A 57671-nucleotide genomic window follows, 5' to 3' on the forward strand; every position below is an offset into this window, starting at 1 on the left:
ATCGAATCGTTGTGTTCGCAGTTCGCGAGGCGCTTGTACAGCGACAGACGCTCCTGCACATCGCCGCAATAGTCCGCGGGCAGAATCGCCGGAGCGTGCAGGTTGATCTCGGTGGTCGCGGCGAGCGGCGCGGTGAGGTCGGGCTCCTTGCCGTCCTTGAGCGCTTTCACGGCGTCGTTCAGCATGTCGGTATAGAGCTGGAAACCGATCTCCTGAATCTCGCCCGATTGCTTGTCGCCGAGCACTTCGCCGGTGCCGCGAATTTCGAGGTCGTGCATCGCCAGATAGAAGCCCGAACCGAGCTCCTCCATCTGCTGGATCGCTTCGAGCCGGCGCTGCGCCTGTTTCGTCAAACCTTGCGGATCGTGCACCAGCAGATACGAATACGCCTGGTGGTGCGAACGGCCCACGCGGCCACGCAACTGATGCAACTGGGCGAGACCGAATTTGTCGGAACGGTGGATCAGGATCGTGTTGGCGCTCGGCACGTCGATACCGGTTTCGATAATCGTCGTGCACAGCAGCACGTTGGCGCGTTGCGCGACGAAGTCACGCATCACGCGTTCGAGTTCGCGCTCGTGCATCTGTCCGTGCGCGACCGCGATTCGCGCTTCGGGCACCAGCGCTTCGAGCATGTGCCGGCGATTCTCGATCGTCTCGACTTCGTTGTGAAGGAAGTAGACCTGGCCGCCGCGCTTCAGCTCGCGCAGCATCGCCTCGCGGATCACGCTCTCTTCCTCGCGACGCACGAAGGTCTTGATCGCGAGGCGCTTTTGCGGCGCGGTGGCGATCACCGAGAAATCGCGCAGACCTTCGAGCGCCATGCCGAGCGTACGCGGAATCGGCGTGGCGGTGAGCGTCAGCACGTCGACTTCAGCGCGCAAGGCCTTCAAGGCTTCCTTCTGGCGCACGCCGAAGCGGTGTTCCTCGTCGATGACCACGAGCCCCAGCCGCTTGAACTGCACATCCGAGGACAGCAGCTTGTGCGTGCCGATCACGATATCGACACTGCCTTCGTTGATCTGCTGGATCGCCGCGTTGACTTCTTTGGTCGACTTGAAGCGCGACAACTCGGCAATCCGTACCGGCCAGTCGGAGAAGCGGTCCGTGAAGGTTTGCGTGTGCTGTTCGGCGAGCAGCGTGGTGGGCGAGAGCAGCGCCACCTGCTTGCCGCCCATCACCGCGATGAATGCCGCGCGCAATGCGACTTCAGTCTTGCCGAAGCCGACGTCGCCGCAAACGAGGCGATCCATCGGTTTGCCGCTCGTCATATCGCCGATCACCGCGGCGATGGCCGCGGCCTGGTCCGGCGTTTCCTCGAAGCCGAAGCTCTCGGCGAACTTCACGTAGTCTTTCGGTTCGAGTGCGAACGCGTGGCCTTCGCGCGCGGCGCGACGGGCGTACAGATTCAGCAGTTCGGCTGCGGTGTCGCGGATCTGCTGGGCGGCTTTGCGCTTCGCCTTTTCCCACTGACCGGAGCCGAGCGAGTGCAAGGGCGCGCTTTCCGGATCGGCGCCGCTGTAGCGCGAGATCACATGCAGTTGCGCGACCGGCACGTACAGTTTGCTTTCCCCGGCGTATTCGAGGTGCAGAAACTCGGTTTCGCCTTCACCGAGATCCATCGTGACGAGGCCCATATAGCGGCCGATGCCGTGCTGCGAATGCACGACCGGATCGCCGACCTTCAGCTCGGACAGGTCGCGCACCATCGAATCGACGTTGCTCGCCTGTTCCTGGCGGCGGCGTCCCGCGCGGCGCGCGAGCGGTCCGTATAGTTCGGTCTCGGTGATGATCGCGATGCCATCTTCCGGCACGGCAAAACCGTTGGCGAGCGGCGCGACGCCCAGCGAAAAACGCGCGTCGCCCGTGAGCCAGTTCTGGAAGCTGTCGCTCGATGCGGGTTTCAGGTGATTGTCGGCCAGCAACTGCAGCAGCGTTTCGCGACGTCCCGCCGATTCCGCGGCGAACAGTACGCGGTTCGGCGTGGTGTCGAGATACGCGCGCAAGGCGGATACGGGATCGTCCGCATGACGGTCGATCGCGAGGTTCGGTAACGCAAGCGACCAGGCGCCGCCTGCGTTCGTGGGCAGCACGAGTCGCGCGAACGGTTTGGCGAAGGTGAAGAAATCCTCGTCCGAGAGGAACAGACGCTGCGGCTCGAGGATCGGCCGGTCGCGATCGTGCGACAGGAAGTTGTGGCGTTGCCTTGTGTCGTTGGTGAAGCGCCGGATCGCCGCGTCCAGATCGCCGACGAAGGCCAGTTGCGCGCCTTCGGGCAGGTAATGGAACAGCGTGGCGGTTTCGTCGAAGAAGAGCGGCAGATAGTATTCGATGCCCGCCGACGGCACGCCGTTGCCGATGTCCTTATAGATCGACGCACGGCTCGGGTCGCCTTCGAAGGTTTCGCGCCAGCGGCTGCGGAAGGCGGTGCGGGCGGCTTCGTCGAACGGGAATTCGCGGCCCGGCAGCATGCGTACGTCCTTGACCGGATAAAGGCTGCGCTGCGTGTCCGGGTCGAATGCGCGAATCGAGTCGACCTGATCGTCGAACAGGTCGATCCGGTACGGCAGCGGCGAGCCCATCGGAAACAGGTCGAGCAGCGAGCCGCGCACGCAGTATTCGCCGGGACGCACCACCTGGCTCACGTGCTCGTAGCCGGCGAGCGTCAACTGCGCCTTGAGCCTGGCCTCGTCGAGCCGCTCGCCTTGCGAGAACGAGAACGTGTAGGCCGCCATGAACGACGCGGGCGGCATCCGGTAGAGGGCCGTGGTGGCGGGCACCAGCAGGATGTCGCAGCGGCCCTCGCCGAGGTCGTGCAGCGTGGCAAGGCGCTCGGACACCAGATCCTGGTGCGGCGAGAAGGTGTCGTAAGGCAGCGTCTCCCAGTCGGGCAGCAGGCGCACGCGTGCCTCGGGGGCGAAGAAGCCGATTTCCTGCGACAGCCGCTGCGCGTCGACGGCGCTTTCGCACACGACCGCCAGCAGCGGCACCTTCTCGCGGTAGGCGAGATGGTAGCGGGCGATCAGCAGCGCGTCGGACGAGCCGTGCGTGCCGTCGAAGGCGAAACGCTGGCCGGCCTTGACGAGCGCGACGGGCGGGGAGTACTGCGATGATGCGGCGATGTCTGGCATAGAAGAGAAAAGGCGGCCTTGGGCTCACACGTGATCGGCAAGTTTACGCGTGTCGGGGCGTGGATGCGAAGGACCTATTATAAAATCCGTCATTTACTTTGACTTCGCGGCATCCGCACTCGTGACTTCCCGTCTATTTGCCCTGATTCCTTGCGCCGGCACCGGCAGCCGTTCCGGCGCCGCGATGCCCAAACAATATCGCACTGTCGCCGGCCGCGATATGTTGCATTACTCGCTGGCCGCGTTCGACGCGTGCAGCGAGTTTGCGCAAACGCTGGTCGTGATTGCGCCTGACGACCAGCACTTCGACGCCCGCCGCTTCGGCGGCTTGCGTTTCGCCGTGCGCCGCTGCGGCGGGGCTTCGCGCCAGGCGTCGGTGCTGAACGGGTTGCACGCGCTGACCGAATTCGGCGCACGCGACGACGATTGGGTGCTGGTGCACGACGCGGCAAGGCCCGGCATTACGCCTGCGCTCATCCGCACGCTGATTGGCGCGTTGAAGGACGACGCGGTGGGCGGAATCATGGCGTTGCCGGTGGCGGATACGTTAAAGCGCATCGACGCCGGCTCGAGCGATGGACGGATTGCCCGCACCGAAGCTCGTGATGGTCTGTGGCAGGCGCAGACGCCGCAGATGTTCCGTATCGGCATGTTGCGCGAGGCGATTCTGCGCGCGCAGGCGGACGGTCACGATTTGACCGACGAAGCGAGCGCGATCGAGTGGCTCGGGCACGCTCCGAAGCTGGTGCAAGGCAGCTTGCGGAACTTCAAGGTCACGTATCCGGAAGATTTCGATCTGGCCGAGGCGATTCTTTGCCGGTCTTCGGCTTCCTGATTCAGGATTTCAATTTTTATTAGCGGACTCGACGCATATGGATTTGAGGATTGGGCAGGGATATGACGTGCATGCGCTGGTGCCGGGGCGTCCGTTGATTATCGGCGGCGTGACGATTCCTTATGAGCGCGGGCTGCTCGGGCATTCGGACGCGGATGTGCTGTTGCATGCCATTACCGACGCTATTTTTGGTGCTGCCGCAATGGGGGATATCGGGCGGCATTTCTCCGACACTGATACCAGGTTCGCTGGCGCGGATAGCCGGGTTTTGCTTCGCGAGTGCTTTGCTCGCGTGAAGGCGGCCGGGTTTTCCATCGCTAATGTCGATAGTAGCGTTGTTGCGCAAGCGCCCAAGCTTGCTCCCCATATCGAGGGGATGCGGGCTAATATCGCTGCCGATCTTGATCTGCCGGTCGAGCGGGTTAACGTCAAGGCCAAGACCAATGAGAAACTTGGTTACCTCGGGAGAGGGGAGGGCATTGAAGCTCAAGCTGTTGTTCTGTTAATCAAGCATTGATTTTTGGGTTGTTGCCTTTGGCATTGATCTTGTTTCGAATGCCAATGCCGTGGGCCTACAGAACAGAACAATCCCGCCGCCGAAGGCAAACCCGCTGGCGTCCCATCGAGGTTAAGCCGAATGTCCTTGGCGTAGTCAGACACGAGCGCTTTAATCGAGGACGGACATTCCATTGATATCTCCTATCCGGTTGTCGATAAAGAAGCCCGCTGGCTCTTTCGGGCTTAGCGGGCGCCCGGCCGCCATGCTTACAGCGTTGCGCCGCGGACTGCGCGATTGGATGGGCACAGTTCGTCCGTTTGCAGACCGTCCAGAATCCGCAGCACTTCTTCCGGGTTACGGCCGACGTTCAGGTTGTTGACCGAAACGTGCTGGATTGTGTTGTCCGGATCGATGATGAACGTTGCGCGCAACGCCACGCCCGCTTCCTTGTCGCGCGCGCCGAGCTGGTCGATCAGTTCGCCTTTCACGTCGCCGAACGAATAGTGGTTGAGCCTGCTCAGGTCCTTGTGCTCACGGCGCCACGCCAGCTTCACGAATTCGTTGTCCACGCTGCCGCCCAGCAACACCGCGTCGCGCTCGTCGAAATCCTTGACCAGCTTGGCGAACTCGACGATTTCCGTCGGACACACGAATGAGAAGTCCTTCGCGTAGAAATAGAGGATCTTCCACTTGCCCGGGAACGACTGCTCCGTGATCTCTTCGAATGCCGACACGCCATTTTCTTCGTAAGTGTTGAAGCCGGGCTTCGCCGCAGTGACGGTGAACGCTTCGAGTTTGTCGCCAACGGTTTTCATTCCGATACTCCTGGGTGTGTTGGAAAAACTGCCTGATCAACCTACCGGTTCATCGTAACGAGTGCGTTACATGGTTTTGACTATAGCTCTATCGAACTGTGATTTAAATAGTCTTTTTCTAACGATCCGGATAGTTATCAAGATTTCCGAAAGAAGCGTCACATAGAGGCATATTGGCATTCAGGCTGGTGAAAGAAAGACTTCACCAGTGCCGGCAACTTTCCGATGCGGCGTAGAGCACCGATGGCCAGTCGCTTCATTTCGTCTTTGGACTGCAAGAGGCGTTTGGCGACGCTGCGCTTCGCGTGGGTCCATACTCTCGCCCGTTTCCATGTCCACCCAGTGAATCTGGAAAACCCGCTTTGCCAGGTCCACGCCAAATGTCCTAGTCTTCATTTCGAGCCCTCCTTACCCCTTGTGGTCGTTTCAACGCCACCACTTTGGCACTCCGATGCCGTCGGGTACAGCGAGGGCTCCGCCGTTTCTGCTGCCCCTCCAGACCCAACGAGGGAGGGAGGCGTCCATTACATCTCATCGGGGTTCAGGTGCGCCGAGTAAGGCGGTAAATAGAACAGCTTCAGGCGTCCCGTCTGCGCCTTCACGAAGTCCTGGATCCGCTTGGCCTTGTGAATCGGATGGCCGTCGCGTACGAGGAACACAGGCTCGCGTGCGCCGGGCATCAGGCGACTGAGTCGCCACGTCGTGTCCTTCACGTACGGCTTTCGCCGCTTGCCGGCGCATCGCCAGCAATATCGCGTGGTCCAGTTTCCGGTCGTCCGATGTGCGTTTCGATTTCATGTGTGTATTGGATCATGAGAATGACAATGCTTTCGAAAAGATTATTAACATTTCCGATAAATTTAATTCGTAATGCATTTTTAAATGTATTTATTTGTTATTTAGTAGTGGGTCGTTTTGGACTTTTACGATTTGGGTGGAACGCTTTCCTTGGTGAAAATGTCATATGGTTTCGTGTTTAATTTGATTTGCCAGAATAAATGCGCGCTGCATTAATTGGTTATCGTTGAATAAATGCGTGCTGCATTAATGGGTTGTCGTTATCGTTGAATATATAGGGTTGCAGGTTTGGCGAGCGGATCGCCCTCGAAGATCCATCGCCATGGTCGTGCGCTTCGATGCGCCCCGGCACACCATTCGGGGGCACATCGCGAATCGCATCGGGTGCACATTTGTCGTGTAACACACGAGAAGGAGCAAGCGTTCATGCTGAATCCGAAAGTCATTCAACAGTTCAAGCGGACGGTTGTCGACGAAGCGTCCGCAATGCCCGACCTGTCGGGCCGGAAGATACTCATGGGGTTCTGGCACAACTGGTCGCCCGAGTCGGGGCCCGGATACCAGGGCGGCCGCTTTGCAGGCATGCCGCTGACTGCCATTCCAGAGGAGTACAACGTTGTCGCTGTCGCATTCATGAAGGGCGAAAACATCCCGACGTTTCGTCCGTACAACGTGTCCGACGAAGAATTCCGCCGCCAGGTCGGCGTGCTCAATGCGCAGCAGCGGGCGGTATTGATTTCGCTCGGCGGCGCGGATGCGCACATCGAACTGCATGCCGGACAGGAAGAACCGCTCGCAATCGAGATTATCCGGCTTGTCGAAACGTACGGCTTCGACGGGCTCGATATCGATTTGGAACAATCGGCCATTACCTTTGCGGATAACCAGACAGTCATACCGGCCGCATTGCGAATGGTCCGCGAATACTATGCGAAAGAGGGCAAGCATTTCATCATTTCGATGGCGCCCGAATTTCCGTATTTGCGCCAGACCGGTCCGTATGTCGCTTATATCAATGCACTCGACGGCTATTACGATTTCGTCGCCCCACAGTATTACAACCAGGGCGGCGACGGCGTCGACGTCGAAGACGTCGGCTGGCTCAAGGCGGACAGCGACGCGCAAAAAGCGGATTTCCTGTATTACCTCACCGAAAGCCTCGTGACAGGCACGCGCACCTACACGCGGATTCCTCACGACCGGTTTGTGATCGGCCTGCCTAGCAACCCGGATGCGGCGGCCACTGGCTACGTGATCAAGGCGCAGGACGCGATCAGCGCGCTCGAGCGGCTGGACACCGCGAGCCTCCCGATTCGCGGGCTAATGACCTGGTCGGTGAGCTGGGACGACGGCGTCGACAGGAACGGCCGGCGCTACGACTGGGAGTTCGTACGCCGCTACGGCTTCCTGACGAGCGGCGAAAGCCCCGGCGACCGGCCGTTGGCACCGACCGGCCTGCGCTCGCCGAGCCAGACGCAGGGCAGCGTGTCGCTGGAGTGGAACGCGGCGTCCGGCTCGCGTCCGATCGTCCGCTACACGGTCTACCGGAACGACGGCCGGATCGCCGAGCCGACCACGACGCGCTATCTCGATACGGGGCTGACGGAGGGCAGCGCGTACCGCTATCAGGTCACCGCCACCGACGACGCGGGCGGCACATCCGAGCGCAGCGGTGTGCTGACGGTGTCGACCGAGGCCGGGACGGGCCCCGGCCCCGGCCCCGGCGATTTCCCGCCGTGGCGCGAAGACGCCTGGTACGACCGCGGCGAGGGCATCGTGTACGACGGAAACCGGTACCTCTGCATTCAGGAACACACGTCGAACCGTTTCTGGCTGCCATCGCGCGCAGACATGCTGTGGAATGCGCAGGCGACGGCGCGGCGGTGATGCGGACACGCATCGCCCCGTTCACTCGAATACAACGGAGTCTAACGATATGGCCAACTTTCGAAACCAGCAGGTGCGTCACGGGCATGTGTTTTCCCCGGAATCGCGTGCGACATTCGCGTATCTCGACGGCAAGCTCGGCTACTACGACACGAACAGTCTCGAGGCCGGCAAGTTCTTTCCGGCGACGGCGGGCGGTCTGACCGATCAGGCTGTGCCGACCGACATTCCCAATGCGCCGCCGCCCGCCGACGGGCAGATCGCGAGCGCTGGCTTTCCGAGCGCGCTGTTTCTCGACGAACCGGGTACGCACTGGGCGAAGCACGCGGTGCGCCCGGGCGATGCGATCCGGTTCTCGTGGGACTACTCGGCGCGCCACGCGGCGCGGCGCTACAACTACTTCATCACGAAACCCGGCTGGAATCCGGGCGACAGGCTGAGCCGCGAGCAATTCGAAGCTGAGCCGTTCCACAAGGTCGAAAGCCTGTTGCAGCCGTACTGGGAGCACGAAGACGGCCTGTGGCCGCCGTCGCCGACAACCCATGAGGTGGTGCTGCCCGAGCGCGACGGCTATCACGTCGTGCTGGCAGTCTGGGAGGTCGCCAATACCGGCAACGCGTTCTATCAAGTCGTCGATTTCGAATTCGGCACGGGCGGCAGCCAGCGGCCGACGCCGCCGCGCGAGTTGCAGGCGGGCGAGGTCACGACGTCGTCGATCGAGCTGAACTGGAAGCCGTCGTCGGGCGATCTGCCGATCGACTCCTATTCGATCTATCGCGACGATCAGTTGCTCGTGAAGGTCAACGCCGCGACGACGCGCTACGTCGACCGGTCGCTCGACCCCGACAACGAGTACAAGTACTACGTCCGTGCGACGGACGTCGACGGCGGGCAATCGGAGCGCAGCGCGACGATTACCGTGCGCACGCTCGGCAACGGCGAGCCGACCCAGCCGAAGCCGCCGCAGAATCTGCATTCGATGGGCGAAACCGCCGATTCGGTGAGTCTGATGTGGGGCAAGTCGACGGGCAGCTACCCGATCACGGCGTATCGCGTCTATCGGAACGGGATTCAGATCGACGAGACGGGGCCGTCGCGGACCGAGTTCGTCGACACGGGGCTCGCGGCGAACACCGAGTATCGCTACTTCGCCGCTGCCGTCGATACGCGCGACTGGCTGTCGCTGCCGAGCAACGTGCTGATCGTGCGCACCACCGACGAAAGCGGTGCACGGCCCGCGTGGGCGGTGGGGGTCGCATACGCGGTCGGCGATGAGGTCAGCTACCAGGGCAAGGCGTATCGATGCCTGCAGCCGCATACGTCGAACGCCGCATGGACGCCGGTCGATACGATCAACGTGCTGTGGGCGGAGGTCGCGGCCCGTTATCGCGTCGCCTGACCGGGCGTGGCGCGCGGCCGGATGCGATGCCGGCCGCGTGAATCGGGGTGAGGGGCGTGCGCACCGGCGGTACAGGACGCTGACGTGCCGCTTTGCGGCAGACAAGGACGTTCCGCTTCCGTATCGACTAACCAACGCGTCGATAGGTGTCGATAGGTTATAGGTCCCGGGCCTGACCGGCAGCCGCTTCCGATCAGGCGCCTTTTGCCAGCGGAAACTCGATCGTGACTTCGAGACCCGGGCCTGGCGTGCGATTGCGCAAGCGCAGCGCCCCGCGGTAACGGCCTACCAGCCGCTGCACAATGGCCATGCCAAGGCCCGTGCCGTTCGCCTGGGTGCGCGCCGAATTCACGCGATAGAACGGCCGTGTGACAAGCGCCAGTTGGTCTTCTGGAATGCCAGGTCCTTCGTCGACGACGGATAGCTCGACCCGCGAGTGCGACACCCGCGTTTCGAGAATCACATGCGGGATGCCGTCGCCATCGCTGAGTCCGTACTTGCGTGCGTTTTCCAGCAGATTGCCGACTACGCGCCGCATATCGGTCTCATCGGCTTCGATCACCGCCGAGGGTGCGAGGCGCGTGATGAGCCGCATGCTGTCCTCGCTCTGCATTCGCGCGGCCAGTTCTCCCGCGATGACGGAAAGGTCGACAGGTTCCGGCGTGCGTTGCACTGGGCGAGCGTAATCCAGGAACCGGCCGATGATCATGTCCATCTGCTCGATGTCGTCGACCATCGCGTCCTTGGTCTGCTGGTCGGACGGACTCATTTCGGTTTCGAGCCGCAGCCGCGCGAGCGGGGTGCGCAAGTCGTGCGAAATACCGGCGAGCATCAGCGCACGGTCGGCCTCGAGCTGTTCGAGGTCCTGCACCATCTGGTTGAAGCTGCGATTGGTTTCAGCGGCCACGCCCATGCCGCGCTCAGGCAGCGGCTCCGGCGATTGTCCGGAACCGACCTTGCGCGCGGCCATTGCGAGCCGGGCAAACGGTCTATTCACAAGACTCGTGATGAACGCTGCACCGAACAGCGACAGCGCCAGCGCGAACACCCCCCAGCCGGCCCATTGCAAACCGGTGGCGTTGTCCAGCTGATCGCGGTCGAGTGCGACCCAGTAATCGTCGTCGTCGATCTTGAAGCTGATCCAGACGCCGGGAATGTCGTTGACGGTCTGCGCGATCACCGTGTCGTCGCCGAGACGGCCGCGAATGTCGTGTTCGATCAGCCGGTTCAGTGACTCGTCGGGCTGCAGTTTGTACTTGTCGGAGGTTTCGCGCGGGTACACCCGCACCCCTTCATTGCTCTCGAGATCCTGCAGCAGCGCGCGCCGCAGGTCGGGATCGGAATAGAGGAGTGCGGTGCGCGTGAGCTTGACGATGGCAACCAGTTGCAGAGCCACGCGCTGCGCGCGCGGCTCGCGTTCGATGACCCGGAAGCTCTGGAACCACGCGGCAAGACTGACTGCGATCAATAGCGCGATCAACAGAAAGGTCCGCCAGAAAAGGCCGCCGAACGCGAGCGTCAGGAGGCGCCGGTCGATCCGCATGGGCCCTTCTTATCTGAAATCAAAAACGGGAGGCGGGAACAAACTCAGGCTGCACCGTCGGGAATGAACACGTAGCCAAGCCCCCAGACCGTCTGGATGAAGCGCGGGCTGCCCGGATCGGGTTCGATCAACTTGCGCAGGCGCGAAATTTGCACGTCGAGGCTGCGGTCGAAGACTTCGTATTCACGGCCGCGCGCCAGTTCCATCAGCTTTTCACGCGACAGCGGCTGACGCGGGTGACGGGCGAACACCTTCAGCACCGAGAATTCACCGGTGGTCAGCGGAATTTCCTGGCCGGCCTTGGTGAGCGTGCGGGTGGCGAGATTCAGCGCGAATTCGCCGAACTCGAACACTTCGGTGGTCTCGGACGGCGCGCCAGGCAGCTCGGACGGCGACTGGCGGCGCAGCACGGCGTGAATCCGCGCGACCAGTTCGCGCGGGTTGAAGGGCTTGGGCAGATAGTCGTCGGCGCCCATTTCGAGCCCGACGATACGGTCGACGTCTTCCCCCTTGGCCGTCAGCATGATGATCGGCGTGCGGTCGTTGCTGCCGCGCAAGCGGCGGCAGATCGAGAGGCCGTCCTCGCCGGGCAGCATCAGGTCGAGCACCAGCAAGTCGAAGCGCTCACGCACCCAGAGCTTGTTCATGGACGGCGCGTTCTCGGCAACATAGACATTGAAGCCCTGTTCGCCAAGGTAACGGCGCAGCAGATCGCGCAAGCGCGGATCGTCGTCGACGACGAGGATTTTCGAAGGGTTTTTGGTTTCCATGGTCGGCATCTTAGCGCGATTAGAAAGTAGCGCGCGGTTGCATCAATTATCGGGTTACAGTCAGTTACAAAATTTACCCGCACTGTGGCACGGCGTAAAGCATGCAAAGGTAGACTGCTTTACTGAATGCGGCTGTTCGGTGGATACTCCACTCGACAAAACTCTCGCACCCGGCTCGTTACCGGGGTTTGTATACGCATTTAAGGTAGCCGGTTGCCGCGCCACGAAGGGAACAACATGAAGGGAGGGGTTTGGCCGAATGTGCGCCTAAGCGTGATTGCACTGGCGGTTGCCGGTACGCTTGCAGGCACACTGGGACCAAGGCTCGCCCACGCTCAGCCTTCCGCCGACAGAGTTGCGAGCGAGCACGCGCCCCGCTTGGCCAACAGCAAAGCCAATCGCCAAAACCCAAACACCGATCACCCTGCATCAGACGTGATCTTGCGCACTGCGGTTCCCCCCGATCTGGATCAACGTCGTCGTGATGGCCATATGACGCCCGACGAACGGCGTCTGTTACGTCAACACATCGAAGACGCCGTCCGCGAACTCTACAAGCGGTAGCGGTTTATGCGCATGACCGCGGCGCGCTAGTTGCGTTCGTCGTGCGTGAAAGATTTCGTTGCACTTCCCCCGTCAACTTTCCCATTCCATCTGCCGTTGAGCCGCCATAGGGCATGTCGCCTCGCATGCGCCTAGACCTGTCCATGACGTCCTGCGAACCCGGGTGATCGACCATGAAATTGCTCACAGGCAGTAAGCATGCGCGGTGGCTGGCGGTCACCGCTACGATAACGGCGGCGGTGACGTGCAGCGTGCCCGTCCTGGCGGAGCAACAACACGCGCCCCATGCGCAGCGTCTCAAGGATCACGCGCAAGTGGCTGCGTCCGCCGCTTCTCCATCCGAGCAGGACATCCTCGATGCCAACGACGCGCGCTTCTTCCTGACGCGCGTCGGCTTCGCGCCGGATAACACTGAGCTCGCGCAGTACGTCGGGCTGACGCGGGGACAGGCGGTCGACAAAATATTGGCGAGCACCCGGACCGAAGCCGTCACGCCGATGCCCGACTGGGTTGTCGAACCGGTCCCGACGCGCGACGTGCGCAAGACATGGACCGTCGATCAGCGTCGCGAGGAGCAGCGTCTGCGTGGCGAGCGTTACGAAATATTACGTGCGTGGTGGGTGCGTGAGATGGCGAGCACGCCGTCGCCGCTGACCGAGCGCATGACGCTCTTCTGGCACAACCATTTCACATCGGGCCAGGACAAGGTTCAGTTTCCGCAGCACATGGCGCAGCAGAACATCCTGTTTCGACGCGACGCGCTCGGCAATTTCGGCGAGCTGTTGCACGACGTCGCGAAAGACCCGGCGATGCTGCAGTACCTGGACGGCGCAGGCAATCGCAAAGGCAAGCCCAACGAGAACTTCGCGCGTGAGGTGATGGAGCTGTTCACGCTCGGCGAAGGACACTACACGCAGCAAGACGTATCGGAAGCCGCGCGTGCGTACACGGGCTGGAGTCTCGACCCCGACACCGAGGCGTACGTCTGGCGCGCTAACCTGCACGACGACGGCAACAAGACCGTGCTCGGTCAAACCGGCCCGTTCGACGGCGATCAGGTGCTCGATATCCTGCTCGCGCGGCCGGAAACCGCCACCTTCGTCGCGAGCAAACTGTGGCGCGAGTTCATCTCCGACACGCCGGACGAGGCTCGCATCGCGCCGATCGCCGCACAGTTTCGCGCGAGCCACTACGACATCAAGGTGGCGCTGCGCGGACTCTTCATGAGCGACGCGTTCTGGACCGACGACGATCGAGGCGTCCTCGTGAAATCGCCGGTGGAGTTCGTGGTAGGAGCCCTGCGTGCGTTCGACATCGGTTACGACAACACTGCGCCGTTCGCCGTGCAGATTCGCACGCTCGGCGAGAACCTGTTCTATCCGCCGAACGTCAAAGGGTGGCCCGGCGGCACGACCTGGATCAACAGCTCGACACTGCTTGCGCGTAAGCAATTCGTCGAGCAACTGTTTCGCGCGACCGAAGCCGCCGGTCCGCGGCGCATGAAGAGCGCGACGGACGGCGCGAGTGGCGCGAGTGGCGCGGGCGGCAGGCAGGCGAATCCGCCGGCGCAGCGGGCAATGGCGCGCGTCGGCCAGGGTGGCGTACGCTTCGATATCGACACGTGGCTCGCGCATTACAACACCGCGCCGACGGCGAAGCCGGGACTCTCGGCGGAGCTTCAGCTACAGCATGCCGTACTGCCGCTGACGCCTGTCGATGCAATCGAAACGGACTCGACCGCCAGCGCTTATCTGGAGGCGCTGCTGATGGACCCGGCGTATCAACTCAAGTGAGCAGTTGGAATGACGTGGCTATTCACTGCGGCGTGACTCCTACCCTGAGTCATACCCTGACTCATACCCCGAGCCATGCCCTGAGCCAGGCACTGACAATCGAACGAGGTGCAGGATGAAACGACGCAGCTTTCTCTCGATGGGCGCAGCCGCCAGCGTGGCGCTATGGTTGCCACGCTCGTTCGCCGCGCAGCCCGCGACACCCGGCGTGCCGATGAATCGCGGCTACGACAATCTGCTGATCCTCGTCGAACTGAAAGGCGGCAACGACGGGTTGAATACTGTGATTCCGTTTGCCGACCCGGCTTACTATCAGTTGCGCAAGAACATCGGCATCAAGCGCGAGCGGTCGATTCAGCTCGATGAGCGCACCGCGCTGCATCCGTCGTTGCAGCCGTTGATGCCGCTCTGGCAGAGCCGGCAACTGGCGATCGTGGAGGGCGTCAGTTACGCTCAGCCGAACCTGTCGCATTTCCGCTCGATCGAGATCTGGGACACCGCGTCGCGTTCCGACCAGTATCTGCGTGAGGGCTGGCTCACGCGTACCTTTGCGCAGGCGCCGGTGCCCGCCGGTTTCGCCGCCGACGGCGTGGTGATCGGCAGCGCCGAAATGGGACCGCTCGCGAATGGCGCGCGCGCGATTGCGCTGGTCAATCCCGCCCAGTTCATCAAGGCCTCGCGTCTCGTCACGCCGGTATCGCTTCACGAGCGCAATCCCGAGTTGGCGCACATCCTCGACGTCGAAAACGACATCGTGAAGGCGGCCGATCGCCTGCGGCCCGCGCAAGGGCAGGCGTCGTTGAAGACGGCGTTTCCGGGCGGCGCATTCGGCGCCTCGATCAAGACCGCGATGCAGGTGCTCGCCGCCGGCGACGCCCCGAAGGAAGTCCCCCTGGCGGGTACGCCACAAGGACAGCCGAAGAGCGGGCTGGGCGTGGCGGCGATCCGTCTGACCCTGAACGGTTTCGATACGCACCAGAACCAGCCGGGCCAGCAGGCGGCGCTGCTCAAGCAGTTGGCGGAAGGATTTGCGTCGATGAAGTCCGCGTTGGTCGAGCTTGGCCGCTGGGACGATACGCTGGTGATGACTTATGCCGAGTTCGGACGGCGCCCGCGCGAGAATCAAAGCAACGGCACCGATCATGGCACCGTTGCGCCGCATTTCGTGATGGGCGGCCGCGTGCGGGGCGGGTTGTACGGCGTGCCGCCGGCGCTCGCGCGCCTCGACGGCAACGGTAATCTGCCCGTGGGCATCGATTTCCGGCAGCTCTATGCCACCGTGCTGGGACCGTGGTGGGGGCTCGATTCATCTGCGATCCTGCAGCAGCGGTTCGAGCCGCTGCCGTTGCTGCGCGTCTGATGGCGGTTCACGGCCGCTTGGCCAGCGCGGCCAGCGTTGCTTCGATCGATTACCTTGCGCGCCACGCGATCCACAACTTGCGGATCGGTGTCAATGCGATGCGCTGATGCAGCACGTGAAAGCCATCGCGCTCGATTTCATCCAGCAGCGCCAACGCCAGCGCGGTCTGCGCCGCGAGGATGCGCTGTGTGCGGCGCTCATTGGCGGGCAGCGCGGCGCGCGCGGCGTGCAGCGCAGCGCGGGCGCGCTTCGTTTCGAAGCGCATCAACTCGGTAAAGGCGTCGGTGTACTTGCGGTTGATCAGATCGGCAGCGGTGACGTTGAAGCGCTGCATTTCGTCGATCGGAATATAGATGCGGCCATGCCGCGCATCGTTGCCGGTTTCGGCGACCAACTGCGCAAGCAGCAGCGCCTCGCCGAGCGGTGCAGACCAATTCGATGCCTGCGCCGTGTCTTTTGCGGTCGCGCGCGCCACCAGCGACGCGAAGGTGCCGCCGACACTGTGCAGATAGCGCCGCAGATTCGGGTAATCGAGGTAGCGCGCCTGGTCGAGGTCCATTTCAAAACCGGCGAGCAATGCCTGCAACGCTGAGTATTCTGTTTTGACATCAGGCAAATAAGCCGTCAGTGCTTTTGAAACCGGATGCGACGGCGAACCCGAAGCCAGCGCGGCAATCTCGTTTTGCCACCACGCGAGTTTGGTGCGGCCGATAGCCGGGTCGCTGATCTCCTGAACCGTTTCCTCGAATTCGCGGCGCAGCGCGAACAACGCGGTCAACAGCGGCTGGCTTGCTGTGGGCGCCTGCCGAAGCGCATAGTAAGTGCTCGATCCGGGCGGCGCCGCTTTTTGCTGGCAATATTCGTCGAAATTCACTGGATTGGAATGTGGGGAAGGGCACGCGAAGAGGGGCACGGCATGCGTGCGTCTAGCCGAAAATTGTAGCATCGACGCCCTTTATCGATGCCCCTCGGACGGATGCCGGCCAGATGCAGACAAGCGCGAATCAATCGGTTAGAATCTCGCGCTTACGCTTTCGGACGTGCGTTTTCAGGCGCGCCGCGAGCATGCAGGACATCGGGCAGGACGCACCGCGTCTTACCCGGCTGCGAGGGTGGCGAAATTGGTAGACGCACCAGGTTTAGGTCCTGACGCCAGCAATGGTGTAGGGGTTCGAGTCCCCTCCCTCGCACCATTCATGTGGCAGAGAACCCCGTTAAGTCTTTGGACTGACGGGGTTTTTTGTTTTTCTGGCCCGGTGCGCCGCGTGCGCCTCGTGCGTCCCATGTCGGGTAGTGGTCAGGCGCCTGGCGCTTGCGGCGCCGTGCCGGGCAACTCGGCTTGCGCCGCGCCTTCGAGAAAGCGGCGGGTCGAATCGAACGCCTGCAGCATCGGATCGGGCCAGGGCGTTTGCAGCATGACGGCCTGGTGGTTTTCGAACGCCGACGACAGCAATTTTGCGAGCTCGGGCGAGCGCAGATGCCGCAGCAGCACGCTGACCGCAATCGCCGTTGCCTGGCTCGCGCCGGCTGTCTGGAGTTCCGAAGCGGTGAGGGCGGCGACCTGTTTGTTGATGTCCACTGAAGCTTCCTTGGATGAAATGTGCGGAGATTGAAGGCGCGGTGGCCAATCCCGAATTTTGACATGGTTGACGCTGTTGCCGCCCGGACAAGTTGCGCGCCGGATCGCCTGCTGCGCCCGACAAGCGGCACGCGTCTCGGTATTTAATCCGCTGCGCAACGCATGTCTTGTCAATTGAAAAGTCGGAAAATTCGCGGCCGATAAGTTGAGTTCAAACGCGTGGAGCAAGGATCAGACAATATCCAGTTCAGTTGATATTGCGCTGCGGCTTATCCGGGTTCGCGTTCCGCGCGAACTGTCTAATTAAAAGTTCGTTTTGCCCGGTGCGGCTTCCATGACGAGGGCACTTGCGGCGCGCCGGCTAACTTGCCGGCGCAATAGCGGCTTCTTCCTTACCTTGGTGTGGGTGGAGAAATCGTGCGGATGCCGGCGGTTATCCGGCAGTAGAAATCACTACGCATTGCGGGATATCCGCTGGTATGTGATTTCATTTGTTCGAGGGTTCGACGGCTCGGATAACATGGTATTCTGCGCGCCGATTTTCGCCGTATTGCTCGCGCAATATAGGCGCATTAATCCGTGCGACTAAACGAATCTCGATAGAAGACAATAAGAGGGATGCGATGAGCTGGATATTTGCGGTGCTCGGCGCGGTGATCGGCATGGCGACCGCCTTGTCGAACGACTTCTCGATCGGTAGCGGAGCAGTAGTGGGTGCGCTCGCCGGCTTTGCGCTGGCGCGAGTGCTGACGACAAAGCGACAAGACGCGCGAGGCGCCGCTACGGCTAAACCGGCCACGGCGGATAGCTGGAGTCCACCCGGAGAACTGGCCGCGCGTGTCGAGCGGCTCGAACGCGAGATCGTCGCACTGCGCGGTGAAATCCGGCAACTGCGCAGCGGCGCCACGAGCGAAGCGACCGCCGGCGCCACCCCCGTTGCGTCCGCCGACGCGGCCACGGACGCTCAGCCCTCCACGTCGACACCGGAGCCGACCGGGAACGTGCCGCATCCATACGCGATACCGCCCGCCATTGCAACAGCCCAAACGCAAAATCAAGCGTCTGGAGGCGCGCCGACGCGCCCGGCGGCCATGCATCCGACGGCGAGCGTCAGCGCGCTAGCGCCGCCGGTGTCGACCGACACCCCCGTTGCTGTGCCGGTTGCGCCGCTCGAGCCTGAATTGATTCCGGCTACGCCGCCGCAGCCGCCAGCACCGCCGCGCGGCCCGGGTCTCGCCGAACGCCTGTTCAACGCCGGCCGCGACTGGCTATTCGGCGGCAACACGGTGGTGCGGGTGGGCATCGTCGTGCTGTTCTTCGGCATCGCCTTCCTGCTCAAGTACGCGGCCGACAATAGTCTGCTGCCAGTCGAATTCCGCCTTGCCGGCGTCGCGCTTGCCGCGACCGTCCTGCTCGGCTTCGGCTGGCACATCGGCGAGCGCCGCGGCGCGTACGGGTTGGTCCTGCAAGGTGGCGGCGTTGGCGTGCTGTATCTGACCGTGTTCGCCGCGACCAGGCTCTACCATTTGTTGCCGGCCGGCGCGGCACTGCCGCTGATGATCGCGATCTGCGCGTTGAGCGCGTTTCTGGCGGTACGGCAGAACGCGTCGTCGCTCGCCTTGATGGGCAGCGCGGGAGGGTTTCTCGCACCGGTGCTGCTTTCGACCGGCGGCGGCAGTCATGTGATGCTGTTCAGCTATTACGCGTTGCTCAACGCCGGGATCTTCGCAATCGCGTGGTTCAAGGCGTGGCGTGCGCTGAATCTGCTCGGCTTCGTGTTCACGTTTTCGATCGGCGCCGTGTGGGGCGTGACGGCTTACCGGCCCGAACTGCTCGCCAGCACTGAGCCGTTCCTGATTCTTTTCTTCCTGATGTACGTCGGCATTGCGTTGCTGTATGCGCTGCGCCGCGAGCTTGCACTCAAGCATTACGTCGACGGTACGCTGGTATTCGGCACGCCGTTGGTCGCAATCGGCCTGCAAGCCGCGTTGATGAAAAACACCGCGTTCGGCCTGGCTTGGAGCGCGGTGGCGCTGGCCGCGTTCTACCTCGCGATCGCCGCCTGGCTGGCACGGCGCCGCGAGCGGTTCGGCATGCTGTTCGAAGCCATGCTGGCGCTGGCCGTGATCTTCGCGACGCTGGCCGTGCCGCTCGCTTTCACCGGCCCGACGACGAGCGCCACGTGGGCGATCGAAGGCGCCGCAATCGCCTGGCTCGGTGTGCGCCAGCGGCGCCTCAGCGCGTTCGGTTTCGGCTTGCTGCTGCAACTGGCCGCAGCCTGTGCGTTTATCGCCGGCACTGGAACGCAGGTCAATTACAGGGAAGTTTGGCCGGTCCTGAACGGCGCGTATATCGCCACGGCGCTGATCGCGCTCGCCAGTATTTTCACGGGATGGCGCCTGCACGGCCGGAGCGAAGCGAGCGCGTGGCACGTCTCGCTGCCGCAGGTCGGCCTTATTGCCGCAATCTGGGGGCTGCTGTGGTGGCTTTTAGGCGGCGTCCATGAAATCTTCGAGTATGCGCATGCCCATCTGTCCTACGATCGCGGTCGTTTCGAGAACGCGTGCGTCGCGCTGTTCGCCGTTCTGACCGCGTGGCTCGCGCATGGCGCGCGCCACAGGCTGCGTTGGCCGCTCGCCGAGTGGCCGGCGCTGGCGCTGGTGCCGATCCTTGCGTTGCTGGTGCTGAACCTGTTCATGTACCGCATGGCGCCGGTCAGCGGCTACGGCTGGCTGGTTTGCGCGGTCGTGGCGGTCCTCGTTTACGCACTGTTGTGGCTTCAGCAGCGCGATGTCGGCGGCCGTGTGCTCGCGCCGCTCCATACGCTGATGTTCTGGACCGCCGCCGCGCTCCTCGCGCTCGAAGGCTACTGGGGTTTGCGCGCCTATGTGCCCGAAGGGGCGTGGAGCTGGAGTGCGTGGGCCTATGGCTTCGGCATTCTGCTGCTGTTGGTGGCGGGTGCCGGGCACCGTCTGCGCTGGCCGGTCGGGCGCTTCACGCAGGCTTATCAGGTGTGGGGCGCGGCGCCCCTCGCCGCGTTGCTGTGGGCGTGGAGTATCGCGAGCGTCGTCAGCGACGGCAGCGCCGCGCCGCTTTTCTGGCTGCCGATCGTGAATCCGCTCGATGTCGCGCAAATACTCGCGTTCGTCGCCTTCGCCGTGTGGTTGCGGCGTCTACGCGCGCTGGGCCTGCATTGGCATCCGCGGGCTTTCGATTACGCCGTGCTCGCCACGCTGTTCCTGTGGTTCAACGCGTTGCTGCTGCGTACGCTGCACCATCATTTTCAAGCCGCGTACGATGTCGACGCCGTGCTGGCATCGTTCAATCTGCAGCAGGTGTTCCTTGTCGGCTGGAGCGCGTTTGCTTTTGCCGGACTCTGGCTCGCGCGGCGCGACAGCCTCGTGCGGCTGTGCGCGCTCGCTTCCACACCGCTCGTGCTGGTGATGTGGGCGTGGACCTTCTACGCGAACCTTACGCAGGACGGCGGCGCGTGGGCGCGTCTGCCGCTGCTCAATCCGCTCGATCTGGTGCAGGCGGTGATTTTTGCGCTGGCCGCGGTGTGGCTCGTGCGCATCAGCCGCCTCGGCGTGCCGATCGGCGAATATCGCGTGCCGTTGCAGGCAGTGGTCGGCATGACGGGCTTCATCTGGCTCAATGCAATGCTGCTGCGTACGCTGCATTATTGGACTGGTGTGCCGTACCAGTTCGACGACATGTCGCGCTCCATGCTCGTGCAGGCGTCCGTTTCGGTATTCTGGGCGGTCTGCGCGCTGGCCATGATGATCTGGGCGACGCGCCGGGCGAGCCGCCTGTTCTGGTTCGTCGGCGGCGCCTTGCTGGCGGCGACCGTCGTCAAGCTGTTCCTGTTCGACCTATCGCACGTGACGGGTATCGAGCGGATCGTGTCGTTTATCGGTATCGGCGTGATGTTGCTGCTGATCGGCTACTTCTCGCCGCTGCCGCCCAAAGCTGCCGTGATGGAAACTGAGCAATGAAGCGTTTCTTGATTCTGACTGTCTGGTGCCTTGCGATCGCGGCCGTTTCGGCACCGCCGTTGGCGGCTGCGGCCGATCATTTTGCGCGGCGCTTCGCACTCGAATTCGACAGCGGCGCCGCGTACTACAGCATCAGGCTGCCGGTCGCCGTCTACGCGGCGAGCCGGCGCAGCGATCTAGGCGACGTGCGGGTATTCAATGGCGCCGGCGAGCCGGTGCCGTATTCGCTCGATGCGCCGCGCGAGGCGGTCAGGACGCCGCCCACGCTGCGCACAGTACGCTGGTTCCCGTTGCCGGCCACCGAGGCGGGCGGCGCCCGTGCGCCGCTCGGCGTGACGATCGCCGCCGACGGGTCGCTGCGGACGACCGCGGCGCCGCCGACACGCGCGCAACACGACACGGATCTCGTCGATGTCGGCCGTGTAGCGGGCGAGGCGGGCGCGCTGGTCGTGCATCTGCGCAACGATAACTATCAAGGGCGCGTAACAGTCGAATCGAGCAACGATTTGCGCAACTGGCAACCCGCCGGCGATGCGCAACTTCTCAAGGTCACCTATAACGGCAGCACGTTGAGCCAGGACCGCATTGCGCTGGATGGAATGCGGGCGCGTTATGTGCGTTTGCGCTGGCTCGACGGCGCACCGTACATCGAATCGATCGAGCTCGAGGTGCAGGCGGCCAACTCGGACAGTGCGCAGCGCGCGGATACCCAGCGGGAATGGCGTGAAGGCATCGTGGCGCGTGCGGGGCCGACGGCCGGCGAATATTTCTTCGACACGGGCGGCCCTTATCCCGTCGACCGCTTGCGCCTGAATTTACCGCAGCCCAATACGGTCGCGCCGGCCGTCGTCTATTCGCGCACGGGTCTGCAATCGCCCTGGCGCGAGGTGTCGAACGCGACGCTGTACCGCCTGCACAACGGCGCGGTGGAGCAGAGCAATCCATCGCTCGAGGTGGCGGCGGATACGGATCGTCAGTGGCGCGTGGTGGTGGATGCGCGCAACGGCGGCTTGGGGAGCGGTGTGCTGACCGTCGCTGCGGGCTGGCGTCCGGCGACGCTGACGTTCGTTGCGCGCGGAGCGGCTCCGTTCACGCTGGCGGTGGGCAATGAGGCGGCTGTGTCTTCGGCGGTGAGCCGCGAGGAATTGCTGATGGGCGCGTCGTCGGTTGCTGTCGCGGCGCGGTTGGGAGCGGCGCTGCCTGTCGCGCCGCAAGATGCCGATGCGCAGTCGGCGAACAAAGACCGGGATGCGATGCGCCGCTATGTGTTGTGGGCAGCGCTGCTGCTCGCAGTCAGCTCGCTCGGCATGATCGCGTGGCGGGTCGGGCGTGGCGCCCGGACCGCTGTGGATGTGGCCGGCGCTCGGGCAGGTACTGAGGCAGGTCATGTAGCCGGTACTACGGCCGACACCGAGGCAAGTGCTGCAACAGGTAGTGCGGCCGGTACGGAGGCAAGTGCTTCAACAGGTACTACGGCCGGCGTCGTGGCTAATAACACGGGCAGTGCCGACGGCACCGGTCAAAGCAGCGACAGGGCCTGATTGCAGCGAGTGCCGCTCGCACTTCTTGCAGCCGCACTCGCGCTTCGTTGTTCATTCCTCGCGGGCGGTCATCGTATGGATGATCTTGTCGAGCGCATGGCCGAACGCGAGCTTTTCCTGTTCGTCCAGACACTCGAACAGATCGTCATTCCATTTGCGCGCGATCGGCATCACCTTGCGATACAGCGCGCGGCCCTCGGCAGTGAGCGACACCAGCACCACGCGACCGTCTTCGGCGCTCGGCTCGCGCCGCACGAGCCCTTGTTTGATCAGCGCCTCGGCAGCACGGCTCGCCTGGCTCTTGTCGAGATTCGCGTGCCGGGCCAGCTCCATGATCGAAAACGGTCCGAACGATCCCACCGACGCAATCACCCGCGCTTCCGGCAACGTCACGCCCAGCTTGTCGTGATAGCGCTCGCTGATGCCACGCTCGGTGAGCTTGTTCAGCGTATGCAGACGGTACGTGAGGAATTGCTCGAGTCCGGCTTTGGCGGAGGCCTTCATGGTCTTCCCGTGATAAGAGGAGCGGTCGCGGCGCTGTGATTGTTGCCGCAACCGTTGCGCCGGTCAACGCGCGCCGAATTTCAGCCGTGTCAGCTGCTCGGCCGCGTCGGCGAGCAGGCGCGCGGCGTCGCGAATCGCGACTTCCAGTGTGATTGGGCCGGGAGCCGGCGAGAAACAGCCGCTGAAGTATTCGGCGAGACGCGGCAGGGCCGCGGAGTCGACCGCACCCGACAGCAGCGTTGCCGGCACGCCTGCAGCCTGCGCATGACGGCAGGCGATGAAGGGCGCCTTGCCGTGCAGCGTTTGGACATCCGAACGGCCCTCGCCGGTGATCAGCCAGTTCGCGCCCTCGAGCGCTGCATCGAGGCCGATTTGCCGCGCGACGGTTTCCGCGCCCGGCTCGAATTGCGCGCCCAGCATATGCAGTGCGAAGCCGAGGCCGCCGGCCGCGCCCGCGCCGGGTTGATCGCGCGCGGTTCGCCCGAGCGCCGCTTCGAGCAGATCGGCGAAGCGGGCGAGCGCGGCGTCGATCGTGGCGATCTGCTCCGGCTTCACGCCTTTTTGCGGGCCGAACACCGCGGTCGCGCCGTGATCGCCGGTCAGCGGGTTGTCGACATCGGACATACCGACGAACGACGTGTCCGCCAGCCGGGCGTCGAGTTGCGACACGTCGACGCGCGCCAAGCGTGCGAGTTGTTCGGGTGTCGCGTCGAGTTCCTGGTTCTGGGCGTCGAAGAGTTTCAGGCCAAGGCCGGCGAGCAGGCCCGCGCCGCCGTCATTCGTACTGCTGCCGCCGAGCGCGACGAAAAAGCGCCGCACGCCCTGGTCGAGCAGTGCGCGGATTGCTTCGCCCATGCCGCGCGTGCTGCGCGCCTCGACCGGCACGCCCATGCCGACCGGATCGGTAATGCCGACGATTTCCGCCGTTTCGATGATCGCGCTGCCGTTCGCGAGCAGTCCGGTGAGCGCTTCGCGCACCGGCCCGGCGGCGCCGCGCACGCTCAGCTTGCGGCGCTCACCGCCGCTCGTGAGCATGGCTTCGAGCGTGCCTTCGCCGCCGTCGGCCATTGGGCAGATGCGCACATCGGCGTCGAGCCGGGCGCGCCGGATGCCGGACGCAATCGCCTGCGCGACCTGCTCGGCGCTGAGCGAGCCTTTGAAGGAATCGGGAGCAACAACGACGACAGGCGAGGACGGCGGATTCGGCATGGTGTCTCTGAATGGTTGGAATCGTTGCGAGGACGCAGGACCTGAGCGAAAAGACAGCCAGCCCCGAGCGCGTCCGTTAGCTTAGCAGCATGGCGGCACCGACTGAATAGGCCTAACGGCATAGCCGGAATCGTCTGGCGAAAGACACAGCAAGCAAGGTCGCCCGCCGACCCCTGTGCCTGTGAGGGCAGTGCGGCCGAATGGCCGCAAAGCCGGTGAAAACACGCCGGAAAGCGCCTGGAAGGCCGATAAGAACGTGCGCAATCATCGAATCCCGGCTAGCCGCGCAAATAGTTTGCTAAAATATTCGGCTCTTTGGACCCAACCGTGCTGCCGGCGGCCTGCAAGCCCGCGGCGCAGGCGCGCAATCGATGCGAAGCGACATCGAAAAGCGGCACGGAGAAGATAACTGATTCGCTCGAATAATTTTAGGACGATTGAAGCCATGGCTAACGTTGTTGAAAACCTCGGCAAGCTCGAACGCCGCGTAACGATTTCCCTGCCGAAGGACGCCGTGCAGAAGGAAGTGGACTCGCGTATCCGTCAACTCGCGAAGAACGTGCGCATGCCGGGTTTCCGCCCGGGCAAGGTGCCGCTCAAGATGGTGACGCAACAGTATTCGGGTCAGGTGGAAGCCGAAGTGCTGAGCGACAAGGTCGGCAAGGAATTCTTCGACATCAGCCGCACTGAAAACCTGCGCGTGGCCGGCCAGCCGAGCTTCGCGCCCAAGGTCGACGCCGGCGAAGGCGACTACGCGTTCGACGCGACCTTCGAGGTGTATCCGGAAGTGAAACTGGGCGACGTCGCCACGGCTGAAATCGAGCGCACCACGACGACCATCAGCGAAGCGGAAATCGACCGCACGCTGGACATCCTGCGCAAGCAGCGCGTGCACTTCCACGCTCGCGGCGAAGCCGGCGAGCACGGCGACGGCGGTGCGGATACGGCAGCGAAAGAAGGCGATCGCGTGACGGTCGACTTCGTCGGCAAGATCGACGGTGAAGTATTCCAGGGCGGCAGCGCAGAAGATTTCGCATTCGTGCTGGGCGAAGGCCGCATGCTGCCGGAATTCGAAAAGGCGGCGCTGGGTCTGACGGTCGGCGCGTCGACCGAATTCGACCTGAAATTCCCGGACGACTACCACGGCAAGGAAGTGGCAGGCAAAACCGCGCAATTCACGATCACGATGAAGAAGATCGAATGGCCGCACCAGCCGGAAATCGACGCTGAATTTGCTAAGTCGCTCGGCATCGAAGACGGCGATCTGACCAAGATGCGCGCTGAGATCAAGGACAATCTCGAGCGCGAAGCGAAGCGCCGCACGCAAGCCATCGTCAAGAACCAGGTGATGGACGCGCTCCTGAAGATTTCTGAACTCGACGTGCCGAACGCGCTGATCGAACAGGATCAGGAACGCCTCGTCGCGATGGCCCGTCAGGATCTGGAGCAGCGTGGCGTGCCGAACGCCAAAGACGCGCCGATCCCGGCTGAAATGTTCAAGGAACAGGCTGAGCGTCGCGTGAAGCTGGGCCTCGTGCTGGCCGAACTGGTCAAGGCCAACGAACTGCAGGCAAAGCCGGAGCAGATTCGCGCCGAAGTCGACGAATTCGCGAAAAGCTACGAAGACCCGAAGGAAGTCGTCCGCTGGTATTATTCCAATCAGCAGCGTCTTGCCGAAATGGAAGCGTACGTCGTTGAAGCCAACGTCGTCGATTTCGTCCTCAGCAAGGCCAAGGTGACGGATAAGGAAGTGAGCTTCGAAGAACTGGCAAGCGCAACGGCTCAAGCGTAAGCGTGTCGCTGCAACGGCGTGCCGGCTGTCGGAGCGACGGCCCGCACGCCGTTTTTTTTGTGCTGTGAACGTGCGCTGCGTTTTGCATTGGTTTCTGCAGCACGCTCGCATTGATCGCGCACTTGAATACTGGCTCGTCGTACACACCTGTCTAGCATCTGATATTTAGAATATTTCCAGACAAGGATCCATTGCATGACCTTTCGCGCCCAAATGCTGGACACGCTGACCTCGCAGTCGTCGCGGGATCTTGAAGCGCAGGCGCTCGGACTGGTGCCGATCGTCGTGGAAACGAGCGGCCGGGGTGAGCGCTCGTATGACATCTACTCGCGCCTGCTGAAGGAGCGCATCGTGTTCATGGTCGGCGAAGTGAACGACCAGACGGCCAATCTCGTCGTTGCGCAGATGCTATTCCTCGAAAGCGAGAATCCTGACAAGGACATCAGCTTCTACATCAACAGCCCGGGCGGTTCGGTTTCAGCCGGGATGGCGATCTACGATACGATGCAGTTCATCAAGCCGGACGTGTCGACGCTGTGCATGGGCCTCGCGGCCAGCATGGGTGCGTTCCTGCTGGCCGCCGGCGCGAAGGGCAAGCGCTTTGCGCTGCCGAATTCGCGCGTGATGATTCACCAGCCGCTGGGTGGCGCGCGCGGTCAGGCGTCAGACATCGAAATCCAGGCACGCGAAATCCTGTATTTGAAGGAACGGCTGAACCATCTGCTCGCGCACCACACCGGCCAGCCGGTCGAGCGTATCGCGCGCGACACCGATCGCGACAATTTCATGTCCGGCGATGACGCGCAAGCTTATGGTCTGGTCGATCAGGTGGCGCACAAGCGTCCTTGAATTGGTGCGTTCTTGCCTCAAAATGGGGCAAAAACGCCATCGAATCGGCTGTGAAATAATTAAGACTCGTCCGAGCGCCTGCGGCAAACGCCGTTATCGTGGCTCAGGCCCTGCCGCGCCCAACTGCGAGGCAGGGGCAAACGGCGTATCATGTAATCGAGTGTCCGGAGGCTCACACATTTATGGCGGACAAGAAAGGTTCTAACAGCGAGAAGCTGTTGTATTGCTCGTTCTGCGGCAAGAGCCAGCATGAAGTCAAAAAACTGATTGCCGGCCCGTCGGTGTTCATCTGCGATGAATGTATCGACCTGTGCAACGAAATCATCCGCGATGAGGCTGCAGGCGCGGGCGTCGAGGCGGGCCTGTCCAAGTCCGACCTGCCGAGTCCGCAGGAAATCCGTGAAATCCTCGATCAGTATGTGATCGGTCAGGAACGCGCGAAGAAAATTCTCGCGGTCGCGGTGTACAACCACTACAAGCGCCTCAAGCACCTCGACAAGAAGGATGAGATCGAACTGTCGAAGAGCAACATCCTGCTGATCGGCCCGACCGGCTCCGGCAAGACCTTGCTCGCGCAGACGCTCGCGCGCCTTCTGAACGTCCCGTTCGTCATTGCCGATGCAACGACGCTGACGGAAGCTGGCTACGTCGGCGAAGACGTCGAGAACATCATCCAGAAGCTCCTGCAGAACTGCAACTACGAAGTTGACAAGGCCCAGCGCGGCATTGTCTACATCGACGAGATCGACAAGATCAGCCGCAAGTCCGACAACCCGTCGATCACCCGCGATGTGTCGGGCGAAGGCGTGCAGCAGGCCTTGCTGAAGCTGGTCGAAGGCACGATGGCGTCGGTGCCGCCGCAAGGTGGCCGTAAGCATCCAAATCAGGACTTCATCCAGGTCGACACCACCAACATTCTCTTCATTTGCGGTGGCGCATTCGACGGCCTCGAGAAAGTCATCGTCGACCGTACCGAGAAGACCGGTATTGGCTTCGGCGCGAGCGTGAAGAGCAAGCAGGACCGCGACGCGGGCGAAGTGCTGCGCGAAGTGGAACCGGAAGATCTGATCAAGTTCGGTCTGATTCCCGAGTTGATCGGCCGTCTGCCGGTGGTGGCTACGCTCGGCAAGCTCGACGAAGCGGCGCTGATGAAGATTCTCGTCGAACCGAAGAACGCGCTGGTGAAGCAGTACCACAAGCTCTTCAATATGGAACGCGTCGAACTCGAGATTCGTCCGGCTGCATTGCAGGCCGTGGCGCGTAAGGCGATCCGTCGCAAGACGGGCGCACGGGGTTTGCGTTCGATCCTGGAACAGGCGTTGCTTGATGTGATGTACGACCTGCCGGCAATGAAAGGCGTTAGCAAGGTTATCATCGACGACAACGTGATTGACGGCGACGGCAAACCGTTACTGATCTATGAAGACGCACCCAAGGTTGCGGGTTCGAACTGATCGGCTTTCGGGTTCTGCAAACAAGCCGTTCATGGCGACGTGAACGGCTTTTTCGTTTATCGTGTGGTCAGGATGGTTGTTTTCACTATGGAGTCACTGAACCTTCGGAGTCACTGAACTTTTCCCACACGCGGAGGCTTGCAATCTTTTCTGCTGGCCTCACCTATCGAACGAACTGATTCCACTCATGGGGAAATGAAATGTCAGGAACCCAACTCCTTCCGCCGGAACGCATTACGCTCCCGCTGCTCCCGCTGCGTGACGTAGTCGTATTCCCGCACATGGTGATTCCGCTCTTCGTAGGCCGCCCGAAGTCGATCAAGGCTCTCGAAGCAGCGATGGAAGGCGGCAAGCACATCATGCTCGTCGCCCAAAAAACGGCTGCGAAAGATGAGCCGACCGAAAAGGACATGTACGAAGTAGGGTGCGTTGCCAACATCCTGCAAATGCTGAAGCTGCCCGATGGCACCGTGAAGGTGCTCGTCGAAGGTTTGCAGCGCGCGAAAACGCTTTCCATCGAAGAACAGGAAACGCAGTTCTCGTGCGAAGTCATGCCGCTCGAACCCGACCACGCCGACAGCGCTGAAACTGAAGCGCTGCGCCGCGCGATCGTGTCGCAGTTCGACCAGTATGTGAAGCTGAACAAGAAGATCCCGCCGGAGATCCTGACCTCGCTGTCGGGTATCGACGAGGCAGGGCGTCTGGCCGATACGATCGCGGCGCATCTGCCGCTCAAGCTCGACCAGAAGCAGCACATCCTCGAAATGTTCCCGGTCATCGAGCGCCTCGAGCATCTGCTCGCGCAACTCGAAGCCGAGATCGACATCCTGCAGGTCGAAAAGCGCATCCGTGGGCGTGTCAAACGCCAGATGGAGAAGAGCCAGCGCGAGTACTACCTGAACGAACAGGTCAAGGCGATCCAGAAGGAACTTGGCGAAGGCGAAGAAGGTGCGGATCTCGAGGAACTCGAGAAGCGCATCACCGCTGCCCGCATGCCGAAGGAAGCCAAGAAGAAGGCCGACGCCGAGTTGAAGAAGCTCAAGCTGATGTCGCCGATGTCGGCTGAAGCCACGGTCGTGCGCAACTACATCGATACGCTGATCGGCTTGCCGTGGCGCAAGAAGAGCAAGGTCAACAACGATCTCTCGAATGCGGAACGCGTGCTCGACGAAGACCACTTCGGTCTCGAGAAGGTGAAGGAACGCATTCTCGAGTATCTCGCGGTCCAGCAGCGTGTCGACAAGGTCAAAGCGCCGATCCTGTGCCTGGTTGGGCCTCCGGGTGTCGGTAAGACGTCGCTGGGCCAGTCGATCGCTCGCGCCACGAACCGCAAGTTCGTGCGTATGGCGCTCGGCGGCGTGCGTGACGAAGCCGAGATTCGCGGTCACCGTCGTACGTATATCGGTTCGATGCCCGGCAAGATTCTGCAGAGCCTGACCAAGGTCGGCGTGCGCAATCCGCTCTTCCTGCTCGACGAAGTCGACAAGATGGGGCAGGATTTCCGCGGCGATCCGTCGTCGGCGTTGCTGGAAGTGCTCGATCCGGAACAGAACCATACGTTCGCCGATCACTACGTCGAGGTCGACTTCGATCTGTCGGACGTGATGTTCGTGGCGACGTCGAACTCGCTGAACATCCCGCCGCCGTTGCTCGACCGGATGGAAGTGATCCGTCTGTCGGGTTACACGGAAGACGAGAAGGTCAGCATCGCGCAACGCTATCTTTTGCCGAAGCAGAAGAAGAACAACGGCCTCAAGGATGGCGAGGTCGAAGTGACGGAAACCGCGATCCGCGACATCATTCGTTACTACACGCGCGAAGCGGGTGTCCGTTCGCTCGAGCGTGAAATTTCGAAGATCTGCCGCAAGGTCGTGAAGATGCTTCTGCTGAAGAAGGCGGAAGGCGCGGTGAAGGTCGACGGCAGCAATCTCGACACGTTCCTCGGCGTGCGCAAGTACGACTTCGGTCTCGCTGCAAAGGAGAATCAGGTTGGCCAGGTTACGGGTCTTGCGTGGACGGAAGTCGGCGGCGATCTGCTGACGATCGAAGCCGCGGTGATGCCGGGTAAGGGCAACGTGATCCGCACGGGCTCGCTGGGCGACGTGATGAAGGAATCCGTTGAAGCCGCGCGCTCGGTGGTCCGCTCGCGCTCGCGCCGTCTAGGTGTCAAGGACGAAGCGTTCGAGAAGCAGGACATTCACATCCACGTGCCGGAAGGTGCTACGCCGAAAGACGGTCCTTCGGCCGGTATCGCGATGACGACCGCGCTGGTGTCGGTGTTGACCGGGATTCCGGTTCGCGCCAATGTCGCGATGACGGGCGAAATCACGTTGCGTGGCGAAGTCTTGCCGATCGGCGGCCTGAAGGAAAAACTGCTGGCCGCGCATCGTGGCGGTATCAAGTTGGTACTGATTCCGGAAGAAAACGTCAAAGACTTGACGGAAATTCCGGATAACGTGAAGAACGCGATCGAGATCGTGCCGGTCCGCTGGATCGACAAGGTGCTCGAGCTGGCGCTCGAACGTGTGCCTACGGCGTTGCCTGAGGAAGAGCCGAAACCTGCGGCGCCTGTCGCAGCAGAACCGGCGAAGGACGCCGGTGCGACAGAAGTCGTGAAGCACTAAGGCAGTCAGCAGCGAAAGCAGTTTGCTGTACGGAAACCCGCGGCTTGGTCCGCGGGTTTTTTATTGCCCGCCACATTCAGAAAAGATTCGCCAGAAACCACGCCATCCCACCTTTTGAGTAACCACGGCCGTAATCGCCCGACTGGTTGTGCGCGCATCGATCGGCGACGCGAGAGGCGGCAAGATCTGCTCATCAAACGATCGTTCGGAAAACTGCGCGATCCGGCTCAACCCCGCTTGACACAAGGGTTTCGGCCAATTCTAATTAGTCGGCTCGGCGCTACCCGCCGAGCCGCGTGATGCCAGGTGCTACAGAGCGCCGTCACGATTGCCATAATATTCTCGGGGGTTGGAATGAATAAAACGGAATTGATCGATCACATTGCACAGCAAGCCGACATTTCGAAAGCTGCGGCCGGCCGTGCACTCGATGCGGTGATCGGTGGCGTCAAAGGTGCGTTGAAGAAAGGCGGCTCGGTAACGCTGGTCGGTTTCGGCACGTTTGCCGTTGGTAAACGTACGGCACGTACGGGTCGCAATCCGCGTACCGGCGCGGCTATCAAGATCAAGGCAGCGAAGGTCCCTAAATTTAGGCCTGGCAAAGCGCTGAAGGATGCGTTAAACTAATGGGCTCGCTGCTTGATGAACCTGCAAGTTCGTTGGAAAGAAGTGCAACGAAAATGTAGAGACTTGGTTTCATCTATAGGTGATACATAGGTCGGTACCCGGTGCCGTATCAAGCAGCAGAACAGAAGCACGTTGAATCGCGAAACGGGTGCTTAGCTCAGTTGGTAGAGCGGCGCCCTTACAAGGCGTAGGTCGGGAGTTCGAGCCTCTCAGCACCCACCATTCCGTTTCGTGATTGGCGTCCGAGCAGGTCCGACGAGATCTACTGCTGTACTCTGAAACCCGCGTGGCTATTGGCTCCGCGGGTTTTTTATTGTCGCTGAATCGTCCCAGAAAGTCCGTTGCATGCCGGCCGAATCCGGACGTTTATCGTTGTATCGTTCGTTGTATGTTGTTATCCGTGTCTGTCAGATGATGGGTATACAACGATGGCCCGATCTCCTCTCCACCAGCTCACCCGGCTGGACATTCTGAACGCGACATTCACGCAGGCTACTCAGTGCTTCGAGTTCGATGCGTATTTCAGACGCGCTACCCGAGCGAGGAAAGCATGCGTTTGTCGTCGTGCACGTCCTCGATGAAGTATCAGAATGGCGGCCGCAGAATCGGCAGTCTTTCTTGTGAGTTTATAGATGGCAGGGCTTACGCCGCCTCGGAGGTTGGCGATGGCGACGAGCAGCCTGGCGAAGATGAAGACCCTCGCTGCCAGCGCTGTGCCAGTGGCATCGCCGTCACTACCTGCCGAACGGCGGGAAGATTCCATCAGGATGTTGCCACTCTCAGTCATGATCAGCGCGTACGTCCCGGCCTAGCCGCTTTTATCGGTGCGGCCACCATAGGCCGCCATGAAAACGTCCACGGCCCGGTTCACCACTTGCGTAATGTTGCGTGCCGACGTGTCCGCCGGCACGCCCAGAAGACACAGCTCGGCCAGCTCGGCTTCAAATAGCGCGCGAAGATGCTCCGTCGCGACCGTAACATTGCATTTGCGCAGTCGGCCTGCTTCGTATGACTGCTGCAGGAAACTCGCCACCATCTGCCAGCCGATTTTCGGTCCGCGTTCGTAAAACAGCGCGCCCACATGCGAGCGTCCGCCTTCATGAATGGCGAGGCGCCGTATCGCGAGCAACTGCGGCTTGAGGATGGCGATCAGATAGTGCTTGCCGAAGCCGGTCAACGCCTCGCGGATCGGCACCGACGTCTTGAGCAGCGCAAACGCGCCTTTAATTTCATGCGCGGCGCACTCGTTCATCACCTCGAAGAACATCTCTTCCTTCGACTCGAAGTAGCCGTACAACGTTGCTTTGGACCCGCCAACCCGCGCCGCGATCTCGGACATCGACGCCTGTTCGAAGCCTGCTTCGCTGAATACTTCAAATGCGGCGTCGACGATCGCCTGCCGCTTCTCTTCCGTTTTCTTTCTCATTCCCGAGGCTTCCCTGTGCTTTGCCGGACAGGTTCATGAAACCTGCCCGTGCGTGATGTTACCAAAGCCCGTCGCCAAACCTCGCTCTCAAAACTGAACCAGTCAGTTTATTTATGTTGACACGCAGATATCCACATAACTAAACTGTGCGGTATTGTTAAGAACGAGTGCTGACATTGTGAAAGAAGCCGTAGTAGTCGGGGAGCGGGTGCGTCCGGTACGAACGACGAAGCCGGGCATGAGGTTTGCCGTCGGCCTTGCCATCACCGCGCTTGCAAGCGCATGCGCGCCATTGCCTGGCATGCCGCAAAAGCCGTCGCCGAAGGATGTAAGCAACTACGAGACCGCGCACAGTTTCGGCCCGGGCACGGACGCGCAATCGACATGGCCCACGGAACCGTGGTGGCTGCGCTACAACGATCCGCAGTTGAACGCGCTGATCGCGGAAGCGCTGAAGGGCGAGCCGACGCTCGCAACGGCGCAAGCGCGTCTGCATAACGCAGAAGCATCGGCGCAGGAAGCGGGCGCCGCGCTATTGCCTGAAGTCAGCGCGCAAGCGTCGGTCGAAAAGGAGAAGCAGAGTTACAACAACGGCGTCCCGCCCGCCTTCGTGCCGCGTGGCTGGCGTCCGTACGGCACCGCCGAACTCAATTTCAGCTACGAGATCGACTTCTGGGGCAAGAACCGCGCGTCGCTTGCCGCGGCCACGTCGGAACTCGACGCGGCACGCGCCGACGCCGCTCAGGCTCGCCTGGTGCTGGCGGCGTCGATCGCCGACGCGTACGCGGACCTCGCACGTCAGTTCGCCGAACGCGACAGCGCCGAAGCCGCGGTCAAGATCCGCACGCAGTCCGCGCAACTGTTCGCCGAACGTTTCGCCAACGGATTGGAGACGCAAGCCGGCGTCAAGCAAGCCGAATCGAGGCAGCAAAGCGCGCGTGCCGACCTGTTCGAGCTCGACGAGTCAATTGCGCTCACCCGCAACCGGATTGCCGCACTGATGGGCGACGGTCCCGATCGTGGCCTCGGCATCGGCCGTCCGGCCGTGGATCTGACGCAGCCGGTCGCCATGCCCGCCGATCTTGCGCTCGGTCTGCTGGGCCGCCGTCCCGACGTCGTGATCGCACGCTTGCGCGCGGAAGCGGCGAGCAAGCGGATCGACGTCGCCAGGGCCGGCTTCTATCCGAACGTGAATCTCTCCGCGATGATCGGCTTCCAGTCGCTCGGATTGAACATGCTGACGCGCGCGGGTTCGGCGGTCGGGAATGTCGGTCCGGCCGTCACGCTGCCGATCTTCAACGGCGGCCGGTTGCGCGGCCAGTTGCGCGGCGCGCGCGCGACTTACGACGAAGCCGTCGCCAACTACGACGAAACGCTGACCAGGGCGCTGCGCAACGTGGCCGATGTCGCCGTCAGCAAACGCGCGCTCACCGATCGGTTACAGGCCACGCAGGCGTCGTACGACGCGGCCGCGCAGTCGCACCGGGTCGCGCTCGAGCGCTATCAGGGCGGTCTGTCCGGTTATCTCGACGTACTGAGCGCCGCCGACACGCTGGTTAGCGCGCAGCGCCAACTTGCCGACATGCGCTCGCGCACCTTCACGCTCGACGTTTCGCTCGTGCGCGCCCTCGGCGGCGGTTATCAGGCCAACGCGGCCGGCTCTGCCAATACGTCGGCCGCCACGCCGCCCGCCGCGCCGCCCGCCGCCGGCAGTGCGAACTCCGAAGCGAACCCGGAAGCGAACCCGAAAAATCAAAGCTGATCCCAAGGACCAGAACATGTCTCAAAGCCATTCCCCCGTAGCCGACGCGCCGTCCGTGCCGGCCGCCGACCATTCCGCTTATGCCGGCGACAGGACGGCGACGGCCGCCGCGCCCGCCGCGTCCGTCACCCGCCGCCAGAAACTGTTCGGCATGCTGGGCGCGGTCATCGTCCTGGCCAGCCTCGCTTATGGCGGCTACTGGTACTTCATCGGCTCGCGTTATGTGTCGACCGATAACGCTTACACCGCAGCCGAAATCGCGTCGATCACGCCGTCGGTGAGCGGCATCGTGCAGAGCGTCGCGGCGGTCGACACGCAGCATGTCCGCAAGGGCGACGTGCTCGTCGTGATCGACGACACCGACGCGAAGCTCGCGCTCGAGCAGGCTGAAGCCGAAGTCGGACGCGCCGAGCGCAGGGTGCGCGGCTATCTCGCGACCGACGCCGGCCTCGCCGCCCAGGTGGACGCGCGCGCGGCCGACGAAGCGCGCATGAACGCGCAGATCGCGTCGGCCAAGGCCGACTTCGACCGCGCGGCGATCGACCTGAAGCGCCGCGAAGCGCTCGCGCATTCCGGCTCGGTTTCGGGCGAGGAACTCAGCAACGCGCAGACCTCGTTCGCGAGCGCGCAGGCGGCGCTGATGGCGGCCCGCGCCGCCGCGTTGCAGGCACAGGCGAGCCGTGCGGCGGCCGTCGGTTCACAGGACGCCAACAAGGTGCTCTTCATCGACACCACCGTCGACACCAATCCTGAAGTGCTGCTCGCGCGCGCCAAGCGGGATCAGGCGCGCGTCGATCTGGAACGCACGGTGTTGCGTGCGCCTGTCGACGGCGTCGTCGCGCGCCGCCAGGTGCAGGTGGGGCAGCGGGTCGAGCCGGGCGCGTTGCTGCTGTCCGTCGTGCCGGTGGAGTCGCTGCACGTCGACGCGAATTTCAAGGAAGTTCAGCTCGACAAGGTGCGGATCGGTCAGCCGGTCGAGCTGACGTCCGACCTGTACGGCGGCAAGGTCGTCTATCACGGCAAGGTCGCGGGACTGGCGGGCGGCGCGGGCTCGGCGTTCGCGATGATTCCCGCGCAAAACGCGACCGGCAACTGGATCAAGGTGGTCCAGCGCCTGCCGGTGCGGGTCGTCATCGACGCGGCCGATCTTCGCGCGCATCCGCTGGGCGTCGGTCTGTCGATGGAAGCGACCGTCGATACGCGCAACGGCGGCGACGCCACGCCCGCAAGTTGAGGCCGCGCCGACCATGTCTTCCAGTCAAACGCGGGATATCCCGCTGCCACCGCTCAGCGGCGGCATGCTGATCGGCGCGGCGCTGCTGCTGGCCGCGGCCAACTTTGTCGCGGTGCTGGACACGACGATCGCGAACGTGTCGGTGCCGACCATCGCCGGGGCACTGGGCGCGTCGTCGAGCCAGGGCACCTACGTCATTACGTCGTACGCGGTGGCTGAGGCGATCACCGTGCCGTTGACCGGCTGGCTGGCAAGCCGCTTCGGCACGGTGCGCGTGTTCATCACGTCGCTGATCATGTTCGGCTTGTGTTCGGCACTGTGCGGCATGGCGACGTCGCTCGACATGCTGGTGCTGTTCCGCGTGTTTCAGGGACTCGCCGGCGGGCCGCTGATGCCGCTGTCGCAAACGCTGCTGCTGCGCATTTTCCCGAAAGAGAAAGCGGCTGCGGCGATCGGCTTGTGGAGCATGACGACCCTGGTCGCGCCGGTGATGGGCCCGATCCTCGGCGGCATGATCTGCGACCGGCTGCACTGGGCGTACATCTTCTATATCAACGTTCCCGTCGCGCTGATCTGCGGGTATCTCGGATGGCGTTTGCTCAAGCGCTACGAGACGAGCCTGATGCGCGTTCCCATCGACGCCGTGGGTCTCGCGCTGCTGGTCGTGTGGGTCGGCGCGCTGCAAATCCTGCTCGACGAAGGCAAGGACAACGACTGGTTCGCATCGACGGAAATCCGCGTACTCGCGATCATCGCGGCGATCGGTTTTGCGTCGTTCCTGATCTGGGAACTGACGGACCGTCATCCCGTCGTCGACCTGCGGGTGTTCCGTCATCGCGGCTTTAGCGCGAGCGTGGTCACGATCACGCTCGCGTTCGGCGCTTTTTTCGGCGCCACCGTGCTGACGCCGTTGTGGCTGCAGAACTATATGGGCTACACGGCGACGTGGGCAGGGTGCGCCACTGCGATGACCGGCATCCTCGCCGTGCTCTCAGCGCCGCTCGCGGCCAACCTGTCGTCCAGATTCGACGGCCGCTGGCTGGTGTTCGCCGGCGTAATGTGGCTCGGCGCGATCACACTGTTGCGCACGCATGCGAACACCGACATGACGTTCTGGCAGGTGGCGTTGCCGCTGCTGCTGCAAGGCGTCGGCTTGCCGTTCTTCTTCGTGCCGCTCACGGGTCTCGCGCTGAGCAGCGTCGAGGAACCTGAAACCGCATCGGCGGCGGGGCTGATGAATTTCTGCCGGACCTTCGGCGGTGCGATTGCGACATCGCTGGTCAATACGAGTTGGGAAGACCGGACCAAATATGACCGCGCGGAATTGTCGGGACTCGTCGATCAGGCCGGCCACTTCTCGACCTTGCTGACCAAGTCCGGATGGAGCGCGAGTCAGGCGCAGGCGCAGATCAGCGACGTGGTGCAGTCGCAGGCCGTGATGCTCGCGACCAACCAGCTCTTCACGATTGCAGCCGCATGTTTCATTTTCGCCGCGCTCGCGGTCTGGCTGGCGCCGAAACCGACGCGGGTCGCGGACACGTCGCAGGCGCACTGAAGGTGCACTAACGCGCCATGCGTCTTTCGTCCTCGCGCGGAATTCGCGAACCGTAACCAACACCGAATAGTTATGTCCAACGCAACACGCATTGTCATCGTCGGCGGCGGCATCGCCGGCATTCTGCTCGCCACGCGGCTGGGCGACCACTTCGCGCATTCGCACGAGGCGACCGTGACGCTGATCGACAGCAGCCACACACACATCTGGAAGCCGATGCTGCATACCATCGCGGCCGGCACGCGCGACGTGAAGCAGCAGCAGGTGAGTTACCTCGCGCATGCGAGCGCGCACCGCTTCGCCTGGCAGCCAGGCGAGATGTGCGGACTGGACCGGCAGCGCAAGGAAGTCCTGCTCAATGAAGTCAGGACGCCCGAAGGCGAGCTGGTGCTGGAGGCACGAACCGTTCCGTACGACGTGCTGGTGCTGTCGTTGGGCAGCCGGGCAAACGACTTCGGTGTTCCCGGTGTCAGGCAGCACTGTCATTTCATCGACAGCCAGCAGCAGGCCGAAGCCTTCAACGGCGTGTTGCGTGCGCGCATGCTGCGCGCGGTGGTGCGAGACGAAAGACTGCGCGTCGGGATCGTCGGCGCCGGCGCTACCGGCGTCGAGCTCGCCGCCGAGTTGAGCCGGGTGCTCGAAATCGCGCAAGGCTACGGCGATCCGACGCTGCGCAGCCGCCTGAGTCTCACGCTGCTCGAAAGCGGCCCGCGCGTGCTCGCCTCGTTTCCGCCGGCGATTTCCGCATCGACCCAGCAGCAGCTCGAGCACATCGGATTTCGCGTGCGGACCTCGGCGCGCGTCACGGCGGCGCAGGAGGAAGGATTCCGGCACGGCGACGACCGTCTGGTGAAGGCGGATCTGATGGTGTGGGCCGCGGGCGTCAAGGCGCCCGACTTCATGAGCGGGCTGGCCGGCCTGGAAACCAATCGCTCGAATCAGATCGTGATCGACGCAACGCTTCAGTCGACCCGCGACGACCAGGTGTTCGCTCTCGGCGATTGCGCGAGTTTGACGCCCGAGGACCAAGAGCGGCCATTGCCGCCCACCGCGCAAGTGGCCACGCAGCAGGCGGAACACTTGGCCCGTCACCTGCCTGGATGGCTCGCCGGCGTGCCGATCCCAGAGTTCGCGTTTCGGGACTTCGGCTCGCTCGTGTCGCTGAGCGACTACGGCGCATTCGGCACACTCGGACGATTTGGCTTCTTCCCCGGCGGCTTCATTCGCGGGCGGTTCGCACAACTGAGCCACGCCATGCTTTATCGACGTCATCAGCAGGCGCTTCACGGTTTTGGCAGAGCGGGGCTGATGTGGACCGCCGAGCAGATCAACGGACTGGTTCAGCCGAAGATCAGGCTGAGTTGACGACGCCTTGCCCGCTTTAGCCCAGCAGCCCGGCATGCCGCAATTCCAGATGAATCAGCCATGATGAACGACGACGAAACTGGACGTTCCCGCGCCATGTGGGACGAGATAATGATGCTCCACACGAGCGTTTCCGTGATTCGCAAGGCGAAGGGCAAACGCAATCCGCCCGACTGCGAAGCAAACACCGCCGAATACGAAAAGGTGGCGAACGACTACGTGGACGACCTCGAACGCGCGATGCGCGAGGCATGGTGGGGCAGGTGGGTCAACAACCAGCAACGCTGACCGCCGACGCCCGACTGCATCCGCAATAACGAGCGTGCGCAACGGCCGGCGCGGCATCGACAGGTACTTTCCATGAACCGTCCAGTTATGAATCTCTTTCAGGCCATGCAGGTCTTTGTACAGGTCGCCGATTGCAGGAGCTTCGCACAGACGGCGGAGCGGCTCAGCACGTCGACGTCCGTCGTCACGCGCCATGTGTCGAGTCTGGAAAAACACCTCGGCATCCGCCTCTTTCAGCGCACCACGCGCAAAGTCGTGCTGACTCAGGCGGGTGCCGAGTACGCCGACGGCTGCCGGGATCTTCTGAAACAACTCGATGAAGTCGAATCCCGTGCGACGACGGAGCAAACGGAATTAAGCGGTGAGATCCGCATCGTTGCATTGGGCAGCTTTTCGCTCCTGCAGCTTACGCCGCTCTTCGCGGACTACCAGACAAGATTTCCGCGAGTGAACCTCAATGTCACGCTGACCGAGCGGCGCGTTGACCTGCTGGAAGGCGGCTTCGACGTCGGGATCGTGAGCGAGCAGATGGTTCGCTCCGAAACGCTGATCTTGCGGCGGCTGATCAGTTCGTTCGCCATTCCGGTAGCGTCGCCAGATTATCTTGCCCAGGCGGGCTACCCGGCGACTCCCGCGGACCTGAAGAATTGCAGGGTGATTTCAGTACCCGCAGACGGTGCTCAGCAAGCGTGGATCTTCGTTGACCGTGAGGGGAAGGAAGAAAGCGTAACCGTTCTACCTTCGATGACTGTCAACAGCCTCGTGATGCAAATGCAGTCGGCGCTCAACAGCATGGGCGTTGCGCTGCTGCCCTACGAACTGGTTGCAGATGCGCTTCGTGCAAAGACGCTGGTTCATGTCCTCGACGGGTATTCGCTGCTCAATGCGGACGTGGCCGTTTCGCTTGTCTATCCGAGCCGGGACTTCGTGCCGCGCAAGGTGAGGGAGTTCATCGACCTGGCGGTGAGCCATTTCAATTGATGCAGGAGGACTTGCCGCGGAAGACGAACTGGCGTGCTAGCGGTTATCAGCGGGTTATCAGCATGCGGCAACTTGTTCTGTGCGGCTACGACCTGATGAGCACGCGTCAATATGAGTAAGCGCCGATCACATTTTTAACCTTCTCCAGCGCCTGTCGGAGCGTGGTCAAATCTACGGATCCGAGTGCGAGGCGAATCGCATGCGGTGCATGTTCTGACGTCGCGAAGGGTTCGGCGGTCGACACGGAGATGTGCTCGCGAACCAGCGCCATCGCAACCAGGTCTGCTCGAACTTCCTCGGCGAGAGGAAGCCAGAGGAAGTAGGACGCCGGGTGGCAAATCCGGCGTAGTCCGGTGAGGATCTCGGCAGCCATCGCCTGGCGGACCATCGCATCCTGACGTTTCTCCATCTCCAGTCGGGTAACGGTGCCATCGTCGATCCAGCCGCAGGCGATAGCCGTCATCACACCGGCCGTGTTCCAGGTGGTCGCTCTGATCGCACGCTCGATCGGAGGCACCCATTGAGCAGGGGCGGCAACGAATCCGACTCGAAGTCCGGTGGCCACGCTTTTTGACAATCCCGAGACGTACACCGTTGTCTCGGGCGCGAGCGCTGCCAACGGGGCAGGTGGGTCTTCGACTAGGAAGGCATAGGCCGCGTCCTCGATGATGAGCAGCCCGTGCCGACGGGCAATCGAAACCAGTTTGTGTCGCAGTTGGGCATTCATCACCCATCCCAGCGGGTTGTGCAGTGTAGGCATCGTGTATATGGCACGCACTCGCCGATTCTTGCATAGCCGCTCCAGGGCCTTCAGGTCAGGACCGTCGCCCGCAGCCGGAATCGGTGCGAGTTCGAGACGCAACGTTTCCGCCAGCACCTTGAACCCCGGATAGGTCAAGGCATCGACCGCGACCACATCGCCGGGTCGCAAAAGTGCCATGACGGTTGCTGTTAGCCCATGCTGCGCGCCGTTCACTATCAATACCTGATCTCCTTCGACCGCCAGCCCTCGGCAGGAAAGATGACGCGCGACAGCCGCCCGCTCGTGCTGCCGCCCACCGTGCGGTTGATAGCGCAGCAAAGCTTCCAGGTCGCCGGACGATGCGAGCTGGCGTAGCGCACTTCTCAGAAGCTCGGCCTGGCCGGGGAGGGACGGATAGTTGAAATTGAGGTCCGTCAGATCTGCTGCTGTGGCTTGCTGATCGATACCCAGGCCGGGAGGAAGAGAAGTCTCCCTGACGAACGTGCCGCGACCGATTTCTCCACTGACGAGGCCCATCCCTTCAAGCTCGGCGTAGACGCGCGAGGCTGTGACAAGGGCAAGCCCCTCTTTGGCTGCGAGTTGCCGGTGGGTCGGCAAGCGCGTACCCGGCGACAGGCGCCCCGAACGGATATCGGCCGCAAACGCATCCACCAGAAGCTTGTACCGGGCCTGAGCCATATGGGAATGTATCCATGACAATAATTTGATTGTATTAATTGTCGGTCATACGATACCTCATCGCAACTCGATTCGCATTGGCGGACGGCAGTGTCGTGCGCGGCACGAACCTCCGGCATGCCCTCCATTTAAGGAGCGTTTATGAACCGTCTTACGGTTACCGAGAAAATTATCGCCGCCAAGGTGTCGCTGGGTATCAGGTGGTCGGACGTTGCCGCCAAGGTGGGACTCAGCAAGGAATGGGTGACCTCCGCATGCCTGGGCCAAATGACGCTGAGCATGGAGCAGGCGCAGGTTGTCGCGGAAATTTTTGGCCTGACGGAAGAAGAAGCCAGGTGGCTGACCGTTACGCCGTACAAAGGCTCTTTGCCCACGGCAGTCCCGACCGACCCGCTCATCTATCGCTTCTACGAGATGATCAACGTGTACGGAACCACGTTCAAGGCGCTTATTCACGAAGAGTTCGGCGACGGCATCATGAGTGCCATCGACTTCAAGATGCACCTGCAGCGCGAGAACGACCCGAATGGCGACCGCGTACGCATCGTCATGAGCGGCAAGTTCCTCCCGTACAAGCAGTACTGACCTTTAAACCATTTTTGAGCAGGAACACAACGCCATGCACATCGCTATCCTTACCTTCGAAGGCTACAACGAACTCGACTCGCTCATCGCGCTCGGCGTGCTCAATCGCGTCAAGAAGCAAGACTGGCGCGTGTCGATTGCCAGTCCGACGGCGCGCGTCAAGTCGATGAACGGGGTGGTAATCGAATCACAGGCCACCCTTCAAGAGGCAAGTGCTGCCGATGCGGTCATCGTGGGCAGCGGCATGCTGACGCGTGACGTCGTGGCCGACGCGGCGCTGATGGCGCAGTTGCAGTTCGACCCGTCAAAACAGCTCCTGGGCGCGCAATGCTCTGGCACGCTCATCCTGGCCAAGCTAGGCCTGCTCGACGGGGTGCCGGCATGTACCGATCTGACGACGAAACCGTGGGTCCAGGAAGCGGGCATCGACGTGCTGAACCAGCCTTTCTTTGCCAGGGGCAACGTGGCCACGGTCGGGGGATGCCTTGCGTCACACTACCTTGCTGCCTGGATCATTGCCCGTCTGGAGGGTATCGACGCGGCGCAGAGCGCACTTCACTACGTCGCGCCAGTAGGAGAAAAAGAGGAATACGTATCTCGTGCGATGGGACATATCACGTCGTTCCTGAACGAGAAGCTGGCGACTATTTGAGCAAAACAATTTCAAACGAGGAGAAAGCAAATGACTATTCGCGTGTTCCAGGCCGTCACACAGCAGCAACTCACCGATCTGAAGATTCCCGAAACCACCGCATTTCTTGACGACCTGGGATCGTCCGGCAACCCGCAAGCCCCGATCGCAGCCGGGCTGTTTCGAATGGGTCAGGGAGAGGCGATGCCCTACACCTACGAGTTCGATGAGTTCAAGCTCGTTCTTGAAGGTGAGATGACGGTCACCGAGGAAGCCGGTACGGTCCACGAACTGAAGGCGGGGGATCTGATCCAGTTTTCGGCAGGCGCCAAGGTCAAGTTCTCGTCGCGCTCCAGCGGCCTCGCGTTCTATGTGGCCCAGCGCTGACATTCTTGGCGGAGCATGTCGGGGCTATGGACTATCAATGCGTAGCGGCCCCGGAATTTGCCGAATCATACTTCGCAGCGGGATTCAACCTGCATGAAGTCTTGGCTGCACCGGTTGTCCTGTTCAACGGCAAGGCGCGCGAGACGGCGAACGTTGCGGAACGCACGGCGCTCTATCAGCAGGCGCAGGTCGTCTTCAAGCAGCAGGTGCCTTATACGTCGATTGCGCATTCCATCGTCTCTCTGCCTGTGTCGAAACGTGTGAAAGGGCTCGCATTTTCGCCGCTCGGCAGTCATCGCTTCGAAGGCGTGTGGTTGGAGTGACCAGTCTCATGGTCGAGGCTTCAAGCTGATTGTCCGGACGGACTGTGAACCCATGCCGTCACGCCCCGTACCTACCGTGCACCATAGGCGAGTGTCGCGCTCATCGTACTGCTGACGACGAATTCGTAGCGCTCCGGCCGGATGTGAAATACCGTCGATTCACACGCGCGCCCATCGGTGAGATACGAGGTCCGCTTCATCACCATCAGCGGGGCAAGCTGCGACACGCCCAGCACGCGCGCGGTTTCAGCGGGCGCGGCGACGGCAGTGATCGACATGTCGGCATGCTCGATCCGCCATCCCAACAGCGATTCGAGCATCTCATAAGACGGCATGCCGGCGGCCTGCTCAGGTGAAATGGTCCGTGTTTCCGGCAACAGACAGGTTTGCGCAAGCGCGACCGGTTCGCCATCGACGCAATGCAACCGCTCCAGATACACGCACGTCTGGACCTCCGCGCCAAACACGCCTTGCAGACCCGGCGGCACGTCGCATTCCTCCATCCGCAGCAGTTCCATTTGCGGGGCGGCGCCCTGGCGCGCGAGCGTATCGTAAAAGCCGCGCAGCACATCCAGCCGATGCTGCAAACGCTTCGCCGTCGCGAACGTGCCCTTGCCCTGCTTGCGTTCGACGAGATTCTCGGCAGCGAGCTTGCCGATCGCGAGCCGCACGGTCACGCGGCTCACCGAAAAGCGCTCGCTCAACTCGGCCTCCGACGGCAATTTCCCTGAAGGCTCAAAGCTGCCGCGCTCGATCTCGCCTCGCAACGTGCCGGCGATCTGTTCATACAGCGACGTGATGTGTTCGCGAACCAATGTCATAGGTGTGCCGTGAGTGCTCGATTAGGGGTGTGCAGGCCGACGGTTGCCTTTCCATGAATCCGGATATCGATGTGAAATCCAGTTAGATCGGCAACTTGTATTAATACGTATTATGCCAACTCCAAGGCGGCAAATGTCCGTCGCATTCAAGCCGAACGATTGGGAGTTGGGAAGTGACGAACGAAACCTCAGGCAATCCGCCGCTGGAAAGAGCCGGCTGGCCTGCTTCTTTCGGCGCCGCCGCAGATTCGCGCGAGCCGGTCGCGCCGGGCGCGAAGCGTGTTCCGCAGACACCGCTGAAAGCCCGCATGGGGTTCGTCGCGGCGTGGCTGTGCTTCTTCGCGATTGCGTGGTGGCTGCCGACACCGCAAGGCCTGACCGCCCAGGGCAAGGCCACGCTGGCGGTGGTCGCATGGGTGGCGATCGTGTGGGTCGTCGAGGCGATTCCGGTCGGCGTGAGCGGCATTCTCGTGCCGATGCTGCTTGTGCTGTCGCACGCGGTCACGCCGTTTCCGAAGGCCGCGAGCGGGTTTGCCGCGCCGGTGGTGTTTCTTTGCCTCGTCGCGTTCCTGTTCTCCGCGATCATGCAGGCCGCCGGTCTTGATCGCCGCATCGCGCTGCTGCTGCTCGAGCGCTTCAGGGCGCGCACCGCGAACGGCGTGATCTGGGCCATGTTCGCGGTCAACTTCGTGATGTCGCTCGTCGTGCCGGCCGCCAATGCGCGCGCCGCCACACTGCTGCCGGTGGCCAACGGCATCGTCGGCCTGTTCGGCGACAGCGCGCGCGAGCGTGAGGCGAAGAAGGCGATCGTGATCCAGACGCTTGTCTACGGCTCGATGATCAGCGGCATGTGCATTCTGACCGCGCATCTGCCGAACATGGTCGTGTCCGGTCTGCTCGAAAGACAACTCGGGCTGCGGCTGTCGTATTTCACGTGGTTCAAACTGCAATGGCCGTATCTCGGCATGTTCGTGCTGACCCAGTTCTGGGTGCAGCACTATTTCAAATCGCGCGCGGTCGCGATTCCCGGCGGCCGTCAGGCGATCGTCGACGAGCGGCGCAAGCTGCCGCCCGCGGGCCGGCACGACTACGCGGTGCTTGCCGTGTTCGCCTTCGTCGCGTTGCTGTGGGCAACCGAATCGGTACACGGCATCCAGTCGGAAATCGTCGCGCTGATCGGACTCGCGCTAATGTTCGCGCCGGGCGTGCTGCGCTTCGGCTGGAAGGAGGTTCAGGAGCGGACCATCTGGGGCACGCTGTTTTTGCTGGGCGGCGCGTTGTCGCTGTCCGCGGCGATCAGCGGCTCGGGGCTCGCGCAGTGGGCGGCGGATCACATCTACGCGGTCGCGCATGGTTATGTCTGGTGGGCCGTGCTGGCGCTCGTGATGGTCGGTACGCACGTGATCCGGATCGGCATGCTGTCGAACGTCGCTGCCGTGACGATGATCGCGCCAGTCGCATTGGCTTTGGCGCCGAGGCTCGGTCTGCATCCGGTCGCGTTCACGCTGCTGATCAGCGACACCGACAGCTTTGCTTATTTGCTGCCGACGCAGATCACTGCCGGCGTCATCGCCTACAGCAGCGGCGCATTCACGACGGCGGACTACGCGAAGGTCGGCGTGGTGTCGGTGCTGATCGCGATCGCCTACGGCATCTGCGTGATGGCGCCCTGGTATGCGTACCTCGGCGTGCCGGTGTGGAATCCGGGCGCGCCGTGGCCGTTCGCGCATTGATGGGCATACCGCCGCTAAGCGAACTTCACGAGTTTCACTTTCAGGAAAACATCGGGATGAATGACCGCGCACAAGGGATCGATGCGAAAGGCGCCGCGTTGCGCGAGCGCCTGGGGACGCACGTCGCGCCAGAGGGATTGTATGAGCGCCACAAAGCGTTGCCGTTCGCCGGGCGTGTGAGTTGCAACGTGACGCGTCTGGAAGCAGGCAGCTGGAGCGAAATCGTGCTCGACTACGAAGTCGGCGCGTCCGGTATTGCCGACGGCGCGTGGCTCAAGGCGACGTTCAAGTTCTACTCCGACTGGGCGTTGTTCCAGACCAGCGACCCGGGTGCCGCGAACTTCATCAGCGCGGAATATCATGCGGCGACACTCGTACCGGGTCAGAGCCCGGCGACCGTTCAGGCGCTGAACGTACGCTTCGACCAGAAAGGACATGAGCGGCCGTTCCAGAAAGCGGTGATCGTCGACGTGGCCGACGGCTATCTGAACGCGGGCGACCACATCGTGATTCGACTCGGCGACCGCCGCCGCGGGCCGGGCACGCGTGTGCAGACCTTCGTCGAGGATCAGTTCCGCTTCAGGTTCTATGTCGACCCGCTCGGCACGTCGCGCTTCGTGGCCGTACCCGGCGACGTCGTGATCGACATTCATGCGGGCGCGCCGTCGCAGGTGCTGCTGAACGGTCCTCGCTTCGTGCGGCCTTCGGAGCCGGCGACGTTTCGCGTCTCATTGCAGGATCGCTGGGGCAATGCGTGCCGGGATGCCGGTGGAGCGATAGAAGTGCACGCGTATGACGATCACGATCAGCTTGTCTATCGCCGCGAGCTGCCGTTGCCGGAAGAGGGCTGGGCCACCTGCGCGCTGCACGACCTGCCGACGACCGCCGACGGCACGCTGCGCATCGTCGCGGCCGCACCCGCGCTGCACGATGTGCGCGCGGCCGAAGTCTTCCTGACAATCGACCAGACGTTGCCGGTTGCGCGCTCGCTCTATGCCGACCTGCACGTTCACGCTCACGATACGGTCGGCACGAACAGTCCGGCGTACAACGCGGCATATGCACGCGACATCGGCGGCATCGACGTACTCGGTTATACCGCGAACGACTTCCAGATCACCGATGTGAACTGGCAGCTCGGCGTCGACACCGTCGAAGCATTCAACGAGGCGGGACGCTTCGTCGTCTACCCGGTTCAGGAATGGTGCGGCAGCTCGACGGCCGGCGGCGATCACAACGTCGTCTTTCTCGGCGACGAGCCGCCGGGCTTCCCCTATAACGCGCGTGGTGAACATAACCGCACGCTGGTGTGGAACGAGGACATGAAGGGCACCGCGGTCGAACTGGGCCGCTGGCCGGTCGAGGAGCTATGGGACGCCTATGTCGGCGATCCAGAACAGCACCTCGTGATGCCGCACGTCGGCGGGCGCCGCTACATTCCCGACTGGCATCATCCGGAACTGGAACGGCTGGTCGAGATCGCGTCGACGTGGGGACACTTCGACTGGCTTTACCGCGATGTGATTGCGCGTGGCTACCAACTGGGCGTGGCGGCGAGCGGCGACGAACATCGCGGCAGACCGGGCGGTGGTGCGCCCGGCGTCCAGGTGTTCGGCGTGCATGGCGGATTGACCGGCGTGCTGTCCGATACGCTCGACCGGAAAGCGGTGGGCCGCGCGCTGCGGGCACGCCACACATGGGCGACCACCGGCGAGCATAGCGCCGCGCTGGTTCGCTGCGGCGAACACCGGCAGGGCGATGCGTTTGTGCATCGCGGCCCGGCTACACTCGATTACCGTCTGCTCGGCCGTGCCGGTTGGGAATACGTCGCGGCGTTCGACCACTCGGGCCTGTTCTGGGAGCGCGACCTTCATGAGGAACTGGGGTACTCGGATCGACTGATCCGCATCCGCTGGGGCGGCGCACGTATTCGCGACCGTTATCGTTGGGCGTCATGGCGCGGCCGGATCCGCATTCTCAACGGGACGATCCACAACTTCGGCTCGGCGGGCTTCGAACACATCGAGGAAGCCGCCTGGCGCACCGGCACGACCGACATCGAATTCCGCAGCGATACGTATGGCGATGCCGACAGCGTCGAAATCGATGTCGGCAATCTGGCAAACGCGCGGATCGTGATCGAAGGAAGCATCGACAGTTTCGTGAAGGTCGGCGATCCGCTGCAGGGCAATCCGTTCGCTCATGCGCCGACGTTTCGCTGGGAGATCAGCGGGGCGGAGCTGCTCGCGCAGGGGACTGCAAGGCATGAACTGGGTGGGACGGAACTGTTCCTTGCTGCCGAGCGGCTGACCGCCAGGCCGTTGCCGCGGGACCTGTCGGGCGCGCTGGAGGTGGCGCCGCTGAACGCGCCGTTCGGCTTCCGGCCCGTGTATCTGTTCGCGCGGCAGCGGGACGACAGCAAGGTCTGGACGTCAGCGCAGTTCATCACGTTCGAGCCCTCGTGATGGCAACGCAGATCGCCACGCCGGGCATTTTTCATTGAACCGACGGCAGCGAAGCGCCGATGCCGTCCAACAGTTCGTCCCGCACGCTGGTGAGCGTTCCGTTGCGCCGGTCGCGTGGCCGTGGCGCGGCAATCTCGATGTCCCGCGCGAGGCGGCCCGCGCCGGTCTTGCCGGACGGCGCGAGCAGCAGCACGCGATCAGACAGATAAAGCGCTTCTTCCAGATCATGCGTGACGAGCAGCGCCGCGGTGCCGTGCGCCCGCGTGAGCGATAGCAGCAAATCCTGCAGCCGCGTCCGGGTCATCGCATCGACGGCGCTGAACGGCTCGTCGAGCAGCAATAGATCGGGCTGTGGGAATAGGCCGCGCGCGAGTGCGACGCGCTGCGCCATACCGCCGGATAGCTGCTTGGGCAATGCGTCCAACAGACCAGCCAGACCGACCTCGCGGAGCAGTTCCGCCACGCGCGGATCGCTGCCGCGCTGCGGCCCGGCGGAGAAGGCGACGTTGTCGCCGACGTTCAGCCACGGCAACAGGCGAGGCTCCTGGAAGATCACACCGACCCTCGCCGACGGCCCGCGTTGCGGCACGCCGTCGAGCAGAATCTCGCCGTCGAACTCGCGATCGAGACCCGCGATCGCGCGCAACAGTGTGCTCTTGCCGCAGCCGCTCGGGCCGACGAGGCTCACGATTTCACCGCGCGCGATAGCGAATGCCACGCGCTCGAGCACGGTGCGCCCGTCGTAGTCCTTGCTGACTGCTCGGATCTCGAGCAGAGACGACGCGTTCGGCCGCATCAGCGCGTGCTCCGCGAAGAAAGTTGATCGGTTGCCGTGTCGCGCCACGACAGCGTATGCACCTCAATCGCTTTGAGAATACTGTCGCTGAGTTTGCCTAGCAGCGCGAGCAACAGGATCGCGCCGAACACGAGGTCGGGACGTCCGGTCTCGCGCCCATCGCTAAGCAGGTAACCGAGTCCGCGGGTGGCCGCGATCAGTTCCGCCGCCACCATGAACATCCACGCGAGACTCAAGCCTGTGCGCAATCCGGTGAAGATCTGTGGAAGCGAGGCGGGCAACAGGATGCGCGTGAAAAGCGCACGCTGAGTCAGGCGATTGACTTCGCCGAGTTCGATCAGCTTTCTGTCGACGTCGCGAATCCCCGCCACGACGCTGAGCTGCACCGGGAAGAACGCACCGATCGCGATCAGCGTGATTTTCGGCGCCTCGTCGATACCCATCCACAGCAGGAGAATCGGCACCCACGCCAGCGAAGGAATCGCGCGCAGCGCCTGAAAGGCCGGGTCGAGCAGCGCATCGAGACGCCGGCTCAGACCCGTCGCCGCACCGAGCAGGAGCGCAAGTGCGGCGCCGAGACCGAAACCGGCAAAGACGCGCGCGCAGCTTGCCCAGATGTGACGGCCGAGGCGGGCGCCGCCCAGCTCCCAAAGTGTCCGCGCAATGGAGCTCGGCGCCGGCACCAGATGTTCCGGCAAGATCGACAGGCGGACCAGCACTTCGATAAGGGCAAGAAACCCGAACGGCAAAGCCAATCCGGAGATGCGCCAGCGCTTGAGCGGATCGCGCGGTCGCGCCGGGGCGCGGCGAACCGGTTCGGCCGAGTCGCGGTTGTGAAGCGTGAGCGTATCGTCAGCGGCTATGCCGATATGACGGGCTGCGCGGCTCATTGGTCTTTACTTGCCGCTGTTCGCTGCGATGACCGGCTGGGCCGCTTTCACGTCGATCAGCGCGTCGATCACCGCGTTCAGATCGGTGCCGGGCTTGACCAGTTGCTCTTGCACTAGCAGGGGGGCGGCGGCTTTCAGCGCAGCTAATTGCCGTTCACCGGGCTGAGGTTGACTGAAATCGTTGCGGCTCAGTTGCAGTCTGGCGACCGGTAGCGACAGCTTCGATTCCTCAGCGATGATTTTTGCCGTCTCGTCAGGATGGGCGGCGATCCACAGCCGTGCTTTCTCGTACACCTTCAGCACATGCACCAGCGTGTCGGGATGCGTGCTGATGAAATCTTCCCGCGCATTCAGGAAACCCCACGTGTTGAAGTCGACGTTCCGGTAAAGCAGGCGGGCGCCATCGTCGATCTGCGCGGCAGCCATATGCGGATCGAGACCGGCCCATGCGTCCACCTGAGCGTTCGCCAGCGCGACGCGTCCGTCCGGGTGCTGCAGGTTCACGATCTCGACGTCGTCGCGCGACAGGCCGGCGGTATGCAGCGCGCGCAATGTGAAGAGGAATGGGTCAGTGCCCTTGGTTGCAGCGATCTTTTTGCCTTTCAGATCGGCGAGGGTCTTGATTGGCGAGTCTTTGCGCACGACCAGCGCGGTCCATTCGGGTCGGGAAAAAATGTAGACGGCGCGAATTGGATTGCCGTTCGCCTTGCCGAGTACCGCGGCGAGGCCCGCGGTCGAACCGATATCGATGGCGCCGCTGTTCAGATATTCGAGCGCCCGGTTGCTGCCGAGACTCAGCACCCATTTGACCTGCGTATGATCCGGCGCCAGTTCCTGTTCGAGCCAGCCATTGCGCTTGATGACCAGACTTTCAGGCGAATAGTACGCGTAGTCGAGTCTCAGTTCGGCGGGCGGGGCAGCCTGCGCCGGGCGTGGAGCCATGCCGACGACAAGGGCCGCTGCCGACGCGAGAACAACGGCCAGTCCGGCCAGCAGTCGGCGCGGCTTCTGAACGAATGGTTGCTGCGCCGCACCCCGGAAGAATGTCATTGAGTGGTCCTTGAAACTGTTTCGTTATGACCGGTCAATGTAATCAACGCCCGCGCGCAAGCGAACCAATAAAAGCTCACAACTAAAGCACATGCCGCGCTATGGCGGCGATGACGAATACGTTGGGCGACGCAAAGCGAAGCGCCACGGTATCGGTGGGAGGGCGGTTCACGCTCAACAGCGTTGGCATGATCCGCCGCCTGGCAGCGCTCGACATGGGCATCGTCCTGATGCCGGAGGAAATCGTCGCCGATGAACTGGCCGGCGGGAGGCTACGCCGGATCTTGCCCGGATGGCACGGCATGCCGACGCCGATCTATGCCATCACCGAAACCCGTTTACTACCGGCGAAGACGCAGCGCTTCATCGAGTTCCTGCGGCAGCGTTTAGGGCGGTAGCCCGCGACTGGATGCGATCACAGGCTGCACAAAACCGCAGCCCGCCCCCGGCAGTCATCCAGCGCTTACACGAGCGTGGTCAATTCGACACGTACGCCACGTACGGCCCGGTGCCGCCGCCTGTCGAACTGCGGCCGCTGATGCCGTAGTACACATGCCGGCCGTAGAACGCCGGAATCCCGAGGTCGAGATCGCTGCTCATGTAGACGCCGAGGTTGTTGAACGCGTTGTTAGAGCCCGCGAGGAGAGTCGCCGCGTTCGCGATGTTGAAGCCGAGCGTCGCATTCGCCGGACTCGTCGAGGCGAGCGTCGCCGAGCGGCCCAACGTCGTAGTCGGCGTGTAGAACATCGAGGCGCTGCGCGTGATCGTCGAATCCTGGAAGAACAGCGCGGTCGAGCCGGAATCGAAGAACGCCCCGGCGCTCAGCGTCTTGCCATTGAGCGTCGCCGTGAAGTTGCCGTTGATATCGGTGGGAATCAGCGTCGCGCCGGCGCCGGACAAGACGTTATTGCTCTGCGTGTCGATCCCGAACACGAGCGTGCCGGCCGCGGTCGCGCTGCCGCTGTCGGACACCTGGGCCATCTCGACGATCACGCCGTTGTTGTCCTGGGAAAACAGGTACACGGGGTTGGTGACCTGAGCGCTCGTCGCGACATTCACCGCAGTGCCCGCATTGGTGTAGTAATACTGCGCGATCGGCGTGGCGGCGTTCGCGCACGTCGAACCGCAGTCTTGCGGCGCCACGCCGATACCGAGGATGCCGTTTGCGCCGAGCGCGCTGGGCGAATCGAGCGCGCTGCCGACCTTGCATGCGGTGGGAGCCGAGATCGTCAGGTTGGGATCGGCCATCACGTGAATCGGTACGCTGGAAGCCAGTTCGCCACCGATCTTCACGTCCGCCGTATGGACCGTGCCCCACGCGTAGCCGCTGCCGAACAGCGCGCATTCGGCGAGCGGCAGGCTGCTGGATGAATCGATTTCAGCCGTCAGGCTGCTGAACGTCGTGCTCGGAATCGCCGACTCGAAGAGCCGCAGGCCGTACGAGCCGGTATCCACCAAGACGTTCGAGATGGTCGAGCAGTTCGTCGCGCCGCTTGAACCGGGCGCGCAGATCGTGACATTCACCATCGGTTGATTGCGGATACCGGTGCTCGACACCGTGATAGCTGCCGTGTTCGACGGACCGACCGACGTCGGCACGGCCGACGCGTCGACCGCGAGGGTGTTGCTCGAGGTAGTCGTGCTGCTGGACGTCGAACTGCTGCTGGTTGTGGAGCCGCTGGTGGTCGACGAACCGCTCGACGAGCCACCGCCGCCACCGCCGCATGCAGTCAGGCACAGGCCGAGCGTCGCGGCCAGAATCCACGCGAATTTGCGCATTGCTTTCTCTCGTTTGATCTTGTTGACGGTTACTGGATATCGTCGGCGCTCAAGCCTTGCGGCAGCGCTTGCGGCAGGTAGGCACGGCCATGGAACGCGCCCATGTGGCCGCCGGTTTCGACCACCAGGCCGGCCTGGCGCACTGCGGCCGGGCCGTAACCGCCGCCTTGCGCGGCATGGATGTCTGCGAGCCCCTGGGTGTAGGACGGAAAATAGTCGCCGAGCAGCGTGCTGAGCGGCGCCATCGTCGGACCCTTCCAGCTGATTGCGAACACCGCGTTGTTCTGCGCGACGTACTCGCGGATGACCGTGCCGGACGCCGTCGTCGTCTCGTTGACGGTGTACGCGGCGGACGCGACGCCCGATGCCTGCGCGAAGCGCGCGGCAAACGATGCGCTGGCGGCGGTGCCGGCGCTGGTCTTCGTGGTGCTGCCGTCGGCGCCGGTGCCGCTCGGGTAAGTCGGCGCGCTCCCCAATGCGCCGTGCGCCGGCAGGGCTGCAAGCATCGCCCCGATGCTGGTTGCGATCGCCGCGGTCGCGGCAATACCTCGAATTGAATTGATGGCCATATTGTTGATCGATTTTTTTGGACTGGGCGTGCGCCACCACACTGCAGCGCGGATGCGCGCACTGTAAGTATTATTAGCCTCCGGTAACAATTTGATCGTACGAATAGGGGCGTGGAATGGTCGCTATTTAGCGCCAACTTCACCGGAAGGGACGGTGGAACGCGTGCTGACGACCCAGTGCACGCTGCGCGCAGACCGCATCAATAACGAAGCGCTGCCCGAACGTGACCGCAAGCCTGCCTGCGTGCGTGCAGGCGTGCCTGACCTCCGCACGGCTGTTCGGCGATATTCATGACCCGGATTCGGTGGTGTCGCAGGCGATTCGCAATCGCGGCGGCTATCGGCGCATGCCGCAGTGGGGTGCGAAACCGGCGAATCACTATTGGCCGCGTCAGAACACCGCCTGGTGCGGCGGCGATTCGTGTTCCTGCAAGTCAGGCGCCGAGACTTCCGGTTCCTCCGCGGAGGCGCCCATCGGCGCGTCGGTCGACGCGCAACTCGATCTTTTTCGCGCAAGCGGGGCACCCACAGAATCTGTACTACCGGCAAGCTTCCTGATCCGGCTGGTTCGCCGATTCGCGCTTGATCCGCTCGATGTCGCGAAACCGCGCCGCAGGATGCGTGTCCGGCAGCAGGGCCGCTGCGCCGAACAGTTTCTCGCGCAGGGTGCCCGGCGTGTAAGCGGTGGGGTACACGCCGCGCCGCTGCAACTCGGGCACCAGATGGTTCACCACGTCCTCGAAGGTCTCATGGGCGATGGCATAGGCGAGATTGAAACCGTCCACGCCGGTGGTCTCGACCCACTGCTGCAGAATGTCGGCGACCGTCGCCGCCGAGCCGACGAACACCGGCCCGAGGCCGCCGATGCCACCCCAGGTCGCGAGCTCTTCGATCGTCCATGCCTTGTCGCCGCCCGCCAGATGCTCGACGGCCGACACGATGGCGTTGGTCTCGACGCGCTTCACGAGGTCGGTCGGCGCGTACTGGCCGAAGTCGATGCCGGTCCAGCCGGACATGAAGACGAGCGAGCCGTCGTAGGACACATAGCGCCGGTATTCCTCGAACTTTGCCTGCGCCTTGGCGTCGGTCTCGTCGACGATCACCGTGACGAGGTTGTAGATCAGGAGCCGTTCTGGATCGCGTCCCGCTTCGGCAGCCTGGCGGCGCACGTCGGCCACGTAATTTTTCAGCACCGACTGCGAGGGCGCGGCCACGAACACGCACTCGGCGTGCCGGGCGGCGAACGCCTTGCCGGGACCGGACGCGCCAGCCTGATACAGCACCGGCGTGCGCTGCGGCGAAGGCTCGCACAGGTGATAGCCGGGCACCTCGAAGAATTTGCCTTTGTGGCCGATCTCATGGACCTTGTCGGGGTTCGTAAAGACCCGGTTGTGGCGGTCGCGCACGACGGCGCCATCTTCCCAGCTGCCTTCGAACAGCTTGTAAAGCACCTCGACGTACTCGGTGGCGACCTCGTAGCGGTTGTTGTGATCGCGCAGGCCGCCTTCGCTGATATTCTTCGCGCCGCTTTCCAGATACGAGGTGACGATGTTCCAGCCGATGCGCCCTCGAGTGTGGTGATCGGCGGTGGAAAGCCTGCGCGCGAAGGTGTACGGATGCTCGAACGTCGTCGAGGCGGTGATGCCGATGCCCAGATGCTCGGTCACCATCGCAATCGGCGCGGCGAGCTGCAACGGATCGTTGACGGGAATCTGCGCCGCCTGTTGCAGCGCGTGATAGTTGCCGCCCTTGTAGACGTCGTAGTAACCCACCACGTCGGCGATGAAAATGCCGTCGAAGATGCCTTTTTCCAGCACCGTGGCCAGATCGGTCCAGTAGGTCAGATCCTTGTACTGCCAGGAACGGTCGCGTGGATGAGCCCACAAGCCCGGCGACTGGTGACCCACGCAGTTCATTTCGAACGCGTTGAAACGGATGGATTTGCTCATGATGGTTAGCCGTTGCCGCGGGCCGGTCCAGTGCCGATCCGCCATTTGTACGGCGGCTCGGTGCCGTTGATCGCCCAGTCGCCGGCGATCCTTGCCTTGTAGACCAGCGGGTTGTGGGACGAGACCGTGCGCGCATTGCGCCAATGGCGGTCGAGCGCCTTGCTGGTGCTGGTCGCCGAAGCGCCGAGCGCATTGAACAGGTGCGTGGCCGCGCGCAGCACGAGTTCCGACACGACCACCTGAGCCTGTGCCGATTCGATTTCCGCGGCGAGGTTCGCTGCGTGTTCGGCTTCGGCGTGGCCGGCGAAATGCGCTTCATAGGCGCGCTGCGAAGGGCGGGTTGCCTGCAGCGCGACGGCTTCGGCCGCATAGGCCCACGACGCGATTTCGCCGACCACCTGCTGGATCTGCGCGTCGTCGCTCGCGCGAGGCGCGTTGCCGTGGCTGTAGATACGCGTGCGCTCGCGCACCAGCGTCGCCGCGTCGCGCTTGACGGCTTGACCGATGCCCGCCAGTGTCGCCAGATGGAACAGCTGATAGAACGCGGTCTGATATCTGAAACGGCGGGCGAAGTCGATGACGTCATGTTCGTCGACCACGGCGTCTTCGAACAACGTGGTGCCGCTGCCGGTGGTGGTCTGGCCGAAACCGTCCCAGTCGTCCTTGCGAATCACGCCGGCCTGATGCGTGCTGACCGCTGCAATCACGTCGCTGCCGTCGTCCGAGCGTTGTGCATACACATCGATCCAGTCGGCGAAGATGCTGCCGGTGCTGTAGTACTTCGAACCATTCACGACCCAGCGGCCGTCCTTTTTCGATACCTTGGTATTGACGCTGCCGATCTCCGCGCTGCCGACTTCCGTCCATGCGTTGCCGACCAGCTGGCCGCTGACGAAGCGGTCGAACCATGTGCGCTGTTCGGCGGCGGGCGGCGCATTCAGCCAGTTTTCGACGAATGCGAAATGGGCGCGCAGTGCTTGCGGCAGATTGGAGTCGGCCGCGGCCAGCTCGGTGATCAGCTGGAACAGTTGCGGGATCGACGCCCCGGCGCCGCCAAAGCGGCTCGGCACGCGCACTGCGCCGAATCCGGCTTCCTTCAGCCAGGCAATCGCGTCGTGCGGTAAATCGCGGGAGCGGTCTCTGGCAACCGCGCCTTCGGCGATGCGCGTGAATATGGGTCTGAAGCGATTCGCGAGCTGTTCGTAATCGGTGCCGGTGGACAAGTGAATGTCGCGCTGGAGTAGGGTCATCTGGGCTTCCTTGCGGTTCATTTGCTCGCCAAGTTAAAGCAGGTTGTGCGCAAGCGCCTACCACCGAATAGTCACTTGCTAATGACGTTTTCTTGATTCCGGGTCAAGCGGTTGTTTTTTCGGGGGATTTGTCGGGGCTGGCCGGTTGCGTGCGCAGTAGCTGCCGCTTCACTGCGGCGTTCGGCAGGTACACCCTGCGAGATCGGCGAAGTCATCGTGCCGGCCGAACGCCTGGGCAGCGAGATTCGTGTTTGAACGACACAATCCGGCATTCCACGAGAATCCAAATGAAAAATCGTTGGTTCCCCGGCGGCGGGCGCCTACGTAATCTTGTCGGCTATCGCAGACAGGAACCGGGCGGCTTTGCGATGCGCCCTTCATGAGGAGAACCACATGCCCACGTTGCGCGGTGCATGGGCAATGCCGTTCGTGGCGGATTTCAGTTCGATCGCCGCAACTCCGACCGATGCCGCCGATCCGAATGAGCAGCAGGCAATCCGCATCGGCGTCGTCACCGGGCGCCATGCCGGCAAGATTCGCGACGGGACCGAGCCGGTCCTGACCGCGGTTGCCATCACGAAGCACTTCGGTCCCACCGTCGCGCTGTCGAAGCTCGATCTTGCTATCCGTCCCGGCGAAGTCGTCGCGTTGATGGGCGCCAACGGTGCGGGCAAGTCCACGCTCGTCAAGATTCTGAGCGGTGTGTATCTGCCTGACGGGGGGACGTTGACGCTGCGCGGCGCGCCGTTTCGGCCGGCTTCTCCTCAGGCCGCGAAGCGGCTCGGCGTCGCCACGGTGCATCAATCGATCGCCGATGCGGTCG

44 protein-coding genes, 2 tRNA genes and 6 pseudogenes (2 of these 52 running past the window's edge) are annotated in these 57671 nt (G+C 62.8%); 31 read left to right on the top strand and 21 right to left on the bottom strand.

The window, feature by feature from the left end; all coding sequences use genetic code 11:
• Positions 1 to 3131: the 5' portion of a transcription-repair coupling factor gene (mfd, locus tag DLM46_RS06170; protein WP_115099875.1), read on the bottom strand. Its footprint begins 352 nt before the window's first position; only the first 3131 of its 3483 coding nucleotides appear in the window; it begins with the start codon at positions 3129 to 3131; its stop codon lies off the left edge, out of view.
• A 121-nt stretch (positions 3132 to 3252) separates the two neighbouring features.
• Between mfd and ispD the strand changes: the two genes are divergently transcribed.
• Entirely contained in the window at positions 3253 to 3966 is a 714-nt protein-coding gene (gene ispD, locus DLM46_RS06175; RefSeq protein WP_115099876.1) for a 2-C-methyl-D-erythritol 4-phosphate cytidylyltransferase, read from the top strand.
• 37 nt (positions 3967 to 4003) lie between these two features.
• Entirely contained in the window at positions 4004 to 4483 is a 480-nt protein-coding gene (ispF, locus tag DLM46_RS06180) for a 2-C-methyl-D-erythritol 2,4-cyclodiphosphate synthase (RefSeq protein ID WP_115099877.1), read from the top strand.
• A gap of 92 nt (positions 4484 to 4575) precedes the next feature.
• Here ispF and DLM46_RS40050 read toward each other — a convergent pair.
• From DLM46_RS40050 to DLM46_RS06200, 4 genes and pseudogenes are all read right to left on the bottom strand, one after another.
• Positions 4576 to 4656: pseudogene (locus DLM46_RS40050) on the bottom strand (carboxymuconolactone decarboxylase family protein); the annotation flags it as partial.
• Positions 4657 to 4731: 75 nt separating this feature from the next.
• Complete coding sequence (locus DLM46_RS06190; protein ID WP_115099878.1) at positions 4732 to 5280, bottom strand: peroxiredoxin; 549 nt, start codon at positions 5278 to 5280, stop codon at positions 4732 to 4734.
• A 158-nt stretch (positions 5281 to 5438) separates the two neighbouring features.
• Positions 5439 to 5600: pseudogene (locus DLM46_RS06195) on the bottom strand (IS630 family transposase); the annotation flags it as partial.
• A 210-nt stretch (positions 5601 to 5810) separates the two neighbouring features.
• Positions 5811 to 5972, bottom strand: a pseudogene (locus DLM46_RS06200) (transposase); the annotation flags it as partial.
• Positions 5973 to 6504: 532 nt separating this feature from the next.
• Here DLM46_RS06200 and DLM46_RS06205 point away from each other — a divergent pair.
• Both DLM46_RS06205 and DLM46_RS06210 read left to right on the top strand, forming a co-directional pair.
• On the top strand, positions 6505 to 7965 hold the full coding sequence (locus tag DLM46_RS06205; protein WP_115099879.1) for a glycosyl hydrolase family 18 protein: 1461 nt from the start codon (positions 6505 to 6507) through the stop codon (positions 7963 to 7965).
• 49 nt (positions 7966 to 8014) lie between these two features.
• The gene (locus DLM46_RS06210) at positions 8015 to 9364 is read left to right on the top strand and encodes a lytic polysaccharide monooxygenase (RefSeq protein WP_115099880.1); all 1350 of its coding nucleotides are present in this window, start codon (positions 8015 to 8017) and stop codon (positions 9362 to 9364) included.
• A gap of 193 nt (positions 9365 to 9557) precedes the next feature.
• Here DLM46_RS06210 and DLM46_RS06215 read toward each other — a convergent pair whose 3' ends face one another.
• Together DLM46_RS06215 and ompR are read right to left on the bottom strand one after the other, a co-directional pair.
• Positions 9558 to 10907, bottom strand: coding sequence for an ATP-binding protein (locus DLM46_RS06215; protein WP_115099881.1), 1350 nt, complete (start codon positions 10905 to 10907; stop codon positions 9558 to 9560).
• A 44-nt stretch (positions 10908 to 10951) separates the two neighbouring features.
• Positions 10952 to 11686, bottom strand: a complete 735-nt coding sequence (ompR, locus tag DLM46_RS06220; RefSeq protein WP_006048917.1) for an osmolarity response regulator transcription factor OmpR — start codon at positions 11684 to 11686, stop codon at positions 10952 to 10954.
• A gap of 228 nt (positions 11687 to 11914) precedes the next feature.
• On the opposite strand from ompR, the gene DLM46_RS40055 reads away from it, so the two are divergent.
• The 3 genes from DLM46_RS40055 (at position 11915) to DLM46_RS06240 (ending at position 15394) form a co-directional block, all read left to right on the top strand.
• Positions 11915 to 12241 carry a hypothetical protein gene (locus DLM46_RS40055; protein ID WP_115099883.1) on the top strand — a complete coding sequence of 109 codons (327 nt, stop codon included), beginning with the start codon at positions 11915 to 11917 and terminating at the stop codon, positions 12239 to 12241.
• Positions 12242 to 12414: 173 nt separating this feature from the next.
• Complete coding sequence (locus DLM46_RS06235; protein ID WP_115099884.1) at positions 12415 to 14034, top strand: DUF1800 domain-containing protein; 1620 nt, start codon at positions 12415 to 12417, stop codon at positions 14032 to 14034.
• 115 nt (positions 14035 to 14149) lie between these two features.
• A complete protein-coding gene (locus tag DLM46_RS06240) occupies positions 14150 to 15394 on the top strand; it encodes a DUF1501 domain-containing protein (protein WP_115099885.1) in 1245 nt (414 codons plus the stop codon).
• Positions 15395 to 15443: 49 nt separating this feature from the next.
• Here DLM46_RS06240 and DLM46_RS06245 read toward each other — a convergent pair whose 3' ends face one another.
• Positions 15444 to 16268 carry a squalene/phytoene synthase family protein gene (locus tag DLM46_RS06245; protein ID WP_115099886.1) on the bottom strand — a complete coding sequence of 275 codons (825 nt, stop codon included), beginning with the start codon at positions 16266 to 16268 and terminating at the stop codon, positions 15444 to 15446.
• A gap of 232 nt (positions 16269 to 16500) precedes the next feature.
• Between DLM46_RS06245 and DLM46_RS06250 the strand changes: the two genes are divergently transcribed.
• Positions 16501 to 16587: transfer RNA gene (locus DLM46_RS06250), tRNA-Leu, on the top strand.
• A 104-nt stretch (positions 16588 to 16691) separates the two neighbouring features.
• On the opposite strand, the gene DLM46_RS06255 is transcribed toward DLM46_RS06250, so the two are convergent.
• The gene (locus DLM46_RS06255; protein ID WP_115099887.1) at positions 16692 to 16973 is read right to left on the bottom strand and encodes a hypothetical protein; all 282 of its coding nucleotides are present in this window, start codon (positions 16971 to 16973) and stop codon (positions 16692 to 16694) included.
• 623 nt (positions 16974 to 17596) lie between these two features.
• Between DLM46_RS06255 and DLM46_RS06260 the strand changes: the two genes are divergently transcribed.
• Together DLM46_RS06260 and DLM46_RS06265 are read left to right on the top strand one after the other, a co-directional pair.
• Positions 17597 to 20968, top strand: coding sequence for a DUF2339 domain-containing protein (locus DLM46_RS06260; protein WP_115099888.1), 3372 nt, complete (start codon positions 17597 to 17599; stop codon positions 20966 to 20968).
• A complete protein-coding gene (locus DLM46_RS06265) occupies positions 20965 to 22509 on the top strand; it encodes a DUF3999 domain-containing protein (RefSeq protein WP_115099889.1) in 1545 nt (514 codons plus the stop codon). The genes DLM46_RS06260 and DLM46_RS06265 overlap by 4 nt, the downstream gene beginning before the upstream one ends.
• Before the next feature lie 51 nt (positions 22510 to 22560).
• Here DLM46_RS06265 and DLM46_RS06270 read toward each other — a convergent pair whose 3' ends face one another.
• Complete coding sequence (locus tag DLM46_RS06270; RefSeq protein ID WP_115099890.1) at positions 22561 to 23013, bottom strand: MarR family winged helix-turn-helix transcriptional regulator; 453 nt, start codon at positions 23011 to 23013, stop codon at positions 22561 to 22563.
• A 63-nt stretch (positions 23014 to 23076) separates the two neighbouring features.
• Positions 23077 to 24222, bottom strand: coding sequence for a glycerate kinase (locus DLM46_RS06275; protein ID WP_115099891.1), 1146 nt, complete (start codon positions 24220 to 24222; stop codon positions 23077 to 23079).
• Positions 24223 to 24667: 445 nt separating this feature from the next.
• Here DLM46_RS06275 and tig point away from each other — a divergent pair, with 445 nt between their 5' ends.
• The 6 genes from tig to DLM46_RS06305 all read left to right on the top strand — a co-directional run bounded on the left by tig (position 24668) and on the right by DLM46_RS06305 (position 31790).
• A complete protein-coding gene (gene tig / locus DLM46_RS06280; protein ID WP_115099892.1) occupies positions 24668 to 26014 on the top strand; it encodes a trigger factor in 1347 nt (448 codons plus the stop codon).
• Between the two features lie 195 nt (positions 26015 to 26209).
• Positions 26210 to 26863: an ATP-dependent Clp endopeptidase proteolytic subunit ClpP gene (gene clpP / locus DLM46_RS06285; RefSeq protein WP_115099893.1), complete on the top strand. Its 654-nt coding sequence runs from the start codon at positions 26210 to 26212 to the stop codon at positions 26861 to 26863.
• A 182-nt stretch (positions 26864 to 27045) separates the two neighbouring features.
• Positions 27046 to 28317 carry an ATP-dependent Clp protease ATP-binding subunit ClpX gene (gene clpX, locus DLM46_RS06290; protein ID WP_115099894.1) on the top strand — a complete coding sequence of 424 codons (1272 nt, stop codon included), beginning with the start codon at positions 27046 to 27048 and terminating at the stop codon, positions 28315 to 28317.
• A 200-nt stretch (positions 28318 to 28517) separates the two neighbouring features.
• Positions 28518 to 30941 carry an endopeptidase La gene (lon, locus tag DLM46_RS06295; protein WP_115099895.1) on the top strand — a complete coding sequence of 808 codons (2424 nt, stop codon included), beginning with the start codon at positions 28518 to 28520 and terminating at the stop codon, positions 30939 to 30941.
• Positions 30942 to 31277: 336 nt separating this feature from the next.
• A complete protein-coding gene (locus DLM46_RS06300) occupies positions 31278 to 31568 on the top strand; it encodes an HU family DNA-binding protein (RefSeq protein WP_279635169.1) in 291 nt (96 codons plus the stop codon).
• Between the two features lie 146 nt (positions 31569 to 31714).
• Positions 31715 to 31790 (top strand) — tRNA-Val (locus tag DLM46_RS06305).
• Positions 31791 to 32376: 586 nt separating this feature from the next.
• On the opposite strand, the gene DLM46_RS06315 is transcribed toward DLM46_RS06305, so the two are convergent.
• On the bottom strand, positions 32377 to 32994 hold the full coding sequence (locus DLM46_RS06315) for a TetR/AcrR family transcriptional regulator (protein ID WP_115099898.1): 618 nt from the start codon (positions 32992 to 32994) through the stop codon (positions 32377 to 32379).
• A gap of 238 nt (positions 32995 to 33232) precedes the next feature.
• Here DLM46_RS06315 and DLM46_RS06320 point away from each other — a divergent pair, with 238 nt between their 5' ends.
• From DLM46_RS06320 to DLM46_RS06345, 6 genes are all read left to right on the top strand, one after another.
• On the top strand, positions 33233 to 34756 hold the full coding sequence (locus DLM46_RS06320; RefSeq protein ID WP_115100002.1) for an efflux transporter outer membrane subunit: 1524 nt from the start codon (positions 33233 to 33235) through the stop codon (positions 34754 to 34756).
• Positions 34757 to 34772: 16 nt separating this feature from the next.
• Positions 34773 to 35990 (top strand): HlyD family secretion protein, encoded by a 1218-nt coding sequence (locus DLM46_RS06325; RefSeq protein ID WP_115099899.1) that lies wholly within the window; start codon positions 34773 to 34775, stop codon positions 35988 to 35990.
• Between the two features lie 13 nt (positions 35991 to 36003).
• Entirely contained in the window at positions 36004 to 37545 is a 1542-nt protein-coding gene (locus DLM46_RS06330) for a DHA2 family efflux MFS transporter permease subunit (protein WP_115099900.1), read from the top strand.
• Positions 37546 to 37617: 72 nt separating this feature from the next.
• Complete coding sequence (locus DLM46_RS06335) at positions 37618 to 38910, top strand: NAD(P)/FAD-dependent oxidoreductase (RefSeq protein ID WP_115099901.1); 1293 nt, start codon at positions 37618 to 37620, stop codon at positions 38908 to 38910.
• A gap of 60 nt (positions 38911 to 38970) precedes the next feature.
• Positions 38971 to 39198, top strand: coding sequence for a hypothetical protein (locus DLM46_RS06340; RefSeq protein WP_115099902.1), 228 nt, complete (start codon positions 38971 to 38973; stop codon positions 39196 to 39198).
• A gap of 105 nt (positions 39199 to 39303) precedes the next feature.
• Positions 39304 to 40179, top strand: a complete 876-nt coding sequence (locus tag DLM46_RS06345) for a LysR family transcriptional regulator (RefSeq protein WP_244305889.1) — start codon at positions 39304 to 39306, stop codon at positions 40177 to 40179.
• Between the two features lie 106 nt (positions 40180 to 40285).
• Here the strand turns inward: DLM46_RS06345 and DLM46_RS06350 are convergent, their stop codons facing one another.
• A complete protein-coding gene (locus DLM46_RS06350; RefSeq protein WP_115099904.1) occupies positions 40286 to 41620 on the bottom strand; it encodes an aminotransferase-like domain-containing protein in 1335 nt (444 codons plus the stop codon).
• Between the two features lie 141 nt (positions 41621 to 41761).
• On the opposite strand from DLM46_RS06350, the gene cynS reads away from it, so the two are divergent.
• The 4 genes and pseudogenes from cynS to DLM46_RS06370 all read left to right on the top strand — a co-directional run.
• Positions 41762 to 42205: a cyanase gene (cynS, locus tag DLM46_RS06355; protein WP_115099905.1), complete on the top strand. Its 444-nt coding sequence runs from the start codon at positions 41762 to 41764 to the stop codon at positions 42203 to 42205.
• Between the two features lie 34 nt (positions 42206 to 42239).
• On the top strand, positions 42240 to 42857 hold the full coding sequence (locus DLM46_RS06360) for a DJ-1/PfpI family protein (protein ID WP_115099906.1): 618 nt from the start codon (positions 42240 to 42242) through the stop codon (positions 42855 to 42857).
• A gap of 30 nt (positions 42858 to 42887) precedes the next feature.
• The gene (locus DLM46_RS06365) at positions 42888 to 43223 is read left to right on the top strand and encodes a cupin domain-containing protein (RefSeq protein WP_115099907.1); all 336 of its coding nucleotides are present in this window, start codon (positions 42888 to 42890) and stop codon (positions 43221 to 43223) included.
• A gap of 134 nt (positions 43224 to 43357) precedes the next feature.
• Positions 43358 to 43546 (top strand): annotated as a pseudogene (locus DLM46_RS06370) (ABC transporter substrate-binding protein); the annotation flags it as partial.
• Between the two features lie 71 nt (positions 43547 to 43617).
• On the opposite strand, the gene DLM46_RS06375 reads toward DLM46_RS06370, so the two are convergent.
• Positions 43618 to 44367, bottom strand: coding sequence for a GntR family transcriptional regulator (locus DLM46_RS06375; RefSeq protein ID WP_115099908.1), 750 nt, complete (start codon positions 44365 to 44367; stop codon positions 43618 to 43620).
• 173 nt (positions 44368 to 44540) lie between these two features.
• Between DLM46_RS06375 and DLM46_RS06380 the strand changes: the two genes are divergently transcribed.
• Together DLM46_RS06380 and DLM46_RS06385 are read left to right on the top strand one after the other, a co-directional pair.
• Positions 44541 to 46100, top strand: coding sequence for an SLC13 family permease (locus DLM46_RS06380; RefSeq protein WP_244305861.1), 1560 nt, complete (start codon positions 44541 to 44543; stop codon positions 46098 to 46100).
• Positions 46101 to 46156: 56 nt separating this feature from the next.
• On the top strand, positions 46157 to 48565 hold the full coding sequence (locus DLM46_RS06385; RefSeq protein ID WP_115100004.1) for a hypothetical protein: 2409 nt from the start codon (positions 46157 to 46159) through the stop codon (positions 48563 to 48565).
• 31 nt (positions 48566 to 48596) lie between these two features.
• Here the strand turns inward: DLM46_RS06385 and DLM46_RS06390 are convergent, their stop codons facing one another.
• Genes DLM46_RS06390 through DLM46_RS06400 form a run of 3 tightly spaced genes read right to left on the bottom strand, consistent with a single transcriptional unit; the run spans position 48597 to position 51301 of the window.
• Positions 48597 to 49361: an ABC transporter ATP-binding protein gene (locus DLM46_RS06390; protein ID WP_115099909.1), complete on the bottom strand. Its 765-nt coding sequence runs from the start codon at positions 49359 to 49361 to the stop codon at positions 48597 to 48599.
• Positions 49361 to 50251 (bottom strand): ABC transporter permease, encoded by an 891-nt coding sequence (locus DLM46_RS06395; protein WP_115099910.1) that lies wholly within the window; start codon positions 50249 to 50251, stop codon positions 49361 to 49363. The genes DLM46_RS06390 and DLM46_RS06395 overlap by 1 nt, the downstream gene beginning before the upstream one ends.
• A gap of 6 nt (positions 50252 to 50257) precedes the next feature.
• On the bottom strand, positions 50258 to 51301 hold the full coding sequence (locus tag DLM46_RS06400; protein ID WP_115099911.1) for an aliphatic sulfonate ABC transporter substrate-binding protein: 1044 nt from the start codon (positions 51299 to 51301) through the stop codon (positions 50258 to 50260).
• 119 nt (positions 51302 to 51420) lie between these two features.
• On the opposite strand from DLM46_RS06400, the pseudogene DLM46_RS06405 reads away from it, so the two are divergent.
• Positions 51421 to 51699: pseudogene (locus tag DLM46_RS06405) on the top strand (LysR substrate-binding domain-containing protein); the annotation flags it as partial.
• 79 nt (positions 51700 to 51778) lie between these two features.
• Here the strand turns inward: DLM46_RS06405 and DLM46_RS06410 are convergent.
• Both DLM46_RS06410 and DLM46_RS06415 read right to left on the bottom strand, forming a co-directional pair.
• Positions 51779 to 53080, bottom strand: coding sequence for a DUF3443 family protein (locus tag DLM46_RS06410; protein ID WP_115099912.1), 1302 nt, complete (start codon positions 53078 to 53080; stop codon positions 51779 to 51781).
• A 29-nt stretch (positions 53081 to 53109) separates the two neighbouring features.
• A complete protein-coding gene (locus DLM46_RS06415) occupies positions 53110 to 53649 on the bottom strand; it encodes a DUF2844 domain-containing protein (RefSeq protein ID WP_115099913.1) in 540 nt (179 codons plus the stop codon).
• A 172-nt stretch (positions 53650 to 53821) separates the two neighbouring features.
• Here DLM46_RS06415 and DLM46_RS06420 point away from each other — a divergent pair.
• Positions 53822 to 54113: pseudogene (locus DLM46_RS06420) on the top strand (4Fe-4S dicluster domain-containing protein); the annotation flags it as partial.
• Between the two features lie 75 nt (positions 54114 to 54188).
• On the opposite strand, the gene DLM46_RS06425 reads toward DLM46_RS06420, so the two are convergent.
• Positions 54189 to 55598 (bottom strand): LLM class flavin-dependent oxidoreductase, encoded by a 1410-nt coding sequence (locus DLM46_RS06425; protein WP_115100005.1) that lies wholly within the window; start codon positions 55596 to 55598, stop codon positions 54189 to 54191.
• A gap of 5 nt (positions 55599 to 55603) precedes the next feature.
• The gene (locus DLM46_RS06430; protein WP_115100006.1) at positions 55604 to 56848 is read right to left on the bottom strand and encodes an acyl-CoA dehydrogenase family protein; all 1245 of its coding nucleotides are present in this window, start codon (positions 56846 to 56848) and stop codon (positions 55604 to 55606) included.
• 393 nt (positions 56849 to 57241) lie between these two features.
• On the opposite strand from DLM46_RS06430, the gene DLM46_RS06435 reads away from it, so the two are divergent.
• Positions 57242 to 57671, top strand: partial view of a sugar ABC transporter ATP-binding protein gene (locus DLM46_RS06435; protein WP_244305864.1) — the 5' portion only. It continues 1208 nt past the right edge of the window; 430 of the gene's 1638 nt are visible here — the first part of the coding sequence; the start codon lies at positions 57242 to 57244; the stop codon falls past the right edge of the window.

The organism is Paraburkholderia lacunae (genome assembly GCF_003353175.1).
Taxonomy (GTDB): domain Bacteria; phylum Pseudomonadota; class Gammaproteobacteria; order Burkholderiales; family Burkholderiaceae; genus Paraburkholderia; species Paraburkholderia lacunae.

Excerpts from the sequence above, each read along its gene's own strand:
- ispF (WP_115099877.1), top strand. The coding sequence starts at position 4,004 with ATGGATTTGAGGATTGGGCAGGGATATGACGTGCATGCGCTGGTGCCG.
- DLM46_RS06190 (WP_115099878.1), bottom strand. The coding sequence starts at position 5,280 with ATGAAAACCGTTGGCGACAAACTCGAAGCGTTCACCGTCACTGCGGCG.
- DLM46_RS06205 (WP_115099879.1), top strand. The coding sequence starts at position 6,505 with ATGCTGAATCCGAAAGTCATTCAACAGTTCAAGCGGACGGTTGTCGAC.
- DLM46_RS06210 (WP_115099880.1), top strand. The coding sequence starts at position 8,015 with ATGGCCAACTTTCGAAACCAGCAGGTGCGTCACGGGCATGTGTTTTCC.
- DLM46_RS06215 (WP_115099881.1), bottom strand. The coding sequence starts at position 10,907 with ATGCGGATCGACCGGCGCCTCCTGACGCTCGCGTTCGGCGGCCTTTTC.
- ompR (WP_006048917.1), bottom strand. The coding sequence starts at position 11,686 with ATGCCGACCATGGAAACCAAAAACCCTTCGAAAATCCTCGTCGTCGAC.
- DLM46_RS40055 (WP_115099883.1), top strand. The coding sequence starts at position 11,915 with ATGAAGGGAGGGGTTTGGCCGAATGTGCGCCTAAGCGTGATTGCACTG.
- DLM46_RS06235 (WP_115099884.1), top strand. The coding sequence starts at position 12,415 with ATGAAATTGCTCACAGGCAGTAAGCATGCGCGGTGGCTGGCGGTCACC.
- DLM46_RS06240 (WP_115099885.1), top strand. The coding sequence starts at position 14,150 with ATGAAACGACGCAGCTTTCTCTCGATGGGCGCAGCCGCCAGCGTGGCG.
- DLM46_RS06260 (WP_115099888.1), top strand. The coding sequence starts at position 17,597 with ATGAGCTGGATATTTGCGGTGCTCGGCGCGGTGATCGGCATGGCGACC.
- DLM46_RS06265 (WP_115099889.1), top strand. The coding sequence starts at position 20,965 with ATGAAGCGTTTCTTGATTCTGACTGTCTGGTGCCTTGCGATCGCGGCC.
- DLM46_RS06270 (WP_115099890.1), bottom strand. The coding sequence starts at position 23,013 with ATGAAGGCCTCCGCCAAAGCCGGACTCGAGCAATTCCTCACGTACCGT.
- DLM46_RS06275 (WP_115099891.1), bottom strand. The coding sequence starts at position 24,222 with ATGCCGAATCCGCCGTCCTCGCCTGTCGTCGTTGTTGCTCCCGATTCC.
- tig (WP_115099892.1), top strand. The coding sequence starts at position 24,668 with ATGGCTAACGTTGTTGAAAACCTCGGCAAGCTCGAACGCCGCGTAACG.
- clpP (WP_115099893.1), top strand. The coding sequence starts at position 26,210 with ATGACCTTTCGCGCCCAAATGCTGGACACGCTGACCTCGCAGTCGTCG.
- clpX (WP_115099894.1), top strand. The coding sequence starts at position 27,046 with ATGGCGGACAAGAAAGGTTCTAACAGCGAGAAGCTGTTGTATTGCTCG.
- lon (WP_115099895.1), top strand. The coding sequence starts at position 28,518 with ATGTCAGGAACCCAACTCCTTCCGCCGGAACGCATTACGCTCCCGCTG.
- DLM46_RS06315 (WP_115099898.1), bottom strand. The coding sequence starts at position 32,994 with ATGAGAAAGAAAACGGAAGAGAAGCGGCAGGCGATCGTCGACGCCGCA.
- DLM46_RS06320 (WP_115100002.1), top strand. The coding sequence starts at position 33,233 with ATGAGGTTTGCCGTCGGCCTTGCCATCACCGCGCTTGCAAGCGCATGC.
- DLM46_RS06325 (WP_115099899.1), top strand. The coding sequence starts at position 34,773 with ATGTCTCAAAGCCATTCCCCCGTAGCCGACGCGCCGTCCGTGCCGGCC.
- DLM46_RS06330 (WP_115099900.1), top strand. The coding sequence starts at position 36,004 with ATGTCTTCCAGTCAAACGCGGGATATCCCGCTGCCACCGCTCAGCGGC.
- DLM46_RS06335 (WP_115099901.1), top strand. The coding sequence starts at position 37,618 with ATGTCCAACGCAACACGCATTGTCATCGTCGGCGGCGGCATCGCCGGC.
- DLM46_RS06340 (WP_115099902.1), top strand. The coding sequence starts at position 38,971 with ATGATGAACGACGACGAAACTGGACGTTCCCGCGCCATGTGGGACGAG.
- DLM46_RS06345 (WP_244305889.1), top strand. The coding sequence starts at position 39,304 with ATGCAGGTCTTTGTACAGGTCGCCGATTGCAGGAGCTTCGCACAGACG.
- DLM46_RS06350 (WP_115099904.1), bottom strand. The coding sequence starts at position 41,620 with ATGGCTCAGGCCCGGTACAAGCTTCTGGTGGATGCGTTTGCGGCCGAT.
- cynS (WP_115099905.1), top strand. The coding sequence starts at position 41,762 with ATGAACCGTCTTACGGTTACCGAGAAAATTATCGCCGCCAAGGTGTCG.
- DLM46_RS06360 (WP_115099906.1), top strand. The coding sequence starts at position 42,240 with ATGCACATCGCTATCCTTACCTTCGAAGGCTACAACGAACTCGACTCG.
- DLM46_RS06365 (WP_115099907.1), top strand. The coding sequence starts at position 42,888 with ATGACTATTCGCGTGTTCCAGGCCGTCACACAGCAGCAACTCACCGAT.
- DLM46_RS06375 (WP_115099908.1), bottom strand. The coding sequence starts at position 44,367 with ATGACATTGGTTCGCGAACACATCACGTCGCTGTATGAACAGATCGCC.
- DLM46_RS06385 (WP_115100004.1), top strand. The coding sequence starts at position 46,157 with ATGAATGACCGCGCACAAGGGATCGATGCGAAAGGCGCCGCGTTGCGC.
- DLM46_RS06390 (WP_115099909.1), bottom strand. The coding sequence starts at position 49,361 with ATGCGGCCGAACGCGTCGTCTCTGCTCGAGATCCGAGCAGTCAGCAAG.
- DLM46_RS06395 (WP_115099910.1), bottom strand. The coding sequence starts at position 50,251 with ATGAGCCGCGCAGCCCGTCATATCGGCATAGCCGCTGACGATACGCTC.
- DLM46_RS06400 (WP_115099911.1), bottom strand. The coding sequence starts at position 51,301 with ATGACATTCTTCCGGGGTGCGGCGCAGCAACCATTCGTTCAGAAGCCG.
- DLM46_RS06410 (WP_115099912.1), bottom strand. The coding sequence starts at position 53,080 with ATGCGCAAATTCGCGTGGATTCTGGCCGCGACGCTCGGCCTGTGCCTG.
- DLM46_RS06415 (WP_115099913.1), bottom strand. The coding sequence starts at position 53,649 with ATGGCCATCAATTCAATTCGAGGTATTGCCGCGACCGCGGCGATCGCA.
- DLM46_RS06425 (WP_115100005.1), bottom strand. The coding sequence starts at position 55,598 with ATGAGCAAATCCATCCGTTTCAACGCGTTCGAAATGAACTGCGTGGGT.
- DLM46_RS06430 (WP_115100006.1), bottom strand. The coding sequence starts at position 56,848 with ATGACCCTACTCCAGCGCGACATTCACTTGTCCACCGGCACCGATTAC.